Origin of the sequence: Streptomyces sp. RGM 3693 (assembly GCF_050471125.1) — a bacterium.
Classification (GTDB): Bacteria; Actinomycetota; Actinomycetes; order Streptomycetales; family Streptomycetaceae; genus Streptomyces.
This window is the reverse complement of the sequence record NZ_JBMPPQ010000001.1, coordinates 2,347,745-2,405,121: the sequence shown is the minus strand read 5'-3', so window position 1 is coordinate 2,405,121 and position 57,377 is coordinate 2,347,745. Positions and strand designations below refer to the sequence as shown.

The 57,377-nt window shown below is 68.0% G+C and carries 57 protein-coding genes (1 of these 57 cut by a window edge); 46 read left to right on the top strand and 11 right to left on the bottom strand.

The genetic code is table 11. From position 1 onward, the window contains the following. Positions 1-81: 81 nt before the first annotated feature. From ACO0M4_RS10285 to ACO0M4_RS10260, 6 genes are all read left to right on the top strand, one after another. Complete coding sequence (locus ACO0M4_RS10285; protein WP_430369522.1) at positions 82-696, top strand: hypothetical protein; 615 nt, start codon at positions 82-84, stop codon at positions 694-696. A 37-nt stretch (positions 697-733) separates the two neighbouring features. Continuing rightward, the gene (locus tag ACO0M4_RS10280) at positions 734-1,231 is read left to right on the top strand and encodes a hypothetical protein (RefSeq protein ID WP_430369521.1); all 498 of its coding nucleotides are present in this window, start codon (positions 734-736) and stop codon (positions 1,229-1,231) included. A 60-nt stretch (positions 1,232-1,291) separates the two neighbouring features. Next, the gene (locus ACO0M4_RS10275) at positions 1,292-2,479 is read left to right on the top strand and encodes an MAB_1171c family putative transporter (protein ID WP_430369520.1); all 1,188 of its coding nucleotides are present in this window, start codon (positions 1,292-1,294) and stop codon (positions 2,477-2,479) included. Then, complete coding sequence (locus ACO0M4_RS10270) at positions 2,476-4,053, top strand: amidase family protein (RefSeq protein ID WP_430369519.1); 1,578 nt, start codon at positions 2,476-2,478, stop codon at positions 4,051-4,053. The genes ACO0M4_RS10275 and ACO0M4_RS10270 overlap by 4 nt, the downstream gene beginning before the upstream one ends. A gap of 259 nt (positions 4,054-4,312) precedes the next feature. Beyond that, positions 4,313-4,864 (top strand): AAA family ATPase, encoded by a 552-nt coding sequence (locus ACO0M4_RS10265; protein WP_430369518.1) that lies wholly within the window; start codon positions 4,313-4,315, stop codon positions 4,862-4,864. A gap of 299 nt (positions 4,865-5,163) precedes the next feature. Then, positions 5,164-6,663 carry an ISL3 family transposase gene (locus ACO0M4_RS10260; protein ID WP_430371327.1) on the top strand — a complete coding sequence of 500 codons (1,500 nt, stop codon included), beginning with the start codon at positions 5,164-5,166 and terminating at the stop codon, positions 6,661-6,663. Between the two features lie 425 nt (positions 6,664-7,088). Here the strand turns inward: ACO0M4_RS10260 and ACO0M4_RS10255 are convergent, their stop codons facing one another. Both ACO0M4_RS10255 and ACO0M4_RS10250 read right to left on the bottom strand, forming a co-directional pair. Continuing rightward, positions 7,089-7,256: a hypothetical protein gene (locus tag ACO0M4_RS10255; RefSeq protein WP_430369517.1), complete on the bottom strand. Its 168-nt coding sequence runs from the start codon at positions 7,254-7,256 to the stop codon at positions 7,089-7,091. Between the two features lie 112 nt (positions 7,257-7,368). Beyond that, on the bottom strand, positions 7,369-7,788 hold the full coding sequence (locus ACO0M4_RS10250; RefSeq protein ID WP_430369515.1) for a hypothetical protein: 420 nt from the start codon (positions 7,786-7,788) through the stop codon (positions 7,369-7,371). Positions 7,789-8,053: 265 nt separating this feature from the next. On the opposite strand from ACO0M4_RS10250, the gene ACO0M4_RS10245 reads away from it, so the two are divergent. The 9 genes from ACO0M4_RS10245 (at position 8,054) to ACO0M4_RS10205 (ending at position 15,009) form a co-directional block, all read left to right on the top strand. Next, complete coding sequence (locus ACO0M4_RS10245) at positions 8,054-8,836, top strand: hypothetical protein (RefSeq protein ID WP_430369513.1); 783 nt, start codon at positions 8,054-8,056, stop codon at positions 8,834-8,836. A 16-nt stretch (positions 8,837-8,852) separates the two neighbouring features. After that, positions 8,853-9,485 (top strand): hypothetical protein, encoded by a 633-nt coding sequence (locus ACO0M4_RS10240; RefSeq protein ID WP_430369512.1) that lies wholly within the window; start codon positions 8,853-8,855, stop codon positions 9,483-9,485. Then, the gene (locus ACO0M4_RS10235) at positions 9,485-9,703 is read left to right on the top strand and encodes a hypothetical protein (RefSeq protein ID WP_430369511.1); all 219 of its coding nucleotides are present in this window, start codon (positions 9,485-9,487) and stop codon (positions 9,701-9,703) included. The genes ACO0M4_RS10240 and ACO0M4_RS10235 overlap by 1 nt, the downstream gene beginning before the upstream one ends. A 206-nt stretch (positions 9,704-9,909) precedes the next feature. Further along, a complete protein-coding gene (locus ACO0M4_RS10230) occupies positions 9,910-10,290 on the top strand; it encodes a hypothetical protein (protein WP_430369510.1) in 381 nt (126 codons plus the stop codon). Positions 10,291-10,779: 489 nt separating this feature from the next. Next, positions 10,780-11,457, top strand: coding sequence for a hypothetical protein (locus ACO0M4_RS10225; protein ID WP_430369509.1), 678 nt, complete (start codon positions 10,780-10,782; stop codon positions 11,455-11,457). A gap of 87 nt (positions 11,458-11,544) precedes the next feature. Beyond that, a complete protein-coding gene (locus tag ACO0M4_RS10220; protein WP_430369508.1) occupies positions 11,545-12,180 on the top strand; it encodes a hypothetical protein in 636 nt (211 codons plus the stop codon). Between the two features lie 149 nt (positions 12,181-12,329). Beyond that, positions 12,330-13,178 (top strand): hypothetical protein, encoded by an 849-nt coding sequence (locus tag ACO0M4_RS10215; protein WP_430369507.1) that lies wholly within the window; start codon positions 12,330-12,332, stop codon positions 13,176-13,178. Positions 13,179-13,262: 84 nt separating this feature from the next. Then, positions 13,263-14,609: an IS630 family transposase gene (locus ACO0M4_RS10210; protein WP_430369505.1), complete on the top strand. Its 1,347-nt coding sequence runs from the start codon at positions 13,263-13,265 to the stop codon at positions 14,607-14,609. 199 nt (positions 14,610-14,808) lie between these two features. Next, entirely contained in the window at positions 14,809-15,009 is a 201-nt protein-coding gene (locus ACO0M4_RS10205; protein ID WP_430369504.1) for a cold-shock protein, read from the top strand. Between the two features lie 194 nt (positions 15,010-15,203). Here ACO0M4_RS10205 and ACO0M4_RS10200 read toward each other — a convergent pair whose 3' ends face one another. The 5 genes from ACO0M4_RS10200 to ACO0M4_RS10180 form a co-directional block, all read right to left on the bottom strand. Then, entirely contained in the window at positions 15,204-15,761 is a 558-nt protein-coding gene (locus tag ACO0M4_RS10200) for a DUF5994 family protein (RefSeq protein ID WP_430369502.1), read from the bottom strand. Positions 15,762-16,144: 383 nt separating this feature from the next. Further along, complete coding sequence (locus ACO0M4_RS10195) at positions 16,145-16,567, bottom strand: YjbQ family protein (RefSeq protein ID WP_310729379.1); 423 nt, start codon at positions 16,565-16,567, stop codon at positions 16,145-16,147. A gap of 301 nt (positions 16,568-16,868) precedes the next feature. After that, positions 16,869-17,141 carry a hypothetical protein gene (locus ACO0M4_RS10190; RefSeq protein ID WP_430369501.1) on the bottom strand — a complete coding sequence of 91 codons (273 nt, stop codon included), beginning with the start codon at positions 17,139-17,141 and terminating at the stop codon, positions 16,869-16,871. 84 nt (positions 17,142-17,225) lie between these two features. Beyond that, on the bottom strand, positions 17,226-17,522 hold the full coding sequence (locus tag ACO0M4_RS10185) for a hypothetical protein (protein WP_430369499.1): 297 nt from the start codon (positions 17,520-17,522) through the stop codon (positions 17,226-17,228). Positions 17,523-18,037: 515 nt separating this feature from the next. Further along, positions 18,038-18,580 (bottom strand): NUDIX domain-containing protein, encoded by a 543-nt coding sequence (locus tag ACO0M4_RS10180; protein ID WP_430369497.1) that lies wholly within the window; start codon positions 18,578-18,580, stop codon positions 18,038-18,040. 157 nt (positions 18,581-18,737) lie between these two features. Between ACO0M4_RS10180 and ACO0M4_RS10175 the strand changes: the two genes are divergently transcribed. The 8 genes from ACO0M4_RS10175 (at position 18,738) to ACO0M4_RS10140 (ending at position 24,398) form a co-directional block, all read left to right on the top strand. Further along, positions 18,738-19,121, top strand: coding sequence for an IS110 family transposase (locus ACO0M4_RS10175; protein WP_430369495.1), 384 nt, complete (start codon positions 18,738-18,740; stop codon positions 19,119-19,121). A gap of 98 nt (positions 19,122-19,219) precedes the next feature. After that, on the top strand, positions 19,220-19,690 hold the full coding sequence (locus ACO0M4_RS10170) for a hypothetical protein (RefSeq protein ID WP_430369493.1): 471 nt from the start codon (positions 19,220-19,222) through the stop codon (positions 19,688-19,690). 146 nt (positions 19,691-19,836) lie between these two features. After that, positions 19,837-20,190, top strand: coding sequence for an HNH endonuclease (locus ACO0M4_RS10165; RefSeq protein ID WP_430369492.1), 354 nt, complete (start codon positions 19,837-19,839; stop codon positions 20,188-20,190). Next, positions 20,187-20,483 (top strand): hypothetical protein, encoded by a 297-nt coding sequence (locus ACO0M4_RS10160; protein WP_430369490.1) that lies wholly within the window; start codon positions 20,187-20,189, stop codon positions 20,481-20,483. The genes ACO0M4_RS10165 and ACO0M4_RS10160 overlap by 4 nt, the downstream gene beginning before the upstream one ends. A gap of 289 nt (positions 20,484-20,772) precedes the next feature. Then, complete coding sequence (locus ACO0M4_RS10155; protein ID WP_430369489.1) at positions 20,773-21,369, top strand: hypothetical protein; 597 nt, start codon at positions 20,773-20,775, stop codon at positions 21,367-21,369. A 289-nt stretch (positions 21,370-21,658) separates the two neighbouring features. Further along, positions 21,659-21,910: a hypothetical protein gene (locus ACO0M4_RS10150; RefSeq protein ID WP_430369487.1), complete on the top strand. Its 252-nt coding sequence runs from the start codon at positions 21,659-21,661 to the stop codon at positions 21,908-21,910. Positions 21,911-22,133: 223 nt separating this feature from the next. Beyond that, positions 22,134-23,927, top strand: coding sequence for a hypothetical protein (locus tag ACO0M4_RS10145; RefSeq protein WP_430369486.1), 1,794 nt, complete (start codon positions 22,134-22,136; stop codon positions 23,925-23,927). Positions 23,928-24,158: 231 nt separating this feature from the next. Continuing rightward, the gene (locus ACO0M4_RS10140) at positions 24,159-24,398 is read left to right on the top strand and encodes a hypothetical protein (RefSeq protein ID WP_430369485.1); all 240 of its coding nucleotides are present in this window, start codon (positions 24,159-24,161) and stop codon (positions 24,396-24,398) included. 708 nt (positions 24,399-25,106) lie between these two features. Here the strand turns inward: ACO0M4_RS10140 and ACO0M4_RS10135 are convergent. From ACO0M4_RS10135 to ACO0M4_RS10125, 3 genes are all read right to left on the bottom strand, one after another. Continuing rightward, on the bottom strand, positions 25,107-25,328 hold the full coding sequence (locus ACO0M4_RS10135) for a hypothetical protein (RefSeq protein ID WP_430371326.1): 222 nt from the start codon (positions 25,326-25,328) through the stop codon (positions 25,107-25,109). A gap of 170 nt (positions 25,329-25,498) precedes the next feature. Continuing rightward, positions 25,499-25,711 (bottom strand): DUF397 domain-containing protein, encoded by a 213-nt coding sequence (locus ACO0M4_RS10130; RefSeq protein WP_430369484.1) that lies wholly within the window; start codon positions 25,709-25,711, stop codon positions 25,499-25,501. Beyond that, positions 25,708-26,550, bottom strand: coding sequence for a helix-turn-helix domain-containing protein (locus tag ACO0M4_RS10125; RefSeq protein WP_430369483.1), 843 nt, complete (start codon positions 26,548-26,550; stop codon positions 25,708-25,710). The genes ACO0M4_RS10130 and ACO0M4_RS10125 overlap by 4 nt, the downstream gene beginning before the upstream one ends. Positions 26,551-26,799: 249 nt before the next feature. Here ACO0M4_RS10125 and ACO0M4_RS10120 point away from each other — a divergent pair, with 249 nt between their 5' ends. The 22 genes from ACO0M4_RS10120 to ACO0M4_RS10015 all read left to right on the top strand — a co-directional run bounded on the left by ACO0M4_RS10120 (position 26,800) and on the right by ACO0M4_RS10015 (position 45,934). Beyond that, a complete protein-coding gene (locus ACO0M4_RS10120) occupies positions 26,800-27,066 on the top strand; it encodes a hypothetical protein (RefSeq protein ID WP_430369482.1) in 267 nt (88 codons plus the stop codon). Next, entirely contained in the window at positions 27,066-27,572 is a 507-nt protein-coding gene (locus ACO0M4_RS10115; protein WP_430369481.1) for a hypothetical protein, read from the top strand. Before ACO0M4_RS10120 ends, ACO0M4_RS10115 begins: the two co-directional genes overlap by 1 nt. Next, the gene (locus tag ACO0M4_RS10110) at positions 27,569-27,691 is read left to right on the top strand and encodes a hypothetical protein (protein ID WP_430369480.1); all 123 of its coding nucleotides are present in this window, start codon (positions 27,569-27,571) and stop codon (positions 27,689-27,691) included. The genes ACO0M4_RS10115 and ACO0M4_RS10110 overlap by 4 nt, the downstream gene beginning before the upstream one ends. 43 nt (positions 27,692-27,734) lie before the next feature. Further along, positions 27,735-27,881 (top strand): hypothetical protein, encoded by a 147-nt coding sequence (locus ACO0M4_RS10105; RefSeq protein WP_430369479.1) that lies wholly within the window; start codon positions 27,735-27,737, stop codon positions 27,879-27,881. Further along, positions 27,878-28,486 (top strand): class I SAM-dependent methyltransferase, encoded by a 609-nt coding sequence (locus tag ACO0M4_RS10100; RefSeq protein WP_430369478.1) that lies wholly within the window; start codon positions 27,878-27,880, stop codon positions 28,484-28,486. Before ACO0M4_RS10105 ends, ACO0M4_RS10100 begins: the two co-directional genes overlap by 4 nt. 26 nt (positions 28,487-28,512) lie before the next feature. Next, positions 28,513-28,977 (top strand): LuxR C-terminal-related transcriptional regulator, encoded by a 465-nt coding sequence (locus tag ACO0M4_RS10095; RefSeq protein ID WP_430369477.1) that lies wholly within the window; start codon positions 28,513-28,515, stop codon positions 28,975-28,977. Beyond that, entirely contained in the window at positions 28,965-29,381 is a 417-nt protein-coding gene (locus ACO0M4_RS10090) for a DUF6415 family natural product biosynthesis protein (protein ID WP_430369476.1), read from the top strand. The genes ACO0M4_RS10095 and ACO0M4_RS10090 overlap by 13 nt, the downstream gene beginning before the upstream one ends. Then, positions 29,378-30,301 carry a hypothetical protein gene (locus ACO0M4_RS10085; RefSeq protein ID WP_430369475.1) on the top strand — a complete coding sequence of 308 codons (924 nt, stop codon included), beginning with the start codon at positions 29,378-29,380 and terminating at the stop codon, positions 30,299-30,301. Before ACO0M4_RS10090 ends, ACO0M4_RS10085 begins: the two co-directional genes overlap by 4 nt. 58 nt (positions 30,302-30,359) lie before the next feature. Beyond that, positions 30,360-31,256 carry a hypothetical protein gene (locus ACO0M4_RS10080; RefSeq protein ID WP_430369473.1) on the top strand — a complete coding sequence of 299 codons (897 nt, stop codon included), beginning with the start codon at positions 30,360-30,362 and terminating at the stop codon, positions 31,254-31,256. Positions 31,257-31,428: 172 nt separating this feature from the next. After that, positions 31,429-31,872, top strand: a complete 444-nt coding sequence (locus tag ACO0M4_RS10075; RefSeq protein ID WP_430369471.1) for a DUF6082 family protein — start codon at positions 31,429-31,431, stop codon at positions 31,870-31,872. A gap of 338 nt (positions 31,873-32,210) precedes the next feature. Continuing rightward, positions 32,211-32,402: a hypothetical protein gene (locus tag ACO0M4_RS10070; protein WP_430369470.1), complete on the top strand. Its 192-nt coding sequence runs from the start codon at positions 32,211-32,213 to the stop codon at positions 32,400-32,402. A gap of 74 nt (positions 32,403-32,476) precedes the next feature. Next, on the top strand, positions 32,477-32,998 hold the full coding sequence (locus tag ACO0M4_RS10065) for an NUDIX domain-containing protein (protein WP_430369469.1): 522 nt from the start codon (positions 32,477-32,479) through the stop codon (positions 32,996-32,998). Between the two features lie 349 nt (positions 32,999-33,347). Further along, the gene (gene fxlM, locus ACO0M4_RS10060; protein WP_430369467.1) at positions 33,348-34,589 is read left to right on the top strand and encodes a methyltransferase, FxLD system; all 1,242 of its coding nucleotides are present in this window, start codon (positions 33,348-33,350) and stop codon (positions 34,587-34,589) included. Between the two features lie 38 nt (positions 34,590-34,627). Further along, positions 34,628-34,801, top strand: coding sequence for an FxLD family lanthipeptide (locus tag ACO0M4_RS10055; protein WP_430369465.1), 174 nt, complete (start codon positions 34,628-34,630; stop codon positions 34,799-34,801). Between the two features lie 195 nt (positions 34,802-34,996). Beyond that, positions 34,997-38,014 carry a lantibiotic dehydratase gene (locus tag ACO0M4_RS10050; protein ID WP_430369463.1) on the top strand — a complete coding sequence of 1,006 codons (3,018 nt, stop codon included), beginning with the start codon at positions 34,997-34,999 and terminating at the stop codon, positions 38,012-38,014. Next, positions 38,011-39,243 carry a lanthionine synthetase C family protein gene (locus tag ACO0M4_RS10045; protein WP_430369461.1) on the top strand — a complete coding sequence of 411 codons (1,233 nt, stop codon included), beginning with the start codon at positions 38,011-38,013 and terminating at the stop codon, positions 39,241-39,243. The genes ACO0M4_RS10050 and ACO0M4_RS10045 overlap by 4 nt, the downstream gene beginning before the upstream one ends. A 29-nt stretch (positions 39,244-39,272) precedes the next feature. Next, positions 39,273-40,310, top strand: a complete 1,038-nt coding sequence (locus ACO0M4_RS10040) for a thiopeptide-type bacteriocin biosynthesis protein (RefSeq protein ID WP_430369460.1) — start codon at positions 39,273-39,275, stop codon at positions 40,308-40,310. A 437-nt stretch (positions 40,311-40,747) separates the two neighbouring features. Continuing rightward, the gene (locus ACO0M4_RS10035; RefSeq protein ID WP_430369459.1) at positions 40,748-41,170 is read left to right on the top strand and encodes a hypothetical protein; all 423 of its coding nucleotides are present in this window, start codon (positions 40,748-40,750) and stop codon (positions 41,168-41,170) included. A 310-nt stretch (positions 41,171-41,480) separates the two neighbouring features. Continuing rightward, positions 41,481-42,443, top strand: a complete 963-nt coding sequence (locus tag ACO0M4_RS10030) for a hypothetical protein (RefSeq protein WP_430369457.1) — start codon at positions 41,481-41,483, stop codon at positions 42,441-42,443. A 298-nt stretch (positions 42,444-42,741) separates the two neighbouring features. Then, complete coding sequence (locus ACO0M4_RS10025; RefSeq protein WP_430369455.1) at positions 42,742-43,143, top strand: hypothetical protein; 402 nt, start codon at positions 42,742-42,744, stop codon at positions 43,141-43,143. Between the two features lie 56 nt (positions 43,144-43,199). Continuing rightward, a complete protein-coding gene (locus ACO0M4_RS10020) occupies positions 43,200-43,538 on the top strand; it encodes a hypothetical protein (RefSeq protein WP_430369454.1) in 339 nt (112 codons plus the stop codon). Further along, complete coding sequence (locus ACO0M4_RS10015) at positions 43,538-45,934, top strand: phage portal protein (protein ID WP_430369453.1); 2,397 nt, start codon at positions 43,538-43,540, stop codon at positions 45,932-45,934. The genes ACO0M4_RS10020 and ACO0M4_RS10015 overlap by 1 nt, the downstream gene beginning before the upstream one ends. A gap of 32 nt (positions 45,935-45,966) precedes the next feature. On the opposite strand, the gene ACO0M4_RS10010 is transcribed toward ACO0M4_RS10015, so the two are convergent. Then, on the bottom strand, positions 45,967-46,743 hold the full coding sequence (locus ACO0M4_RS10010; RefSeq protein WP_430369452.1) for a DUF5677 domain-containing protein: 777 nt from the start codon (positions 46,741-46,743) through the stop codon (positions 45,967-45,969). A gap of 77 nt (positions 46,744-46,820) precedes the next feature. Between ACO0M4_RS10010 and ACO0M4_RS10005 the strand changes: the two genes are divergently transcribed. Beyond that, a protein-coding gene (locus ACO0M4_RS10005) for a DEAD/DEAH box helicase family protein (RefSeq protein WP_430369451.1) crosses the window boundary here: on the top strand, positions 46,821-57,377 show its 5' portion. The gene runs 5,925 nt beyond the window's last position; only the first 10,557 of its 16,482 coding nucleotides appear in the window; its start codon is at positions 46,821-46,823; the stop codon falls past the right edge of the window.

Genomic DNA, 57,377 nt, shown 5'->3' with positions numbered 1-57,377 from the left:
GAGTTAATATTCTATGCAGAACCTTGACCCACTTGTCCATGTAGGTCAACTGAAATGGATATTGAAGGGGGAAGCGCCGTCGTGACCGATTCACACGACATGCAGACTCCGCAAGATGAGCCCGCCGAGGGCAGCTTCGCGGAACGACTGGACTATCTGTGTAGGAACAACCCGCGGGGGCCACTGAGCAACCCGCAGGTCGTTCGGATGCTGGAGGAGCGGGGCCTGCCCAGCTTCTCGACCACGTACATGTGGCAGTTGCGTACCGGCCGGGCTGACAACCCAACCAAGAGGCACATGGATGCGCTGGCCACGCTCTTCGGCGTTCCGCAGGACTATTGGTCCAACCGTGCCACCGCCAGTGTCGTCAACAGCATGATCAACCGCCTCAACGAGTTCAAGGAGTCCGGCGCATCCCCCGAGCAACTGCACCGGCAGCTCGAATCCTTCACGAAGCGCATGGGACAAGGAGCCACCCCGGAAGCGCTCGTCGCGCAGTTGGAGACCCTGGCTCAGCTACACGAGGCAGGTGTGACGGCAACTACGTTGAAACGCCTGCAAGATGCGCGGGTCACAGGGATCGCCATGCGGGCAGTGGGCTTGTCTGACGAAGGACTCACTGCTGCTGCGGCCATGATCGACCAGGTCCGTCGGCTCGAAGGGTTGCCTCCCGAACCAACCTCATCCGAGAGCTAAGCAGGAGATACAGAACCATCAGTACAAGGAGCGATCCATGAGGCGCCGCTCACGCCGCACAAACCGTGACGAGCCGATGCCGGAGGACCCGGTCCTCGAAGAGTCCCGCTCCTTCGTTCGCTCCCTGGATCTCCCCCGCGTTGAGAGCGTGCGCGAGCTGCGCGGCTACATCGAGGAACTGATCGGCGAACCGATCCGCATCGCACCGGGCAAGAGCGCCGACGGCACTACCCCCTGCGGCATGGTGATCAGAAGCGGCGGGGTCAACTACATCGGCTATGACCCGGACACGAGCCCGGCACATCAAGACCACATAATCGCCCACGAGTTCGGCCATCTCCTCAAGGGCCACCGCGGAAGCGAGATGATCCCCGCATCCACTGACGGGCTCGTCCTCGGCGACCTCGACCCCAGCCTGTGGGCGACGGTCCTCGGCCGTACGAACTACGCCGAGACCATCGAGCGGGAAGCCGAGACGATCGGCTCCTTCCTCCAGGCCCACGTCATCACCAGCCGCCCCGTTCCACAGAGCTAGTCGGCGGACCGCATCACGCGCACGCTGATGCGTCGCAAAGACTGACAACAAACGAGAACAGTGAAAGACATACTTCACCCGCTGTGCCTGGCCATCGCGGGCACCGGCTTCCTGCTGCTCCTGCGGGACCTGCGCGCGGGCCGGCGCGACCCTGCCCTGACGGCCCTCGCGTTCACCTACCTCTTCTCCGCCCTGAGTTATGCGATCTCTCTGACACCCATCTGGGTTCGCATCGACGCTGTCTTCGGAGTGCCCAACATCGCCGTCCCTCTGGCGCAGGGCTGCGTGATTTTGGTGTTCGGCCTCCAGGCCACCGTCCTCTCCTACTGGACAAAGCCAGCGGCCGAAGCCGCGCGCCGCGCCCAGTGGCTACTCACCGCGGCGATCACGGTCATCCTGTTGATGTCGCTGCTGTTCGTCATGCTGACGCCCGTCTCCCAGCGGCCTACCGACTTCACGCTCTACTACGCGCACGACCCGGCCTTCCAGGCGTACCTGCTGCTGTACATGTGCACGTACACGGCCGCCGAGATCTATCTCACGCGCGTGTGCTTGAAGTACGCCAGAGAGATCAGTGACCCGTGGATCAGTCGCGGGCTACGCCTGATCGCAGTCGGGGCGGTCGTCACCTTGGGGTACAGCAGCATCCGCCTCAGTGCGATCCTCGGGGCGCTCTTCCACTTCAGCGTGAAGCCGTTGGAGCCCTACGCCTGGATCTGCGGGGACATCGGGGCCACCCTCACCCAGATCGGCTACTTCACTCCGATCGTGGCAACGAGCCTTCTGGCAGCCCGCAGTCATCGCCGCGAGCAACACCAATACCAGAAGCTGGAGTTGCTGTGGCAGGCCGTGTCCGCCGCCGAGCCGAGCATCGTCCTCATCGATCCGGACAAGAACTCCCGCGATCTGTCCTTCGACCTGTACCGCCGGATCGTCGAGATTCGCGACGCCCAGATCGAACTGCGGCCCTACCTCGACCCCTCCGTCCGTGCCCTCGCCGGCAGGCAGCGCGCAGCGTGGTGGCGCCCGCGTAGGCATCGCATCGCAGCCGTCACCGCCGACCAAATCCGTGCCGCTCTCCTACAACGCCAGCACGGGCCAGCACTCGAACCCGCCACCTACGCTGACGCGGCCCTGAACACCTCAACCCCGCGGAAGGACCTCCGCCACCTCGTCCGCGTCGCCCGCTACTTCACGGCGCCCACGACCATGCCCGAGGCCGAATGCGCCCCTGGAGTCCGCACGTGAACCGCAGATCCCTCCTCACCTCAGCCGCCACCGCGGTCGCCGTCGCCACTCTGCCGAAGTCGGCCTTCGCGGCACCCTCCGCAGCAGCAACCAAGGACGCCATGAACAGCACCGCCCCCTACCGCTCTACCGCGCGCGCCCAACTCGCGGCCCTGCGCCGCGGCACCATCACCGCCCGCGAACTCCTAGACCAAGTTCTCGACCACCACGCCAAGGTGAACCCGGGGCTGAACGCCGTGGTGACCCTCGATGCCGACGCAGCGCGCGCCGCCGCCGACAAGGCTGATGCCCACCTCGCCGAGACCGGGCGTCCCCTGGGCCCGCTCCACGGCCTGCCCATCACCCTCAAGGACGCTCTGGAGACGAAGGGCCTACGCACAACGTGCGGCTCTCCCGACCTGAGCGACCACGTGCCCACCACCGACGCCGACGCGGTCGCGCTGCTCCGCCAGGCCGGAGCCATCATCATCGGCAAGACCAACACACCGACCATGTGCCAGGACATCCAGACGTCGAACCCGATCTTCGGGAAGACGAACAACCCCTTCTCATCCGACCACACCGCCGGCGGTTCCTCCGGCGGCCCGTCCGTGGCCATCGCGACCGGCCTCAGCTCTCTGGAAGTCGGGTCGGACCTGGCCGGGTCGCTCCGGCTGCCCGCCGCATACTGCGGCGTCTATGCCCTGCGCACCTCCCGCGGCGCGTCCCCGATTGTCCCCACCCGCGGCCACATTCCCCGGCCGCCAGGCTGGCTCACCTCCAGCGACATGCTCACCCTCGGCCCGATCGCGCGGGACGCCGACGACCTCGACTTGCTCCTGGACGTCCTCGCCTCCCCGGCCCCAGCTGACGCCGACGCCTGGAAGATCGAGCTACCCGCCCCGACCAAGTCCCACCTCGACCAGTACCGGGTGGGGCTGTGGGCAGACGACGAGTTCTGCCGCGTGGACACCGCGACGCGCAACCTGATGGAACAAGTCGCTGCCGCGCTGCGCACCTCCGGCGCCACCATCGACGACAGCACGCGGCCCGTCGACTTCGCTGCCTCCAACATCCTGTTCGAGCGCCTGATGCACGCAACCTCGGCAGCCGCGGCCGACGACGCCACGTTCGCCGGCGAGGTGAAGGCGGCCGATGCCGTGGCCGATGACTCCCCCTCCGCGCTCTACCTGAAGTCCCGCACCATGCGGCACCGCGACTGGGCGCGTGCCGACGAGGACAGGCAGAAGCTCCGCAGGAAGTGGGCCAACTACTTCGCCTCGCACGACGTGCTGATCACTCCGGCCGCGCCGACCGCTGCTGTCCTCGACCAGACCTCGGTCCCCTCCAAGGACCGGTACATCACCGTGGACGGCAAGAAACGGAGTTTCTTCGACCAGACGAGTTGGGTCAATCTTGCCTCCCCCGTCGGCCTGCCCTCGGTGGTGATGCCTACCGGCCAGACCCGCGACGGCCTTCCGCTCGCCATCCAGATCATCGGCCCGTACCTGTCGGACCGGACGGTCATCGCCGTGGCGAAGCTGCTGTCCAAGGTGCTGCCTACCGCGCCGCAGGCTCCTGCCCTGACGGCCTGATGGACTGGACTCGTCCAGCCCTCGCGGGGGTGGGGCGGGGCGGGTCCACACGTGAGGGGCCCCGGCATCTGCGCGATGCCGGGGCCCTTCTTTGCCTGCCGTGCGGCGTTCACGCGGCAGGAATGTGTCGAGGGCCGATCGCTCTCCGGCACGGGTGGAACGGTCTGTGGCTCAGGCCACCTTGAGCCGTCCAACTTGCCGACGCCCGCACCTGGAAATGCAGTTGCCAGCCAGCACGCACCTTGACAGGCTTCCGAACGTGATCGCTGCTGAGGGGTCGAGTTGTCTGATCGTGACGGGGATGCCTGGGGCGGGGAAGTCGACGGTGACCCGGCTGGTCGCCGAGCAGCTGCCACGCTCCGCGCGGCTCGACGGTGACCAGATCAGCAGGCTGATTGTCGGCGGTCGCGTCGGGGCCCTTGGCGCGCCGGCCGACGAAGCAGCGCGGCAGGTGGATCTGTGCAACCGCAACCTGTGCATGTTGGCGAACAACGTCTGCGATGCAGGTTTCACGCCTGTGATCGACTGGGTGATCCCCGACCGCAGGCAGTTGGACTTCTTCGTAAGCCTCCTCCCGGCTCGGCAGGTCTTGTTCGTCGTCCTCATGCCGGGCATTGAGGTGTGCCGGTACCGCAACACGATCAGGGACCCACACGAGCAGTTCGACTTCGATGGCTATGAAGGTCTCGACGCTGGCATGAAGCGCGAACTCGGCGATGTCGGCTGGTGGTTCGACACCTCAGCCCTCACTCCTGACCAAACCGCCGATCAGGTCATCCGCGAGGCTCACCACCAAGCCTTGGTGAGCTGACCGCCACACGGATCAACTCGCGAAACCGACTCGGCAGGCCGACGGACCGAAGCTCACGCCGGACGGACCGGCGACTCGTTCAAGGCTGAACCAAGCGAGGAGCCTGAGCGTTTCTGGGGATTTTCAGGGCTCTGACCGCGCTTGCGTGAATCACCAGGTCAGGGGTGGGAACGCACGAACGATTCGGCTTGGTGTTCCGCTGCGTGGTGATCAAGGCGATCGAGGATGTGCTGTTCCCTGGGGCCGATGTGCGAGTCGAGCGCGTCAGCGAGTCCGTAGGCGAGCTCGTGGTTGAAGCGATGTCCACCAGTGGGCCGGGCCGTTGCCCAGACTGCCGACAGCGTGCGAGGCGCGTGCACAGTTCGCATCAACGACACCTCGCTGAGCGTCCGTTGGGCTCCCGCCGCGTGCTGGTCCGGCTCCGGGTACGGCGCTACTTCTGCGACCGCAGGTCCTGTGCCCGCAAGACGTTCGCCGAACAGGTCGACGGTCTCACCGAGCGGCGACGCAGGTCGAGCGTGGGGCTGAAGACGTGGCTGCAATCGATCGCCACGGAACTGGGCGGACGTGCCGGTGAGCGGCTATGCCGTCAGTTGCGCCTGACCGCAGGGCGGACCAGGCTGCTGGGCCTGCTGGAGGCGCCACCGGTGCCGACGCGGGCGCCGCGCGTGCTCGGCGTCGATGATTTTGCCTTCCGCAAGGGCCGCACCTACGGCACCGTCCTGGTGGATGCCGAAGCCGGCCGCGTCGTGGACTTGCTGCCCGATCGCACCGCCGAGACGCTCGCAGCCTGGCTGAAGGACCACCCGGGAGCGGAGATCATCTGCCGCGACCGCGCCACGGCCTACACTCGTGCGATCAAGGAAGCTGCCCCCAACGCCCAGGAAATTGCGGACCGTTGGCACTTGTTGCAGAACCTCTCTGCTGCCGTGGAGAAGACGTGCCACCAGCACCGGGCCTGCCTGCGCAAAAACGCCGAAGAGGAGGCCGGGGACAAGCCGCCCGAACCGCCGACACTGGAGCTGCCACCGCCCGAGTTGCCCCGCACCCAGATCATCGAGCGCACCCGCCACCGCTACCAAGACATCCATCAGCTCCTCGACAAAGGCTGGACCATCAGCGCCATCGCCCGCCGCCTGAACCTCGACCGCCAGACCGTCCGCCGCTTCCGCGACACCGACCTCGACCAGTTGCTGGCCTCGGCCCGCGACCGACGCCCCAACGGAGTACTCGAACCGTTCAAGGCATACCTCAACGCCCGCTTCACCGAGACCCAGGGTCAAGTCAGCGGCGTCCGCCTGTTCCACGAGATCCGCGAACGCGGCTACCGCGGGAGCCGCCAGGTCGTGCGCAAACACCTCGCCGCCCTCCGGGCAGGCACCGCCGAACCCGTCCGGGCCGACATCCCCAGCCCACGCAAGATCACGTCATGGATCATGCTGCCGCGCGACAAACTCACCGACAGTCAGGAAGAACGACTGCTCGGCGTCCGGCTGGCCTGCCCGGACATCACCCGAGCCTGCGACCTGGCCCGGGCCTTCGCCGAACTCGTCCGTCACCAGCGCGGATTCTTGCTGATGCAGTGGATCCGCCAAGCCGAACAGGACGCCCCGAAGCCCTTGCAGAGCTTCGCCGGCTCCCTCCGTCAAGACCTCGACGCGGTCACCGCCGGACTCACCCTGCCCTGGAGTTCCGGCGTCGTCGAAGGCCACGTGAACCGGATCAAAACCCTCAAACGAGCGATGTACGGTCGAGCCTCCTTCAAACTCCTCCGCACCCGTGTCCTCACCCAGCCATGACGATCACGCAAGCGCGGTCAGAGCCATTTTCAGCAGAGATCCCCAACACCCGTGCCTTCCACGGCCCCGTCGACCACCACCCCGTCTATGAGCACCCGCTGACTCGCCCTCATGAACGCGATGTAGGCGACCCGCAGCTCCTTCACCGCCGTCCGCATCGACGCCAGTCGTCGGAAAGGCCATCGGAACAGGTCCTCCAGGGATGAGCGATCGAGGTTTTGAGCGGTTTCGAGCGGCCTCTACGCGCCCACGCGTAAGAGCGCACTGGTTCACGCTGTTTCGCGTTTCGTGGCTGGTGGGGCGGAGGTGACGGGCGGGGCGCCGCCCGTCACCTGGCCGGTGGGCGTCTAGTCGCTGTGCAGCTCGTGGACGAGGCGCCACTTCACGGTGGGGCCGGGGGTGAGTGGCACTTCGGTGCCGGGCACTCAGACGTAGGCGCGGTACGTCCAGTAGCCCGAGGCGGTGTAGCCGTATTCGAAGTAGTAGAGACGGCCGTTGATGAGGCGCATGTACTCAGCCCATCCGTCGCCTTCGCCGTCGGGGTGGTGGTGGAAGTCGAAGCAGGGGCTGATGGTGAAGGGCTGCGGGGGCATGTCGGTGCTCCTGGGGTGGTGAGTTGGGGCGGTGCGCCCGGCACCGGCCCCGTGGCCAGTGCGCAGGGCGGGGCGCACCGCCCTGCCGGGAGGGGCGGGCGGTGCGGGCCACTCAGGTGGTGCTGGGCTCGCCGTGCTCGCTCATTGCCTCGATGAGCGCGAAGTGCTTGAGGGGCGCGTAGCTCTTGAGACCGTTGGTGAGCCAGGAGGTGCGACCTTCGAGGGTGAGTGCGCGGGCCCATGCGCGGCAGTCCTGGTAGACCGTGCGGGCAACTCCGTAGGTGACGCCGACGCGGTCCATGTAGTCCTCGATGGCGGTCGCGCGGTCGTGTGCGGCGATGGCCCGGATGGTGGCGGCGTAGCGGTCGATGGCGGTGACCTCGAAGACGTCGAAGCAGTCGGCCCAGTAGGCGTGGAAGTTCAGGAGTTCGCGGTCCTCGTCGGCCTCGGGGGTGAGGGTGACGCCGCGCACGGTGCCGTTCTGCATGAAGACGGTGAAGGCGCGGGGGGTCTTGTCGACGGTGACGGGCATGGGTGTGCCTTTCGGTTCGGGTCTGCGCCCGGTTGCTCTCCGGGCTGTTGGCGGTTGCTCTCCACCAACACCTGAATAGTACAGCACTCGTCGCACTACCATGAATCCTAGGCAGCCAAGGCATTAACGAAAGCGGGGACGCACCCCTAGAGGGGATCGCGCGACGTGGGCTGTACTTTTACCCGAGGGGTGTGTACCGTGCGGAGCGCACCGCCGGCCCGGAGAGCAACCGGGCCAACTGACCTGAATCGAAGGGGACTTCGTCATGCGCAGACTGCGCCTGCTCGCCCGCCGCCCCGCCCCGCAGCACTCTTTGCTGCCGGGCTGGCCACTGCCGCCCTGGGGCTCGCTGCCACCGCCCCCCGACCACGGGGCCGAAGCGTCCGACCCCGATCACGGCGCTACCAACACAGAGATCGTCACCGCGGGCAACGACGACTTCATAGACCGCCGGTCGGACGCGATGGGCGACGACGCCCCCGACGGGCACGCCCAGGTCCGCCACCTCGACGAGAAGCCCACCACCCCGGTGTTCACGACCGCACTGCGCGCCCTCGACACCGTCGTGCGCACACCACCAACCACTCGCCGCCGGGGCGCAGCCGTACAACTGCGCCCCGCCGGGAGAGGACTTCCGATGCCCCAGTTCTTCGACCTCGACCCGACCGTGCGCCCCGTCCAGCTGTCCGCCCGCCCGGCCGACTCCCACCCGTACGACTTCGACCCGGCCTCTGTGCGCATCGTGCGCGCCAACCGCGTGCAGCACCGGGACGTCGTGCTCGGCGAGGTCTACGGCCACGATCCGGCGCACACCGCCGGAGTCAGCTACCTGGCGTACGGCTGCATCCCGTACGCCGCCCGGCCGCGCCCCATCGACCCGGCGTGCCCGTGCGAGCTGTGCAGCCAGCATCGCGCGGACCCGTTCACTGACCTCACCGACCCCATCGCGCTCACAGTCTGGCCGCGAGACGACCTCGACCCGGTGCGCCAGCTCAACAACGCCGACGAACTCCTTGTCGTCATCCCCGTCCGCCGACTCCCCGCCTGACTCGGAAGGCCCAGCGATGCTCACTTTGACCCTCGACGACAGCCCCGAGCTGCTCTCGCTCACCGATCGGCCGACCGGCGCCGACTACCCACCCTTGCCTTACGGGCTCACCCTCGACCAGGCCGTGGCCGTCCGCGCCCGTGAGGTGAAGGCCGGTGACCTCGTGCTCGCCGAGTTCTCCGACGAGTCCGGCGTCCGCCGGGCCGGGCACGTCCCCGCCCCGTACGCCGCCGACCCGCACGCCTTGGAGGACTGCCCGTGCGAGGGGTGCGAGGAGTGCGACGACGTGGACGCCTGGACGCTCGCCGAGTACAGCCGTGTCGCGGATGTCGGGTGGCGGTTCATCTGCCTGTCGCCCGCCGAGGAGGACGAGCCGTGCGCTCTCGCGGTGCGCAGCCGACCGATGGCCGTGATCCCCGCCGGCGTCGTGTCTGCCGCGAAGGAGGCCGCCGCCAAGGCCGTGCCACCCGTGCGCACCTTCACCGTGACCTGGACCGCCGACTTCGAGGCGGACAGCCCGCAGGAGGCGATCCGTCTCGCGTACGCACAGCTCAAGAGCTACGCCGACGCCGGCGCTCGGGCGCCGGAGCTGGAGGCGGAGGACGGGCGCAAGAAGGTCACCTTCGACCTGGGGCAAGTGGAGGGCTGATGGCGCAGGACTGGAGGCAGATGGAGCGCGGCGACTTCGACGAGGCGATGCCACTCACTCTTGTTGACGAGCGCGCGGCGCGTGCCGCGGCCAGAGTGCCGGCCACCCCGGACGCGTACGGCACCGCCGCCCTGTTCGGGGACGAGGTACCGCCCGTCCGCAGAGCCGCGCCCCGCCGGGCACCGAGCGCGGAGCCGCAGCCCGACGCCTTGTTCTGAGTCCACGTGGCTAGTACAGCACGCATCGAACCTGTCGGCGGGTGAGATCTAGCGGGATGCATATTGCCCCGTATTCGCCGTCACAATTGACCCATTCGAGTTCGGCTGCCAGCGCCGAACTAGACCCCGTGCGACGCATGCTGTACTATTTTTCATGTTGGCGGAGAGCAACCGCCGACGCAGACCCGAACCGAAAGGGGACTTCGATGTCCGCCAACTCCCGTCGCGCCGCCGCTGCGATCCGCAACCGTGCTCGCGCCAACCGCGCCATCTCCCGCGCACGCCGTGCCGCCCTGATCGCCGCCCACCGCATCCGTAAGGCTCCCCGCTCCCTCACCACACACGTCATCGCCACTGGTGCCGACCGCGATCTCATCCAGGGCGCCGTCAGCTCCCTGCGCTACCAGGTCCGCAAGACCGGCATCAAGGGCCGTCTCGTCCGGATCCGCCGCACCTTCTTCAGGAAGTCCCGCTTCACCATCGTCGCCGCCCGCTTCACCCGCGAACAGGTCGCCCAACTCGCCGCGTCGTGGGCACCGCGCAAGCCCGAGTACAAGGCCGTCCGCGCCGCCCTGATCGCCGCCTGACCCACCCTGCACCGCCGGAGCGCGGCCATCCCCCCGCGCCCCGGCCCCCGAACCCATCCCCAGCGCCGACGAGACCACGATCGACCTCACCGGAATCACCGCGTACACCGTTGGCATCATCCGACTCGCCGAAGCGAAGGGACTGCGCCCCGCATGGGGCCAGCCGCACGGCAACACCCGCCGCATCGTCCTCAATGCCGTCGGCCCGCACGGCGCCTTCGGCTCCATCACCATCGGCCGGCACAGCGGCAAGGTGCTGGGCGCCGAGTTGATCCACGGCAACGGCGGCGCCCGGCCGCGCCGCGCCGCGCCAAGGGCACCAACAGCGTCCGCGCCCTGCTCAACGGCGTCCCTCGCTCCACCTGCCCTCCCGACTGCAACGCGCCCTCCTCGGAGGACTGCCGCCTCTGACCACCCCACGGGGCGCACCCTCCAGTGCGCCCCGCCCCGGCCGGAGAGCAACCGGCCAAGACCCGAACGGAACCCCCGATGACCTACTTTGCACACCCGCTCCAAGTGGCCGTTGCTGTCCGCGCCCGCACCGCCGCTGTGGTCGCCCGTGACCGCTTCGGCGCCCCGGACACGATGCGCGCACTCCGCTTCATCGCCGCGCACTTCGACGCCGCAGCGGCGGCGTGCGACGCTTATGACGGCACGACGAACGCCCCCTTCATGGAGATGTGGCACGCCCTCGCCGACGCCCGCGAGCTGATCACAATGCACCCCGCCAGCCGCTTCCCGGCCGACGTGATCGACTACATCACCGCGCCGCTCACCGCGGCCCCGCTGCCCACGCGGCCCCGCCTCCTTCCGGCCAGCGAACGACTCGCGGCGCAGGAGACCGCGCTCCGCGCCGACCTCGACCGGCTCCACGCCGACACGGCCGCCGCCGACACCGAGCACTGGTTCCGCGCGGTGCTCACCACCCTTGCGAAGTGGAAGCGCCTCGAAGGCGAAGTCACCGTCGACAACACCCGTCCGTACAACCGAGCACGCGTCGCCGAGCTGCACCTGAAGTGCATCGCGTGCGGCGGCTCCACCATCCGCTCCACCGTCCGTCAGTGGGCTGTCTGCGAGTGCGGCCAGGACCAGACCTGGGCCGACGTCATGGTCTGCGACTGCCGCTACGACTGCCCCGCCATCCAGGGCCCCGCCGCCCAGCACTGACCACTCCCCCATTCCTGGGGTGCACCACCCAGGTGCGCCCCGCCCCGGCCGGAGAGCAACCGGCCAAGACCCGAACGGAACCATCCGATGAACAACGCCACCCCGCTCGCCCCCGATGCCCGCGCCGCGTACGGCATCTTCGCCGCGTTCCCCCGCCACCAGTTCGCCGCCGACCTGCTTGTCCTGCGGCTCATCCCGATGCAGGCACACGCGGCGGCCCGCATCTCCAACGGCAGCTCGTGGAAAGACGCGGCGCTGCTGCTCAACGGCGCCACGGTCGCCGTGACCGAAGCTTTCGACACCCCGCTCATCTCCGGGCGCCCCATCCGCCGGGCCGCCCTCGCGATCGTCCTCGAAGCGATCACCGCTTTCGAGAAGGCGCACGCCGTCTCCCTCCCGTACGACGACCACGGCCGCTACACCCCCGCGCCCGGTGAGGAGTACCCGTTCAGCGTCAGCGACATCGGCCGCGCTGCCGTGCAGCTCCTTGGCCCCGACTGGCAGGCCGAGTCCGCCCCGTGGGGCGTCGCTGCTTCCATCGAGCACGAGGACGAGCCGGGCACGAACTTCCACCTCGGCGTCGGCGAACAGGGAGACCTGTACGTGTCGGCGCACCTGGGTGACAAGAGCCGCAGGTACCTGGTCGCGTGCGCCGCCGATGGCTTGTCCGCGCTCGCTGCCCTCGTCGCCGAGACCGTGCACAGCGTCCGCGACGCCGACTGATCCTGCCGCCTTCGCCCCGGCCACCCGGCCGGGGCCCCGGCCCGGAGAGCAACCGGGCCAAACCCAACCGGCAGGAGGCGACGCAAGCCGTCTCCTGCCGGTCCACTCCCCGGCGAGAGCAACGCCGGTAGACCCGAAGGAAACCCCTGATGGCCATTGCCACCACCCCCGTGACCGCCGCGCCGGCAATCGCCCACCGCGTCGGCGAGCGCCTGCCGCACCGCGACGGCAACGCGTGGACGGTCGCGCCGTACGCGGCGTGGTGGACGACCCGCCCCGCCGCACGGCTTACTCAGGCCGGGCGGCCCGGTGCTCTGATCCTTGCCGAGCACCCGTGGCGCACCGAGGTCGCCTGGCAGCTCGACGGCCGTGAGCCGTATGACCCGGACCTCGTCCTCGACCGGATCGATCCGACGCCCGTCGCGCGGGAGATCATGCGGCTCGTCCTGCCGCGCCTGGACGACGCCGCCGCTACCGCGTTCGGCCAGAGCCCGTCCGAGGCCGACCAGTCCCGGCTGCGGCACCTCGAACTGGTCGGTCGAGCGGTCCGCGCTCGCGGTGCCACCACCTGCCACATGCCCGGCAGTCAGCCGAACAGCCGCGTCGTGGCGTGGGAGAGCGCAGGGGTCCGGTACGCGGTGACCCTCGTCGGCACCAACCCGGCGTGCGATCTGTCCGTCTCCGGGCCGGTGTTGGCTGTTGAGCAGGTGCTGCCGCTTTTCCTGCCGGAGTCCCCCGCGCGGACCCCGCGGTTCCCGATGCGCGGCATGCAGACGCGTGTGGGCCGCCGGCTGGCCGCGCACCTCGTGCAGTTCACCGAGGTCGATGCTCTCGACGACGGCGGGCTCAGCTTCGGTGGGAGCACCGGCCCGTTCGGGTACGTGGCCCCGCCCGCCGATCCGATTGCCCGCGTCCGCGACACCACTCCTGTGGTCGCGGAGTTGCATGGTGTCGGCATCGACCACGTGATCCACCTCGCCGCAGCTCTCGCCCGCTGACCCTCGGTACGTCCGGTCACGCCGACCGGCTCTAGCTAGTGCGATGCGCCAGAAATCCTGAGCTTAAGTCTGTAGCCTGTTTTTATGTCTCGAGGACCTCGTGCTGTCGAAGTTGCGCTGTCCGGTAGGGAACGTGCGGAGTTGCTGCGTTGGGCGGGCGGAGCGGTCGTGCCGCGTCTTGCTGAACGAGCGCGCATCGTCCTTGCCTGTGCGGACGGGATGCCCAATGCGCGCGTAGCAGCAAAGTTCAAGGTCACCACAGACACCGTGAGGAAGTGGCGTTCACGGTTTGCCGCCCAGCGGATGGCAGGACTTGCAGATGAGTCGCGGCCAGGTCGACGCAAGGCGGAGTTGGTGCTCAGCGAGGCCGAGCGGGCCCAGCTGACGCGCTGGTCGCGGCGGGCGAAGACCGCTCAATTCCTGGCTCTGCGGGCGAAGATCGTGCTGCGGTGTGCGGAGGGCGGGACCAACAAGCAGGTCGCTGCCGAACTCGGCGTCGGCCACCAGACGGTGAACCGATGGCGAGCCCGCTTTATCGCCCATCGGCTGGACGGGCTGGTCGATGAGCCCAGGGTGGGCCGGCCACCGTCGATCCTGCTCGACCAGGTCGAAGACGTCGTCGTGGCGACCCTGGAGTCCACGCCAGGCAAGGACACGCACTGGTCACGTGCCTCCATGGCCGCCCACACCGGACTGTCAAAGTCCACCATCGGTCGGATCTGGAAGAGGTTCGACCTCAAACCTCACCTGCAGGACTCCTTCAAGCTCTCCACCGACCCGCAGTTCGTCGCGAAGGTCGTCGATGTCGTCGGCCTGTATCACAACCCGCCCGAGAAAGCCGTGGTGTTATGCGTGGACGAGAAGGCCCAGATTCAGGCACTGGACCGGTCCCAGCCGGTCCTGCCGATGATGCCTGGGATGCCCGAACGCCGCACACACGACTACCTGCGGCACGGCATTACCAGCCTGTTCGCCGCGTTCAACATCGCCGACGGCACCATCATTGGCGAACTCCACCGCCGTCACCGGGCCATTGAGTTCAAGAAGTTCCTGATCACGATAGACAAGGCGGTCCCCGCCGGACTCGACGTGCACCTCGTATGTGACAACTACGCAACCCACAACACCCCCGAGATCAAGGCATGGTTGGGAAGGCATCCGCGCTTCCATATCCACTTCACCCCGACCGGTTCCTCCTGGATCAACCAGGTTGAGCGCTGGTTTGCACTGCTGACCGACAAGCTCATCCGCCGCGGCGTCCACACCTCCGTCAAAGCCCTTGAAGCCGACATCAGGGCCTGGATCGACACCTGGAACGAGAACCCCAGATCCTTCAAGTGGACCAAAACCGCCGACGAGATCCTCAAATCCCTCGCCGACTACCTCACCAGGATCACTCCTCCAGACACCAACAACCAACAAGAAACTTAAGCTCGGGATTTCTGGCGCATCGCACTAGTGCGGTGACCGGGAACGTTCACCGGGTTCGTCTGCCGTGCGGAGGGCCTGGCCGGCATCAGCATGGCTTCCACCGTTCGGGCGGCATTCCGCTCTGTCGTCGTCTCGACGGGTATGTGTTGCAGTGGCCTCATCAGGGCACTTAGGTACCAGCCAGCAGGGAGACACGACCATGGCTCAAGGCACAGTGAAGTCGTACGACGTAGATAAGGGGTACGGGTACATCTCGGTAGATGGCGGGCAGGACGTGTTCGTCCACGCCAGCGCGGTCCACTCGGACGGCTTCAAAACCCTCGAAGCGGGTCAAACGGTCGAGTTCGAGGTCATGCAGGGCCCGAAAGGCCCGCAGGCGCAAGAGGTTACTATCGTTTGAAGACAGGTCCGGGCGTGGGTAGATCAGAAGAGGAACCTGGTTTGCCTACGTCCACTGCCAACCCGTTGAACGTTTCCGGTCATCTAGTAGTTCTCTGATGTGACGTCAGGTTGACCAGTGAGGGCCGCTACCCGGATCCGGGTAGCGGCCCTCACTGGTTGGGCGACGCTTCGGGGCCCTTGCATATCAGCTGGTCAAGCCGGCGGAAGCCCTCGCGAATCGGTCGGCAGGCTCGCTCCGTGGCCGCCTTCGGAGTCCCAGACCGAGACCAGGGACAGTTCCATCTCCTCCGCGATCCGGCGTTGCTCCGCTTCGCACATCAGGGCGCTCGCGGTGAGACTGCCCAGCGGATCGGCGGCCTCGGTCATGAGCCGGGCGGCCGTGGCGGGACTGGTCTCCGGAGGGATCACCAGGAGGTCCCAACGGCCAACGTTGTAGGAGAACAGCAGCAGCTTGTGGGGATCTTGCTCGGCCTTGAACCAGCCGACACCCACCACATGCCCGTCGACGGGCACCTTCCGTGGGATGGCCGGCCAGAACGTGGGGTTCACCGTGACGTGGGTGATCCGCCCCCACAGCGGGTCCAGGACGGCCGTCAGTGCGGGAAGTTCCGCCGTGAGGTCACGGGAGCGGGGCCACCACGCACCGTCGAGCAGAGCCGGAGCGGTGCCGGCCGGCGCCAGCATGAGTCGGAGGGGCAGCGAAGCGGTCCGGTCTTCGAACGCAGGCGGATACCGAATGGTCGTGGTCATGACGCACGCCCTGCCCCGGGCTGACCGTAACCGGCCCGGTGTCGTGAAGCGCCGAAAACGACACGAGCATGGGAGCTGGTGTACGGAGTGCCCTCGGTAGTTCCAGCTTACTGCCGTTAAGGCCCGCCGGACCGATGCGGAGCGACGGGGCGAACGGCACAGGAGACCTTGGGCTAGCCGGCCCGAGAATTGCCTCGTTAAAGGGGTAAGACCAGCGGTTGAGCGGCTCGGGCCGGAGCGGCCCTGGCCGGCTGCTCGGTGGTGGTCCTCATCTCCGCTTGTGATCGCGGGGACGAAGCCTCCCGTGCGGGCATCTGGGCGGTCTCGTACGGCACGGGCTGCCAGCAGGGGCGGTCAGCCGCAGGACCGGGTGGGTCGTGTGGTCAGCTGAGGAAAGACAGCCGGACTTGGCGTTCCGGGCTGTCCCTGTCGGTGTTCACCAGTACGACGGACTGCGAGGTCCCCAGCTCCAGCTCACCATCGACTACGGGCAACGTAGCGTGTGGTGGCACCAGAGCCGGGAGCATGTGGGCGCCGCCGCGGCCTGGACCACTGTGGCGGTCCCGCCAACGGTCGTCCGCGGGAAGAATGTCGCGGAGGGCCGCCAGCAGGTCGTCGTCACTGCCCGCGCCCGTCTCGATGATCGCCAGGCCGGACGTAGCGTGGGCGGTGAAGACGTTCAGCAGTCCGTTTCGCCCGTGAGCGGCCTCCCGGAGGAACGCGGAGCATGCGTTCGTGAGGTCGTGCAGGGTCTCAGTAGAGCCGGTTGTGATGTTGATCGTGCGGGTGGTGAAGGTGCCAGCCATGGTTCACCAGTACCCCTCTCACAGCCCGAGTCCTAACGGCCGGATGGGTTGTTCCTCCGGAACTCCGCCGGTAAGGGCACGCGCTCCCGTCCCTGACAATTCCTCGTGCCGTCGCATCCGAGTCCGGCAAGCGAGATCTGGACCGCGACTCCTGTCAACGGCCTCTTGATCGTTCGTCCCCGCTGGCGGCCTCGAGACATCCCCGCCGTCAGACTCCCTCGCCCGCCCAGCCCCACACGCATCCGTTGGCGTTACAGGCACTGTGGCGGTCGAACGGTCCGGACGCCGCCTGAGCATTGCCTCAACCGTGCTCTTCTTCTTCAGCCTCCATGCGTCGAATGCCTTGGTGCGTCAGCGTGACCATGGCCGGCGTATTGCCCGAGGCCCAGTCGACCGTGATCAGGTCCTCGCCCACCAGATAGGTGCAGGCGGCCGCCAGATCCTCTTCGGGGATCGCGAGTTCCTGGAGCAGCTTCGCCCCGGTGACACCCACAAGGCGGTTGCCTTCAGTGGCCTCGTAGAGAGCCTGCATGATCTTCTCGCGGTACGCCTTCCGGTCGGCTAGTGATGCCATGACTGCCACCTCTGGGGAAAATGCGCCGTGCTGATCGCGGCGGGGCGGCCGGGACGCCCGGTCGAGGAGCCGACTCTGTCGCAGCTACGTATCTGAGGCCCGGCTTTCTCCGACCTCGTCCGGATGCGGGCGGCCACGCGCGGCCGACTTACTTGCCACCAGCCACGGCGGGGCCGTCGCATTGGGCTCGGGAGTGTGAGTGGTGTCCACGGTCATGTGGAGCCGGGTCCCGCCATCGTGGCCGGCAGGGTAGCTGCGCTGTTCGGCGGCAGGGAAGCAGCGCCGCAGAACTTCCGCGACGCGGCGGGCAGCCTCGGGGGATGCGGCGACGATACGGACCTCGGCTATCCCTGCCGAAGGCATCGTTTCTGTCGGTCTCATGCCAGCCTCTCTGTCAGGCGAGGTGCCCACGGGGTGAGGCGAAGGCTCACACCTACCGCCGCCAGCCATGGAACGTTGGCGTCCTCACCGCCCTCATCGTGCTGTCCGCGGCGAGTTGCCGACGTACGGCGGGATGATCCGTCCCGGCCCACCGCCGGACTTCCCGCTCCGGCAAGGCATCGCTGCAGTGGGAAGCTTGCGTCCCTCTCGTTTCCGCCGGGAGGAACCACTGCCAAGAGGAACCACTGCCAAGGGGGAGCGGTCGAAATATCCCGGTGTGTTCACCGTACTCCGGCCGACGGTCCACCGAACCCACACGAGACCGGGCGTTCGTGGAGGCGGCCCGTTGCCCTTATCGCCTTCGACGGTCGGAGCGTGCGAAGAGGTCCTCCAGCGCTGCGGGGGTGTCGGTGAGGGCGTTGGCCTCTCTGTGCCACTTGACGGCGCCGTACTGGGCCGAGCCACATCGTCGCTGCTGCGCTTGCGGCCTGGACCCATCTCCCCCAGAGGAACCTCTAGGAACGCTGCTCCCAGCCGTTCAGCGAGACCTCTGGACCGCCGGTGAGGTAGCGGTGAAGGGCGCTGGCGGTGGTGTCGACGAATTCCTCGGGAATGGCGTCTGTGCTGACCCACCGCACCTGGGCGTGCTTCTTCGGTTCGCGGTTTTCTGGCTCGCCGCTCCACTCGTGAGCGACGAAGACGATGGTGAGGAAGCCGTTGGGTGCCTCGACTCCCCAAGCTCCGTGGATCACGTGGGCGATGCGAAGGGCCTCTGGCTTGACGATCAGGCCGGTCTCTTCGTGCAGTTCGCGGACAGCCGTCTCGGTGATCGGCTCGCCCGGCTCGCTCTTCCCGACCGGGAGGTCCCACATCCCCTGGGCGAACTTGGCCTGCTCACTGCGCTGCAGGAGCACGACTCGATCGGTCTCCTTGTCGTGGACGATGACGGCTGCAACCAGGAGAGTCATGGATTCGAGTGCGGGCTTGAGGGCTTGGGGGCTGGGGTCGGTCTTGGGCTGAGCCACGATGGTCCCTTCGTCGGCCAGGTTGGTGGGCATGCTAGCTAGCCGATAACTGGCCCCGGACGTTCTGGTAGGTACGGCGTGCGCTGCCCGCCGAGGTGACAGTCCGCGGCGCAAGCAGCAGGGCGCTCCAGGATGCGCGGCGAGCTGACCAGCACCTGGAAGGCCCCGTTCGTGAGCGCCTTCACCGCCCGTGCCCGTTCGAAGCGCCCTGAGAGTCGAGGAGACCGCCGAGGGCGTTGCCCAGTTCATTGACGCTCTGCGGGACCTGAACCGCACGTCACACCGCTTCTCACGTCGGCAGGTGCACGTAGGCATCGAGGATGGCAGCCGCTTGCTCGTCGCCGAGCTGCGACGGCTGAGGCAGCCGGTTGTGGTCATCCCGCCCGCGGTCACGGCTCGGCACCGCGGGCGGTTCGCCCCGGCAATTTCCAAAGCCGATCGGACTGACGCCGCGCTGATCGCCAACATCCTGCGCGGTGCCCCAGGTCGCTTTCGGCGGATGCCTGACACCACGGACTCAGCCAGCGCCCTGGCGGTCCTGGCCCGCAGTCAGCAGGACGCCGCGCGACGTTAGACCACAGGGCCTGGATGCTTCGTCGGTTGCATTGACCCTGTGCCCGGCGCGCGGCCGGCTCCGGCTCATCGTTGCTGGGCGGTTGAACGGAGCACCGAATGAATTCCGATGTCATGGATGCCATCGACGGCTGGGACACGTACTGGAATGAGGCGCAGAGGGCGGCCGTCACTGTGATGGAGGCGGCTTTCCCTCTGCTACTCGAACAGTCTCGGTATGTCGGCTGTCACCCCTTCAGGCTGGAGTACGAAGAGAGGGGTCTCGGTGCTGGGCGGGTGTGCATCGATGCCGATGGTCGCGCGAACGTGGAGTTCCGCGATGTCCCCAACGAGGTGATCGCCGAAGCGGTCGACTCGATGCGGCTTCCGCGCCTCGCTCAGGCCGACGGTCCCTTGGTGGAGGCGCCGCCGGGCACCTATGTGTACGAATGCGAGTTGAGCCATGCCCAGTTCGAATTCGTCCTCGGCGAGCGGGGATCCGGACGGGTGCACGTCATGAACGCCACCGTTCCGGACGCGGCGGCGGTCTTGATGGCGCTGACCGAGACAGCGGAGGCCACGGCCAGCTAGGGCACAGCGAGCGCAACGCCGTCGGGACGTTGTGGACACGACGCAAGCGGTAGTTGCAGTTCACTCTCCTCGCCTCGCCCTGAGCGTGAGGTCTGGGCCGTGGAGTAAGCGTCCCGGCGCTTGGGGCAGGCGAGGAGACCAAGGCTGTGGCCCGACGGCGAACCGGACCGACGGAACCCGTCCGTGACCTCGTGTACCAGCGCGACAGCGGGCGCTGCGTACGCTGCGGGTCCCTGCACCGGCTGACGATCCACCACCGAGTCAACCGGGGCATGGGCGGGGCGCGGGAGTCCTGGATCAACCAGGCGCACAACCTCCTGCTGGCCTGCGAGCTGTGCAACGGCTGGTTCGAGGACAACCCGCGGGAGTCGTACGAGGCCGGGTGGAAGGTGCGCCGCCCACAGCTCCCGGAGGAGGTGGAGGTGCGGTACGCGGACGGGCAGGCGTACCGCCTCACCCCTGATGGTGTGCGCGCCGCGATCGCGGGAGCAGCTCGGTGAACCGCGAGGCGTCCCGGTTCGTCGAGTTCGACCGCTGGACGGCCGGCACTTGGAGGACGAAGCTGCCCGGCATCTGGTTCGCGATCGGGTACACCTACAGTCGCAACGAGCGGCCGTACGGCATCGGCGGGCCCGCCATCACCTTCGGCCGACGCACCTGGGCCGTGTTCGCTTTGTGCTCCCGTGCCGAGTACAAGGGCCGGAAGGTCGACCCGTGGGTGAAGGAAAGCGAGGAGTTCCAGCCGTTGGTGCAGCCGCGCCGCGGTCTCGCGAGGCTGGCGTGGTGGCGGTGAGGCGCCTGTTCGGAGTAGGGGTGCTTCACCCTGGGGCTACGCCGCACACGCACGTCGGCAGGATCGCCTTCACCGACGCACCAGACGCCCGCGATCCAGCCATGGCAGAGGACGTCGAGGGACGGGTGATCTTCCTCGGGCGACTTGGGTTTGCCCTGTTCAGAAGGGGTGCGCGCCGGCCACAATGACAAGCCTGCGCCTCCCGCTGTACTATTTCGGCGTTCTTCGGCATGGGGTTGCCCCAGCCTTCGCCGGCACCACGCGGTGCCCAACCCGACGGAGGCCAGTCATGCCCGCTGCGCGCCACCACAACCTCACCGTCCCCGACCACAAGACGCTGCGTGCGGACGCCGAGCGCCAGGTCAAGGATGAGCTGGGCCAGATCCCCCGGCCCGACGACCGGTTCAAGCGGGCCTGCGAGATCGTGCAGCAGGCCGACCTTGAGATCGCCGCGCATGCTGAGGAGCGCAACGAGGCCGCCATGTCCTTGTGGTTCTACGACGGCGTCCGCGGCCTGGGCAGCGTCCTGGGGATGCTGCCCAACGCCTACCGGCAGATGCGCCGCATCGCCCTGTACGGCGAGCGGAATGCTCCGCTGACCGTGGACGACGAGCGCATGAGCGCCGAGGACCGCCAGGCCGCCGCGAAGAAGGCTGGCCTGCCGCATATCAAGGACGCTGCGGATCGGCTGCCGTCCCTGGCTGCGACGGTGTCGGTCGCTACGGCCCGCCGCAAGGCCGCGATGCCGTTCCTTCAGGACGCCGCGCTCGCCCTGACCGAGGAGCCCTATGCGTGGTCCACGGATCTGATCGCCGAGGTGGGAAACACCAGCCCGAAGTACGTCCGCGACGTGAAGAACGCCGCGAAGCGCCGCCGCGGCCACTGAACCACCCGCCCCCAGCCCGGCCCGAAGCATCAGCGGGGCCGGGTTTTCAGTCGCCGGTGACCGGGGACTGAAAATCCGGCGCCGGTGAACCCGGCTTCCGGTCGCCCGGGTTCCGGCAGGTCAGGCCCCTTTAGTAAGAACATCAAGCATCACCATCAAGTAATTACGGGCCTTCGCTTCGCTCAGGCACCGTCGGCATCCGGTGGTAGCGGAGCCTCCACCAACGAAGCGGCGGCTGGGCGCCGTGGCTCGCTGACACAAAACCCAGCGACCTGACGTTCCCCCCGGCATGACGACCATGCCCGGCCTCCTGCCCCTGGCCCGCCACTACTACGAGACCCGCCGCGAGTTCCTGACCGCCGCCGATGCGCGGACCACGCTCTGGTACCGGCTCACCGCCGATGAACTCGCCGTCGCCGTCGCCGAAGCCCGGATCATCCTCGAAGCGGTGCGCAGGGCGGTCCAGGAACACGCCGTGCTCCTGGACGGTGTCTCCAGCCATCAGCTTGCGCCCGTGGGCATCCCGCCGAGCCAGGTGTAACAAGATCCGGAATCCGACGTACTACTAGGTGCCGAGGCCCGCGCGACCATCCCCCCAGTCGCGCGGGCCTTGATCGGGGACTTCCGGCGTGAACACCCCAGCAGGCAGCGAGGGTTCGTAATCACACACCACGCCGGAATCCGCGGTCTGGTCGGGGCGTCAGGGCATGGGCTCCCCGGCCAGACCGCGACACAAGAGAGTCCCCAGCGGCAGCGTCGCGATCATGTCCCGTACGCAGCCCGAACAGCCGACGCGCGCTCCCGTAGCGCCTTCGGCGTCCGAGTTGCAGCGCGCCCGGCCCGGCGTCGTGTCCCGCGACGCCGCCAACGTCGCCGACATCCTCTTGCGCGCCCCGGTCGCCGAACGCCGCAACGCCTTCAAGCACCATCTGACCGATCGCGAGCGCGCCGTCGTCATGACGGAGGTCGAGCGCGCCAGCGGTTCCCTGTACGGCTTGTGGCGGGACTCGCCGTCAGGCTTCGTCGAAGACGTCCTCGGCGAATCGCTGTGGTCGAAGCAGCGGGCAGTGCTCGACGCGATCGTCGATCACAAGCGGGTCGCCGTCCCGGCCGGGTTCGGCGTCGGTAAGACCCACCTCGCCGCCCGCGCCGCGGTCTGGTTCACCAACGTGTACCCCGTCGGAACTGCGCTGTGCATCACGACCGCGACGCGCTTCCGTCAGGTGCAGCGGCAGCTGTGGCCGCACATCCGCAAGGTCGTGCCGCGCGCCGGCCTGCCGGGCTACTGCGACACCGTCCAGTACAAGATGCCCGACCCGTACGGCAACGACTTCGTCGCGGCCTACGGGTTCTCCGCCCCGGCAAACGATGAGGCAGCGATGCAGGGCATCCACATGCCCCACCTGCTGCTCATCGTCGACGAGGCGGGCGGTATCGCCCCGATGATCGGCCACGGCACCAACAACCTGCTGACCGGCGGGCACTCGGCGATGTTGGCGATCGGCAACCCTGCGATGGACGACCCTTCCTCGTGGTTCGAGGAGTTGTGCATCGAGGGCGACGACGTGGACGAGCCGACCACTGTCACCATCCCGATCTCCTCGCTCGACTCCCCGGCCATCACTGGCGAGTTGGCCCCGTTCTGCACTGACTGTCCCGAAGGCGTCGCCCGACACTCCCTCGCCGACCACATGCCCGACCAGGACTGGGTCGACCGCACCATCCGCTCGTACGGCGAGGACCACCCGTACGTGATCGCCAAGGTATACGCGAAGTTTCCCAAGGGCGGCGGCGGCATCGTCGTCCCGCCGAGCTGGGTCGAGGCCGCCATGGCGTACGAGGACCCGACCGGAGACGGCTGGCACCGGCTGTGCGACCTCGGCCTCGAAGACGAGACCGCCGAGCACACCGTCCGCCAAGGCGCCTGGGTCCGTCTCGGCGTCGACGTCGCCGCAGACGGCGGCGACGAGTTCACCGTGTATCGGGTGGTCGGCGACGCGGTCGAGTTCCGGCACGCCTCCGCCGGCGCCGCGAACGACAACCAGGTGTCCGTTGCAGAGAAGGTCCTTGAGGAGATACACGCCGCGCAGCGCCTCGCCGACGACTTGGGCTCACCGCACCCGGTACGCGTCAAGGTCGACCAGAACGGCATCGGCCACGGCGTCGTGTCCATGCTGGAGCGCTGGGCCGAGACCGGGCGGCACCGTGCCCAGATCGTAGGCGTGATGGTGTCGGAGTCCCCGAGCCAGGACGACCCTGGCGCCGTTATGCGGCCGTGGCGCAAGCGGGACGAGATGTGGTTGGCGACCAGAAGCCTCCTACAGCCGGACCCGTCATCCGGACGCGGGCGGCTGCGGCTCCACGTCGACAAGAAGGCCGCCACCCAGCTCTCCACCCCCAAGCTCCTGTCCAAGACGAACGGGTACACAGAGATCGAGAGCAAGAAGGCGATGAGAGCCCGCGGTATGAAATCACCGGACCGCGCCGAGGCCGTGCTCCTGGCGCTGTATGAGCCGGAGCCCCTGAACAAGCCGCGCCGCCGTGGCCTCCTGAACTGAAGATTCGGGCCACTGTGAATAGGTTCGGAAGTACGAGCGCCCCCCGAGACGTCTGGACCCGGTGTTGGACCAGGCGTTGGCCGCGATCATCTGGGGTGCCAGCCGCGCGCGCTGCCAGGGCCTCACAATTCGCTACGTGGAGAAAGCTGAGCAGTTCGCCAGGCTTGCCGAGCGGTCGAGAACTCCGCCACGCTGGGCAGCCTGTAGATGCGCACCCGGAGGGATCGTCCCGTGGGAATCGAAGTATTCAGTGACGACGATGGTGTCCAGTACACGGAGCGGGTTCCTGACTATCCGGAGCCGGACGCCGAGCCGCTGTGCTGGGCACACCACAGCAACGTGTGCGGCTGCTCGGCCGACGGCCACGTAGCCGCCCCAAGCGGGCCGGAAGGGGTCTCGACTGAGCCGCCGTTCCCGCCGGGCGCACCGCACTCGCTGACGGACGATCCTCTGGAGCTGCGCGGCTGGTGAAGGCGCTCTTGTGCTGGCCCAGCCCATCGCTGGCTCCCGTCGCGCTACTCTCCCACCCATGGCGGACCCGTTCCTCGCAGCTCTCGATCAGGCTACTCGAACCGTCGTCGCGCGCGTCCGCGGCGAACTTCCAGCTGTCGCGTCAGCGGGGACAGTCGTTCCGCTGAGCGACGCGATCAGCCACAACTACTACTACTGCTGCGCGCCGGATCGTGCCCTGTGCGGCGTCGACTTGGAGGAGACGGCCCCCTCCCGGGACGGGGACCAGGAATGCGTCGCTGCGTCGACCTCAACACCATGGTCGCCCACTGCACCGAGTGTGCAAGCGGGCGTAACGCGGCCTGAACCGGTGCTGGAATTCGATGAGCTATGTGGTCATCTTTGAGGTCAGAATCTGCCACGTCTTACGTTGGTCGGCCGGGGAAATCGCAGGCTTCCCCGGCAGCCCTCCCGTTCACTTCCGCCTCTTACTCAGCGAATGGCAGCGACATCTCGACACGCGTGATCGGCATGCCCAGCTCGCAGAGATGCCTCATGGCCCACATGACGGCCTCCTCCAGGTGCTCCGCGCTTACCACGCACGGAAACCGCACGGTATTGGGGTCTTCCTCCCAGCCGATCTCGCCGCCGGAGAGGGCAGGGGCGTGGTCGAAGCGGTCAGAGTCCTGCCGGGTCGGGCGCTTCTCTGGGTGGAGAACGAACGCCCACTCACGAACAGTTGAGGTGCTTGCGGGTGAACTCATCGATCTTCTTTCCCTCGTTGCCTGGGTTGGCCGGAGTGCTCCAGACCTTCGTGCTGGCGCTGCATGGGCAACAGAGCACGTAACCCCACCTGTGTCCGTTTTGATCTCGCGTGACCTTCAGGCCAGCCTTTTCCGCGCGCTTCAGCGCGGACTCCACGTCGGGCTTCGGATGCCGATCGCCCTTCATATGGTATTCACCGCCATGCCCACGCAAACGAGCAGCAGTGCGATAGGGCACGGCACAAGCAGCAGCGGACATCGGCTTTCGGCCTCATCATCAGACACAGTGGGTAGGGTCGAGTTCGCATACAAAAGCGCCCGCCCCAGTGCCCCGGGGGCGGGCGCCTGTGTCGCGTGTCAGCTGTCGTATCCGCCAGCGCGCACATCGTTGACGAATGCCGCGAATGCCGCTGGTCGGAAGCTCAGCACCTCACCGTCCTGGTCCTTAGAGTCGCGGATGAAGACGGCGCTGGACATCGCCCGCGCGTCTGCTACCTCCACACATGCACCTTGCTCCCCGCTGAAGCTGGACTTGAACCAGCTCAGCCCAGTCATGCTCTTCTCGTTCACTTCGTACCCTTCCTGAGTCGTTCTTCCATGAGATCCCGTGACTTCTCCACGGGAAGCGCGACCTTCGACAGCTGATCGAAGTGCTGCTTCATCGCTTCGATCTCTTCCTGGTCGTTAGAGAGGGTCCCACCTCGCCAGTTGTCGAAGTGCAACACCGAGGGCCATGGGGCATCGAAGGTCAGCAGGTTTGCTGCCTGGTGGAGCCCGAAGTTCGGAGGCGACTCCAGGGCCAGCACCTGCACTGTGATGTTGCCTTGCTCGCTGAGCGTGATGAGATGGCGGAGCTGATCACGCATGACGGACGGGCCGGCCTCGAATTGGGCGAAGAACGCTGCCTCCGGGATGACGACGTGCAGCTTCGTCGGGTTCACAGGACGAGTGAGGATCTGCTGCCGGGTCATTCGAACAGCGAACAGCGCATCGGCTCGTGCACGTGTGGGCGGGTGAATGGACTGCTGCAACGTCCCTCGGACGTAGGAGGCGCACTGCACCAGCCCTGGTATCACCACGGGGTGCTGGGCTTGGATCGTCACCGCTTCCGACTCAAGCGCGGTGTAATCGAGGTAGGGCTCCGTTAGCTCTTCCCGGTACTGGTGCCACCAGCCAGCTCGGGGTGACTCCCCGGTCGCCTTGCACAAAGCATCGCGCGTGACCTCGTCCGAAACTCCGTAGGCGTCGAGCAGTGCCTTCACCTGGGCTGAAGTCACTTTGTATCGACCTTGCTCGATACGCCCCAGTCGCGTCGCATCCACTCCAGCGAGGCGCGCGGCGTCCTTGGCGGTCATGCGAGCGGCGGTGCGAAGCAACTTGAGCAGGTCGCCAATCCGTCGCCTCTTCATAGTCGGTGTTGCGTGTCCACTCGTCACAGTTGCGCTCCCACTCGTCCTGGTCGAAGTTTGGCACGACACTGTTGCGTTCCGGGAGACCAAGTCTCCCGTCAATCTCGATAGTTGAGGCGTCGATATTGCAGCCTCGACGTCGATTCCGGCAGTCTATCGACGGTGATGACACGCAGTCACGCCATGAACACCGATGGCCGCGCCGTCTCGCAACTTCCGTCGCACGCCCGGCTATAGGGATAGGCCCGGTTGTCGCGATATCTCGTGACCGTGCCCACCGGGCACGTGGGGCACGGCCACGTCATCAACGACCGGCTGGAGGTACCGATGCAGCAGAGCAGCAGCAACCCCAAGGAGTGCACGACGCAGACGACGCGGCGGAGGGCCATGGGCATAAGGGCCCGCGACGAGCAGCGCATGCAGGCCGCCGAACGCCGGGACACCCGACAGCGACGCGGCGACCCCCCGTACTGGGACGGCGAGTGCGAGCTGTACTTGGGCCTGGGAGGCGTCTGATGGTCGGCGAGACCCTGGGGCGTTGCGCCCGCACCCACGTGCCCGGCAGCACCGTGTGGATGGACGAGGACAACGACCTGCGGTACGAGTCGGACCGGCCGCACTTCTCCGTGGACCCTGCCACACGGCTGCAGCACATTCGCGCGTCGTACAACGATCACGTGCGGGACTTGTTCCCGGGCCCGTCGCACAGGCGGTTGGTCAGCTACGTGATCCGGCCGCCCGGGGCTGACGCCTCGGCCGTGCAGTCCCAACTCCGCGAACTGGCAGAGGTCCGCGGGTGTCACGTGATCTACGACGCCACGGACACCATCGCGCGCGACCTGCGCAAGCGGGAGGGCTACGCCAAAGCCCTCAGGGTGATCTACGGCGGCCGGGCTGACGGCCTCGTCATCCCGGATATGGCGACCATCACCGCGGACTACGAGCGCTACGAGCAGGAAATGCGCTGGCTCGGCGAGCGCAACGCGTTCCTGTACCTCCTCGAACCCGAAGGCCAGCCGTGAAGCCGTGGCACGTCTGGCGGGACGAACCCGGCTGGCGGCAGATCGCCGCCCAAGTCGTCTACGTCGTCCTGCTGGTCGCACTCATGGCCCTGCTGGCCCTCGGAATCACCTCACGCTGACGAAAGGCCCCACATGATTCCGCTCCTTCGCATCATCCCCGGCTTGGCTCCCCCCGAGGAGGACCTGGAGCAGGCCGGCTTGGCCGCCTCGCTCCCGCCCAAGGAGCCCCCGGCCGGCGTCGAGCCCGGCGTCAGTTACCTGCGTCTGGCCGACCCCGTGCACGAGCCGGAGCCGGAGCCGGCCGCATGACCACCACAACGTCGCTGGTGGACGACCCCCGCAGGCCCGCCTACTGGGACCGCGCCTACTGGAAGGGTGACACGTTCCTCTCGCTCGGGGCTGAGGAGCGGCAGCTGCTGCGCGCTCACGCCCAGGTCAAGTCCGGTCAGTTCGCCGTCGATGCCGGGTGCGGGCGAGGCTCGTTGGCCGCCACGATGGCCGGCTGGGGCATGACCGTCTTGGCGCTCGACTTCTCCGAAGTCGCCATCGACGGAGCCCGGGGGATGTTCCGGGAGTTCGAGAGGCTGCGGTTCGAGCAGTTCGACTTCGATGCCGACTCGACGCACCACATGCTCCGGCCCGGCACGGTGGACCTGATCACCTGCCGCCTCACGTTCCCGTTCCTCGACCGCCACCGGTTCCTCGGCGACTGCCGGCGGTGGCTGCGGGCGGGCACCGGCACCCTGCACATCACTACGACCGTGCAGGAGCTGGCGCCGCCGGAGCACGCGCGCGTCGGGCTGACGCTGGCCGAGATCAACGCACTCGGCGACGGCTGGCAGCACGTGACGCGCTACCCGATCACCGTGGGCGGTTCCGTTCAGGGCGTCGTCCTGCGCGGCCCCATCCGCTGATCACGACCTCGACAAGGAGCAGACACGTGACGACGACCGTCGCGAAGTACCTCCTCGCGCCCCGGGAGCGCGAGGTCGTTGAGGGCCTGGCCGACGGCAATACCCTCTCCGTGGTCGCCCACACCCTCGGCATCACGGAGAACACGGCCGGCAGCTACCTCAAGCTCGCCAAGAAGAAGCTGCACGGCGTGCGTGAGAACGCCGCGGCGGTCGCCGTCGGCTACGCCACCAGGGCCATCGGCCGTCCCAAGCTGTTGGTCCCCGACGCCCTCTGTCTCCTGTGCGAGGAGGCTGAGTTGGTGCCGCTCATCGCCCGCGGCCTGGGCCCCCAGGAGATGGCCGGCAAGTTGCAGCGGCCCCTCAACATCGTCCGCCGCGACGGTCGGGGCCTCTTCGTGAGCCTGGGGGCCAGGAACCGACCGCACGCCATGAAACGCGCGTGGCAGTTCCAACTCCTCACGGAGCAGCAGGTGATCGCATGGTTGCGCTGACCCCCCCCGCCCCCAGCAAGGACGAGGTCCACGCGCTCGTCGAGCTGGCCTTCGCCTGGGACTCCCAGGGACCTGATGTCCCGGACCGGGAGATGGTTCGGAAGGTGGTGGACCAACTCACCGCGCACGGACGTGATCTCGTCGTCGAGCTAGGCGCGATGCTCGCTAGCTGCCCGGCCGGGTCGTCCGACGCCGCCCGTGCGCAGGCCACGCTCCGCGAAGCCGGCCGGCGGCTCCCGCTTCCGCCGCCCCTCGCTCTCCCGCAGGCCGTTGTCCGGGCGCAGGGCCTTGGCCGACTCATCAAGGCCCTGTACCGCGCCCTCAGCCTGCTCCGCGACGAGGAGGCAGACGGCGAAGGCCCGTGTGCGTCGGACCGAGGGTGCTTGGCGGAGGACTTCACGTGACCACCAGCATCGCGTCTGGCCTCAAGCTGTGCCTGCGAACTCCGTTCGCCGCCACCACCCTTGCCAACCGGTTTGCCGGCTCCCCCGCGATCTGGCGACTGTGCCGCAACGACCCCAGCACCCACCTGTGGCAGGTCGGCGGCCCCAAGTCGTCGGTGGCGGTCAAGGTCGCCGGAGGCGAGAGCGCGGCCCTGACCCTGGTGCGGGAATCCGCGACTCTGCGCGCCATGCCCGCCGGGAACCTCCGGCCCCTGGGAGCCGGCTCCCACCTCCGCCCGACGGATCCGATCGCCTGGCAGATAACCCCCTGGGCACTCGGCCTGACGACCTGGGAGGCATTCCGCCGCCTACGCGAAAGCGACCAGCAAGGTCGCGAACAGGCCCGCGCGGTCGCCATCGAGACGTGCCGCGCCGTCGGCCGCCTGCACACGGCCGGCTGGCTGCACGGCACACTCGACCCCCACCACGTCGCCCACACCCGCGAGCGAGGCCGCGTCCGGCTGCTGTCCTGCGTCTGGGCGACCCGCGCCGGGAAGCGCACCAGCGACGGCTACGGCGGGGGCCTGGTGCATCTGCTCTCGCCGGAACTGGCCAGCGCGATCGAGCGGTCCCGAGGCAACGGAGTGCTCCTCAACAGGCCCGCGGAGGTCTACCCCCTGGCCGCCGGGCTGTGGTGGGCGGCCACCGGTACGTGGCCGCTGGCCTACCACGACTACCGCGGCGTCGGATTCGATCCGCAGGCGAAGAGCCGCTCCCACCTCCGGCGCATCATCGCCAGCGGGAACGTCCCCCTCGCCGTTCCCACCGTGCACAGCCGGCCGGAGTTCCTGGCACCGCTGGCCGCCGCGATGTCTCCCGCGCTAAGCCGCCGGCCCACGGCCCATCACCTCGCCGACTGGCTGAACGCGATTCCGCTCTGACCAGCCAGTACCCGCCCCTGCCCTTCGGCGTGTTTCATTCCTCTCATTACGGAGCCCCATGACCACCGCCGCCACACCGCCTCTTCGTTGCCCTGACACCGCCAGCGCCTACGCCACCCAATGCGCCGGCTCCCCTACGACCTGGGCCCTCATCCGCGACCGCCACGACCACCAGCTCTGGCAGGTCCGCGGCCCGCGCATGACCGTCGCCGTGAAGGTCGCCAGCGGCGAGAACGCCACCCGCGCCCTGGTGCGCGAAGCCGCCGCTCTCCGGGCCATGCCGCCGGGAGGCATCCGCGTCCTGCACACCGCTGACGACGTCTACTGCCCCGCGCCCTGGGCCTGGCTGATCACCCCCTGGGCTGACGGCCCCACCACGTGGGACGCGTACAAGAAGCTGCGCGACGCCACGGAAAGCGGTCGAGACGAAGCCCGCCGCGCCGCGGTCGAGTTGTGCATGACAGTGGGTCGTCTCCACGCTGCCGGCTGGGTCCACGGCGACCTGCGCCCCCACCACTCCGTCCACACCACCGCAGGCGTCCAGCTGCTGTCCTGCACCGCCGCCTCACGGATCGGCAACGCCATCTCCGCCACCTACCTCGGCGGCCTGGTGCACCTGCTCTCCCCCCAACTCGCCGCCGCGTTGGAGTCCACCACGGTCGGTGTGGTGCTCGACCCCGACGACGAGGTCTACACCCTGGCCGCCGGCCTGTGGTGGGCCGCTACCACCACCTGGCCCCTGGCCTACGCCGACGCCGGCATCGACTCCAGCACCATGACCGCGTTCGCCCTGCGTCGCGCCATCGCCACAACCAAGATCCCCCTTACGAAGGCCGCTGGACATCCCGGGCCGGAGTTCCTAGCTCCGCTCAGCGCCGTGATGGCGCAGCCGCCCGGTAGTCGGCCCAGCGCTCTTCAGCTCGCCGACCAGCTCAAAGCCGTCCCGCTCACCTGACGGAGGACGGAGGTAGGTCGGCCACCACCGTGACGCTCGTTCTTCTCCCTCCAACCTGTCGTTGCGATTCGACCGGACCGCGGGCTCCGCCTCGCCTCCAGCCATCGGGCGGCCTGCCTCGTGGCGGTCGTCCTGCCTCGCACCGGACCACACCGTGATGGAAGGAATCTCTATGAAGACCTCGCATGCTGTCCTTGTCCTCGCTGCCGTCGGGGCCGTCCACGTCGCACAGCGAGAACGGCACCAGAACCAGCGCAACCGGGTGGCGGTGACCCAGCTCCACCACAGCCGGATCGCCCATCTGGTCGCCAACCCGGACCTCGCCCAGGACTGGGCGCCCAACGGGATGGACGGTGGGGAGTTCGCGAAGCTGTTGAGCGAGAACCAACAGCTGGTCGCGCTCTCGCTCCGGCACCGACTCGGCCTGCTCCGGGGCAGCCGACTGCGCTTCGTGGCGGACACGCTCATGGAGCGGGAGGGCGGCCGGCGCTACTGGAGGCACTTCGGCGCTGATCGTGCGCGGGAAGCGGAAGGCAACCGGTGCGCCCAGCGCTTCACAGCGGCTATGCAGGCCGCCTACCTCGCCCACAGTGCGGCAAAGCCCGCCGACGTCTGAACCCCACCGACGCACTCCACCAATTCACAGCCCGCACGGACTCCACCGTGCTGCGGAACAACCACCCCGAAGGGACATCGTGGGCAAGGGCAAGGACACCATCAGGGCGCAGAAGAGCGCTGGTGACCGGGGCAACAACAACCGCGGCAGCGCCCGGCGGCAAGAAGTGCTCGGCACCCGATATTCCGAGAAAACCCACAGGTGCGGGGACTACTGCGACAAGCCGTGCCCGCTGAACCCGAACAGCTGACAGACGCCGGCAACGGCCGCGGCGCCTGAGTCAGCTCCGCCGAAGGCGTCATAACGAGGCGGCGCTGCGGGTGTAGGACCGCGCCTTGATGGAACACGCCCCTTACCGGGCGTACTGGGCCCGATCCTGCGCCTTCCACGAGGAGGCGGCGATGGACCGTATCGACCTCACGTTCAACTCGATCTTCGACGACGAGTACACCAACGCGGTCGACGGCCAGAGCCTGTCGCCGCGTAGGGCCGAGGTCTGCTCCCGGTCACGAGGACCCCTACTCCCGTGAGCAGAGGACCCGATTCGCGCTCTGTGGGAAGTCAGCCGTTGGCAGGTTCCGAGATCTCTAACTCAAGGAGAGGCATGCACAAAGACACCGACTTCACGCGTCCGCCCCACCGTCGCATCGGGGCGCTCGCCATCATCCGGGACAAGACCGGTGCGGTGCTCCTGGTCCAGAAGCGGTACAAGGACGGCGCCTTTGGAGTGCCGGGTGGCTGTGCGCATGAGAACGAGGCTCCGCACCTCGCGTGCGGGCGTGAAGTGCGCGAGGAGACCGGTCTGAACCGCACCCCGGGACCGCTTCGGCTCCTCGCGGTGGATTACATGCCGCGCAACGACGAAACCGGTGTGGCGGAAGGGCTGAACTTCGTCTTCGACGGGGGCACGGTCGCGAGCGACGCGGAGATCGTCCTGCCCGAGCCAGCACCGGGCGAAGAGCCGGAGCTGATCGGGTGGGAGTTCGTTCCGCTCGACAGGCTGCGCGAGTTCGTCACGCCGAACACGGAGCGGCGTGTCCGCGCTGCCGTCGCCGTGTTGGAGGACCCGAGCCTGCCCACCGCGAATCTCGTGGAAGGCCGACCGGCCCTCGCCGACGCTGCATGAGCTTCCGCCATCGGTCACAGCCCGTTCAACTGCCTGCCGTCGTCAGCGGCGGGTGGGTGCATCATCCGGCAATCTGACCTGGAACTACGGCCCGGTGTCGGACGAATCGTGTGGGGAGGGTCCTCCCCCTGGCCCCTCCCCACACGGCTGCCTGAACGAGAGGAGCAGGAACAACAGTGACGATCTTCGAGACTGCTTTCCAGCCGATCTCCGCAGGCGCTCTTCGCAGCGGCGAGTATCCGGCCCCAAGGTCCGTCGTTTTGACTAGCGTGATCTGCACAAACGTACTGACCCAACGCCCCTGTTCCCATGCGTAGTTGCGCGATTCCACCGCGAAGGAAGCCCCTCTATGACCGAAGTGACCGCCAACTCGCCGTCAGCCGCAGAGCTGCGGGACAAGCTCGTGAATGAGCTTGTGGCCCAGCACGTGATCCAGACGACGGAGGTCGAAGCGGCGTTCCGTGAGGTGCCCAGGCACCTGTTCGCCCCCCAGGCCCCTCTGGAGAGGGCGTATGCCCAGACCCATGTGACTACGAAGCGGGACGAGAACGGCATCACCATCAGCTCGGTGTCCGCTCCGGAGATCCAGGCCACCATGTTGGAGCAGGCAGGGCTCCGGCCCGGTCACCGTTGCCTGGAAGTCGGCTCCGGTGGCTACAACGCCGCGCTGATGGCCACGCTGGTCGGCACGAACGGTGAGGTCACCACCATCGACATCGACCAGGATGTCACTGACCGGGCCCGCGCCTGTCTGAAGGAGGCCGGGTACCCGCAAGTGAACGTCGTCCTCACGGATGGCGAGGACGGGTGCGCCGAGCACGCCCCCTACGACAGGACGATCGTCACGGTCGGCAGCTGGGACATCCCGCCGGCCTGGGTGGACCAGCTCACTGACGGCGGAACCATCACCGTTCCGCTTCGGCTGCGGGGCCTGACCCGATCGATCACCTTCGCCCGGGAAGAAGATCACCTGATCAGCCAGTCGGCGAAGATCTGCGGCTTCGTCACGATGCAGGGGGCTGGAGCGCACCAGGAACGACTGCTGCTCCTGCGTGGCAAGGAGATCGGCCTACGGTTCGATGACGAGTGGCCGGCCGAACCGGACGCGCTGAACGGTGCGCTCGACACCAAGCGAGTCGAAGTCTGGTCGGGGGTGAAGATCCCCCGCCAGGAGCAGTTCGACACACTGCAGATGTGGCTGGCCACCGCGCTGGACGGCTTCTGTCTCCTCGCAGTCGACCCGAAGCTGGACACGGGCCTGGTCTCCCCGCAAAACAAGATGGCCTGCCCGGCCGTGGTCGACGGAGGCAGCTTCGCCTATCTCGCCCTGCGGAAGCTGGGCGAGGAACCAGACCCCGTGTTCGAGTTCGGAGCACACGCCTTCGGGCCGGACGCCGCCGCGATCGCCGACACCATGGCCGAGCAGATCCGAGTCTGGAGCCGCGACCACCGCGGCGGGCGCGGTCCGAGCATCGCGGCGTACCCGGCCAACACCCCCGATGACCGGCTCCCCGAGGGGCGAGTCATCAACAAGCGGCATGTCCGCGTCCTCATCTCCTGGCCGACGGAGGACTGCCCTCCGGCGAGCTAGGGCAACCCGCACCATCTCATTCAGAAGGAGCGAACAGCATGACGATGAACCCCGAAGCCGCGACCACCCAGGTCGATGTGGACTTCACGCTCGACGTCCGCGTCATCGAGGCCGGGCTGCCGGTCCGTGACCTGCTGCGCGACACCAGCGACAACTGCGGCTCCAGCTGCTCGGGCACGGCCTGCACCTCGTTCGTGGGCGACCCGGCCTGACGCTGGCCACTGTCGGTGGCGCCGGGCGGACATCCCGGCCGGCGCCACCGGCAACACCTACCCCTGCACGCTGCCAAAAGGGAAGAGGAGCTGATGACAGCAGGACCGGAACGGCTGCTGTACCGACTGGCTGGCGTGCCCCTCGTGCGCGCGACGACACGTCCAGGCGGGGCGCCTCTCGCTGAGGAACCGAACATGACCGGTTCGCCTGAGACCGTCGTAGCCGAAGGACTGGCCTGGCTGAAACAGGCGTGGCAGCACGAGGAGGCCCGGCGTGCCGTAGAAACCGCCAGCCCTGTGCTGGCCCAGCAGATCTCTGGGCTACTTGAAGGGCGTGCCGCCCAGGCCCGCCGGGTGCGCCGCGTCGTAGCGTCTTTGGCCTCCTACCAGTTGCGCTGGCAGGGACGCGCCACCCCGTTCGGCCTGTTCGCCGGAGTCAACACGGCACGCGTCGGCACCGACGTTCACGTGCGCTGGGGAGAGAACCACCGCACCGTCGCGAGGGCGGACGCTCAGTGGTTGGGGGCCGTCATCGCCCGCCTGGAGCAGCATCCCCGCCTGTTGGAACGCCTGCCGGTGATGACGAACCCCGTTGCGTTCGTGCGCGGGGACCGGCTCGCTGCCCCAGGCGAGCCGCCCGACGACCGTCCCGGCGTGCTCGCGCCGATCGAGATATCCGTCGGCCACACGCGTCCGGTACGCACCGCGACGGAGGCTGCTCGCGAGCCCATCCGCTTCGGGGAACTTGTCCCCCTGCTGGCCGCCGAGTACCCGACCGCACCGTTGAAGCAGATCAGTTCCCTGTTGGGCGGGCTCGTCGCACAGCACCTCCTGCTCACAAATCTCCGGGCGCCGATGACCGTCCCGGACGCCCTGAGACACCTTCTGGCACAGCTTGAGACGGCGAAGGCCGACGAGCTGCCCGATCTCACCGACTTGGTGCGGCACCTGCGGATGATTCACGAAGACCTGACGTGCCACAACGAGACCGCCGCTTCCCCCACCACGGCCCATGCCATGAGGGCGACGATGGCTGAGTGCATGAACGCGATATGCGACATCGCACCACAGCCGCTGGTTGTCGATACGGCCTTGGACTGCGACGCGTCCCTTTCCGAGGCGGTGATCCGGGAGGCCGAGACCGCTGCCTCGGTACTGCTGCGTCTGACGCCCTACCCGTTCGGCTATCCCCGCTGGAAGAACTTCCATGTCCGATTTCGGCAGCGGTACGGAGTGGGGGCCGTCGTCCCCGTACCTGAGCTGGTCGGCGACACCGGACTAGGGCTGCCCGCCGGATACCTGGGCTCGCCGGTGGCGAACACCGCACGCACTCTGACCGAACGCGACGAAACCCTCCTTGCCCTCGTCCAGCAGGCCGTCATCAACGGTGCCGAAGAGATCGTGCTGACCAAGCCCGTGGTCCGCCAACTGACGGTCGGCAACCCCGCCGAGATGCTGCCGCCGCCGCGCGCCGAACTCGCTTTTCAGATACATGCCGCCTCGCCACAGGCCGTCGGCAACGGCTCGTTTCGCCTGCTCGTCACCTCAACCCCACGCCCCGGCAGCAGCATGGCCGGACGGTTCACAGACCTGCTGCCCGAGGCCGACCGCAAGAACCTCTCCGACACATACGCCGCCCTGGACACGGACGCCGTTGCCGCCCAGCTGTCGTTCTTCCCACGCCGGCGGCGCAGCGAGAACGTCGTCCGGACGCCCCAACTTCTCCCGCACACGATCTCCCTGGATGAGCACCGCGATCCCCACCCGAACCTCATCCAACTACACGACCTCGCGGTCACCGCAGACGCTCGCCAGCTCCACCTGGTCCAGCTGTCGACCGGCAGGCGCGTCGAACCGCGGGTCGTGCATGCCCTGGAGGCGGGTACCCTTACTCCGCCACTCGCCCGATTCCTAGTCGAGATCACCACCGCACGCTGCGCCGTCTACAAGGCGTTCGACTGGGGAGCCGCGGTACGTCTGCCGTACCTGCCGCGGCTGCGCCACGGCCGGAGCGTGCTCTCGCCTGCACGATGGCTCCTTTCGGCAGCAGACCTTCCCAATCCCGGTGTCCCGCTGGCCGAATGGGAAGGCGCTCTTGAGGCATGGCGTCGTCGGCTTCGCGCCCCCCAAGCCGTCGTGATGTGCGAGTCCGACCTGCGCTTGCCACTCGACCTTGGGCAGCCCCTCCATCGGCTGCTGTTGAGGAACCGCCTCGCCGTGGCCCGCGAGGTCGAGTTGCAGGAGGCCCCTCTCCCCGCCGACCTGGCCTGGGCGGGCCGCGCCCACGAATTCCTCCTTCCGCTGCGTCTTGCCCACCCTCGCGCTGCAGAACGGAATCCGGTGACGTCGTCGCCCCTTCAAGTCGTCGAACGCGACCCGGGGCATCTGCCCGGCCGTTCTGAATGGTTGTACGCGCAGGTGTATGGACACCCCAACCGCCAGGACGAAGTCCTGGCCGAGCACCTGCCACGACTCCTCCACGGCTGGACCGACCTTCGGCACTGGTGGTTTGGGCGTCACCGCGACACCACCCGTCCTGACGCCGAGCAGTACCTGAGTCTCCACCTGTGCCTGCCCACTGCCGACCAGTACGGACAGGCCGCCACCCTGGTCGGAGAGTGGGCCGCCGATCTGCGTGGTTGCGGTCTTCTTGCGCACCTTCAGCTCGCCACCTACCAACCTGAAACGGGACGCTACGGACACAACGAGGCAATGGACGCGGCACATGAGGTGTTCGCCGCGGACTCCGCCGCTGCCCTCGCCCAAATCACGCTGGCCGCCCACACCGGGCTGCCGCCCGAAGCTCTCACCGCCGCCGGCCTGGTCGACCTTGCAGCCTCCTACGCAGAAACTCCCGACATCGGCATGCACTGGCTGGCCGACCATCTTCCATATGAACAGGTCAAGTTGGACCAGAACCTGCGCGGTGTCGCGATGCGCCTGGCGGACCCCGGCGACAAGTGGGCAACTCTGCGTACCACGCCAGGCGCCGAAGACGTAACACGCGCCTGGCAACGACGCCGAGCCGCCCTTTCCGCCTACCGTACGCAACTTGCCCAACAGCGCGAGCCCTACGGCGTGCTGAGGTCACTGCTCCACATGCATCATGTCCGCACCATCGGCGTCGATCCGGACCGCGAACGGGTCATTCACCGACTGGCCCGCGCCTCAGCTCAGCGCCAGACTGCACACGAGCGGAAGGGAACACAGTGAGCGCGCTGACCAACACCGCATCCGGCGCCGCGCAGGACATTGCCCGACGGCTGACGACACCCGAACCGCTCGCCACCGAGTCGGGTTGGCGTACGCAGTCCCTGTCCAAGGGAGCAGCCGGAGTCGCGCTGCTGCACATCGAGCGCGCTCTTACCGGAGAGGGCAGTTGGCGGACAGCGCACACCTGGGTGACGGCCACGGCCGGGAACGGAGTCAGTGCCGCAGATGACGCCAACCTGCTCTTCGGCGCACCCGCACTCGCCTTCGTTCTCCACGCGGCCGAGGCTGACGGGACCACCCGATACGGTCCAGCCCGAACCGGCGTGGACACACATGTCACCGCACTCACCCACCGCCGCGTCGACCTCGCACATGCCCGTATCGACCGCGGCGCGCTTCCCGCCTTCAGCGAGTACGACCTTCTTCACGGCTTGACCGGGATCGGCGCCCACCTCCTTCAGCACATTCCTGGCAACGATGCTTTGGGGCGGGTCCTGACCTATCTCGTACGCCTGACACAACCGCTGCAGATCGACGACGAGACCCTGCCTGGATGGTGGGTCTTGCACGACCCCGGAGGCAAGCAGGCCGATGCCTTCCCCGGTGGACACGGCAACTTCGGCATCGCGCACGGCATCGCCGGACCGCTCGCGCTCCTCGCCCAGGCCCGGCGCCGAGGGATCACCGTAGACGGGCATGACGAAGCCCTCCACACGATCAGCACGTGGTTGGACACCTGGCGGCAGCCCGCCGACTCGGGTCCGTGGTGGCCGCAGTGGATCAATCGAGACCAGCTACGTACCGGCAGACCGGCCCAACTCGGGCCACTACGACCGAGTTGGTGCTACGGCACCCCCGGCCTGGCCCGCGCCCAGCAGCTCGCAGCCATCGCCACCATGGATACCGCCCGTCAGCATGCAGCTGAACACGCCTTCGCCAGCTGCCTGTCCGACCCAGCCCAGCTCAGCAGGATCACGGACACCAGCCTCTGCCATGGCTGGGCCGGGCTGTTCCAGACCGCCTGGCGTTCTGCCCGCGACGCGTGCTCGCTGGAGATCAGCGTGCACGTGCCCGCCTTGGCCGACCGTCTCATCCAGCAACGGCGCGCTCGTCTTGGCGAGGATACCGGGCTACTCGAAGGCACCACGGGACTCGCCCTCGCCCTCCGCACTGCCGCACACACCACACCGCCAATCTCCGGGTGGGACTCATGCCTTTTGATCAACTGAGCCGCCCCCGGACCAGAAAGGGATGAACGGTGGAGGATTCTGTCTCGCCGAACCATCTGGCCAGAAGCGTTCTGGAGGTTCTGGCCGGCGTGCCGCTCCATCAGGCCGCCGCCCGCGCCGGGACGACAACCGATGACCTCTCCAACGCCATCGAGGTCTACCAGGCTGCCGGAGAGCAAGCCCTCGAAGCACAAGCCGAGGACGCTGCCGGCTGGTACTCAGTCTCCATTCAGTTTGCGGACTGGAGTACCGCCGAGCAGACCGCCACCACCGTCCTCGGTCCACAGCTGGAGCAGGCACAGACCACAGGGGCGCTCGCCGGCTGGTGGTTCCTTCGCAAGTACCCCTGCTGGCGGCTGCGCTGTCGGCCCGGCCCCGCGGCCACGCGCACCGATGCCAAGAACGCCGTGAGCAACATCCTGGACAGGCTCATGGCCGAGGGCGTGGTTGACCGATGGTGGCAGACCATCTACGAGCCCGAGTCCATGGTGTTCGGCGGTTCCCACGGCATGGACATCGCCCACGATCTCTTTCACGCCGACAGCAGGGGCGTGCTCGACTACGTACGCCGCCATGACCTCAACGCACTGTCGGGAACCACCCTTGGCCGTCGGGAGCTGGCCGTCCTGCTGCCCAGCACTCTCTTTTTCGGCGCTGGTCAGGAACCGCACGAGCAGGCCGACGTCTGGTACCGCGTCGAACAGCTACGGCCTCTACCTTCTGACACGCCTGCCGACCGGCTGGCCGGGATGACTGCGGCCCTTCAGGTCCTGATGCACCTCGACACCAGCCCCACCAGCCCCTTGTTCAACGAGGGCGGCTCCCTCGCCTTCATCGCGCCCTGGGCCGCCGCATTCGAGAAAGCGGGCCAGCGCCTGAGCCTCGCAGCACACATCGGCTCTCTCCCACGGGGCGTTCGGGAGATCCTTGGGCACCACGTGATCTTCGCCTGGAATCGGCTGGGCCTCGATAGCCGAACACAGGGCATCCTCGCGCGCGCGGCGCGTGAAACCGCCATGAACCCACGGGCCATGGGGCTCGATGCTCCTTCTTTAGGGGGAAGTTGATGTATGGGGAGCCCGACGACCCCGCCGTCACTGCACGGATGCGCAGCGCCCATTTCCGAGCCTGCACCGCATTGGGAATCCGCCCCGAACCAGGGTCGGACGAGGCGTGGGGGTGGCACGGGCGAACGCTGAGCTTGCCCGTATCCACTCCCAGCGGTCCAGCCTGGCTCCGCGTCGGCTCTGCCCCGTCCGCCACGCTCGACGCCCGATTCTGGAACGGCTCCATCGCAGCCGAGCAGGCCATCCCGGTATCGGTGCCGCGCCCGCGACTGCGGACCGTCCACGACTGGAGCGACGAGCGATGGACCTACCGCGCAGAGCTGTACGAACGGATCGTTGCGAGGCCGGCCTCGCCAACCGCCACGCTCACGGCCAGTCCGGATCTTCCATCCACCTGGTGGAGAGCCATCCGAGCCGTGCTCAGCGACGTCGCTCAAGTGGCCACAGATCGCTTCTCCGTGCACCAACCCTTCCTCGATCGCGCCATGCCCCAGTTCCTCGGCTCGCCCATCGACACCACACCACCATCGCTGTCCACAGCGCACGGTGACTTCCACTGGGCGAACTTCTGCGCTCCCGAACTCCGGGTATTCGACTGGGAAGGTTGGGGCCTCGCCCCGACGGGCTACGACGCAGCCGTGCTCCACAGCCACAGCCTGCTCGTCCCGTCCGTCGCCGCCTGCGCCCGCCGCGAACTGGAGGACGTACTCAACACCCCCGAGGGCCGGTATGCCGAACTCGCCGTCATCACTCAACTCCTTCACAGCACGACCCATGGTGACAACCTCGAACTCGCCGAGCCCCTTCGCCGCCGCGCTGAATATCTACTGGGGCGCCCGGTTCCACGCCGCGTCAAGTAGGCGCACGTACGGTGTGCGGCACAGCTGCTCGGCCGGTGGCCCGTGCCGGTTGGACGAATCGCGACACCAAGAGGCCGTGCAGAGTGCGGATCCCCGCTCGTGTCCCAGCTCAGCGACGGGCAGGCCGTGACATGAGCGCGAAGGCAGAACATCGTCTCCCAGGCCGCCCCATCGCACACCGCGCGGTCTCGTACTTCCCCCTGGTGTGCCGGCCTCGACTGACCTGCCCGGATCTCGAAACCCGGATCGCGGAGGTGCAGAGGTATGCGAACGCCAGACGAAGCCGGCCGAGCAGCGCCACCGAGCCTGCGTGGTCTGGAATCTGGCGGCACTGATCGCGGCGGACTGCGGCATGCCCGACCTCGCCGCATCCCTATGCGAACGCCAGTTTCATATCTTCCAGGCCGCTTGGCCAGTGACCGATCGCGAAGCGATCGCCTCACTCCAGCCGCTCGTCAACCTCGCGCGCCTCACCCATCGGGCTGGTGATCCTCACGGCGCCTACGAGGCCCTGTGCGCCATGAACCACGCTGTGCACCACGGCGGGAACGCCTTGGTCCGCGGCATGACCATCTCCTTCGACCACTTCGTCGCCACGCACGCGGACCGGCAAGTTGCCGCCGCATGGCTGCGGGCGATCATGCTCGAAGAAGGCACCCGCCTCCTGGCGACCACAGGCCAGTGGACGAAAGCCGCAGCGCACGCCGCACGGTACGACGACGACAGCGAACGCCTGCGTGAGTCCCGACAAACACAGATCATCGGGCACCTGCATAACGGGCATACCGCCTCAGCACTCGCGACCCTCGAAGCCAGCGTGACCACGGAACCGTGGGAGCAGGCGGTCGCCGCGTGTCTGCGCAGCTACATCGATCTGCGCACCAATCAGCTGGCGCCCAAAGGCGTAGCGCGGGCATTGGCCACGGTTCGGCACGCCAGGAAATTGCCCGACCGGGACACGGTCTACTTCCACTTTCGGCTCGGCCTCGCTGCCGTTGATCTCGCTACCGAGGCGTGCCCGGCACCGGCTCAGGCGCTGTGCGCCGAGCTGATCCGGGCCGCCACGGAATCCGAAGACGCCTTCGCAGCCAGGGAGGCCCTACGTCACAACACCGCTCGCGAGCAGATGACGCCGACCGAGAGTGAAACACTGAACACACTCGTCCGCCGGGCCGGCCTCCGCCGCGGATCAATCCCGCCACCGCTGCTCACAGGATTGTTGGCAGCGGTCGAGAGCACGGAAAACGTCCTGCTCCGGGCCCTCCACATCTGAGCTCGGCACCACAATCACCGCACCGAAAACCTCCTGCATCACAGGCATCTCAGACATCGGCGATTCGGCCAACCCTCTCCGCTCAGGTAGCGGCCCGCCGCCGAGGCTGTAACAGAACTGCCCTCGTCGACGTTCCGCGCTGTAGAGAAAGGGGGTTGGCCCTTGCGTCAACCCCCATCCCCTCAACAACGCGGAGGACTGGGTGACGACTGCTACTGCTTCCCTCTCACCGGCGGCAGGCCGATCCTTCTGGCAGCAGCCTCTGTTGCCGTCCAGGTCGACGGCTGCCCCGAAGCCGGTGGTGAAGGCGGAGGCCAAGGCAGCGCCTCCCGAGCCCCCGGCCGCGCCCGCTGAGACGCCTCCGGACCTCTCGCACACCTGGGTCGTCGCCGCCGAGATCCAGGTGGAGCCGCGTGTCGCTTCCATCGCGGATTTCCGCGGCTCCTTCAAGGCGGCCGCAGGGCAGCGCGTGGAAGCTCTGGAGGTGTACTGCAAGGGCTGCCGGCGTCCGTACGGCGAGGTGAAGGGACAGGACTGCGAGGAGAAGGTCGACAATCGGCACCTCATTGGTGGTGATCAGTCGTCAAGGAGGAAGCGCAAGCTGCCTCCGCCTCCGAGAGGCACAAAGATCATCCCCGGCGAGACGGTCCAGCGACGCGGCATCAGCGCTTACATGGCTGGGGTTAGCCGTCCCCGCTGACCGGCCCGCGGGTGAGGACTCGACACTAGTTCCACGCCTCGCCCATCGTGCGCGTTGTGAGTACACCGCCCGAGTCACCCTCCCCACAAAGCCTCGCCCGCGAGGCCGCCGGACTGCTGCTCGTTGCTACCGGCGTCCTCTCCACGCTCGTCGCTCTGGGGGCGATCCATCCGCTGTTGAGCACCGCCGCGGCCGCGGGCGGGACGGCCGTCGCATTCGGCTATGTGACGCCGCCGACGAGCCGGGCTACACACGTCGCTGCGAGCCTCGTCAGCCTCATCGTGGCAGTGGCCACGGTCGGCTACGCCTTCCTCTACTACCCGCCGTTGGGTTGGGCGGAGGTCGGTGTCGGCATCGCGGCGACGGGCATGTGGTTGGCCAGTGAGGGGGCCTGATGCCGCGCATGTTCCTGCCCGGTCTCCGCCGTCTCCTCACGCCCCGATCGACCCCGCTTGAGGCGAAGTCGGCCGGGCCGATGGGGAGCAGCTACGTGTCGATGACACACGCGGGCACCGCAACAGTGTGGGGAGCCGAGAACCGCGCAGCAGGTTGGGATCTCGACCGCGTCATCCAAGAGGGCTACGAACGCAGTATCTGGACATTCAAAGCGGTCGAAACGATTTCCAAGCACCCCGGTGCCCTCAAAATCGAGATCGGCCGTGGGGGCGACGAGAGACAGTTCGCAGAAACCCTCACAGACCATCCACTCCTGCACGTCCTGAATGTCCAGGCCAACCCGTTGGAACGCGCAACGGTCTTCAAGAAGCGGCTCTCAGCTCAGCTCCTGCTATCGAAGAGGGGGGCATTCGTCGAGGTCACGCGTTCACGCGCGGGCACCATCACGCGACTCGATCTACTCCCACCCTCCCGGGTAAACCCCATTCCAGACCCGCACGGCGATTACCTCTCCCACTTCGAATTCACCGCCTACGACGGCCGGGTCCGCGAACTGGACCCAAACCGCATTGTCTGGCTCAGGGACCCCCACCCGACCGATCCCTACTGCGGTATCACGCCACTTGAGGCCGCGGGCCTCAGCATCGACCTGGACGTGAAAGCCCGCACCTACAACATCGCCTACATCGACAACGACGCGCGTCCATCGGGAATCATCGGCATCGACGTCGACGGACTCGATCAGCGCGAGATCGGCAGGATTCAGCAGCGCCTCGCTCCCGGGGCGCAGCATGCCGGTGAAACCGTCGTCGTCGGTTCCGGGCCCGGCGGCCTCAACTACGTGGACACCAGCACGAGACCGCGCGACATGAATTACGAGACGCTGTCCCAGACCGCCAAGGTCGAGGTGCTGGCGGCGTTCGGTGTTCCTGAGAGCGTCATCGGCAATGCCTCGGAACGCACCTATGCCAACGCCGATCGCGAAGAGTGGAACTTCTGGCAGCACACCGAACTGCCGCATCTCGCCCTGATCGCCAGCGCCTTCGACCTGGATTTGGAAGACGACTGGTCGCTCCGGTTCAACACCACTCCGGTGGCGGCTCTGGAATATCCGCGTCGCACACGCCGTGAGGAAGCCCGCGCGGAGTGGAACGCCGGGCTGATCACCGTGGATGAGTATCGAGAGATCGCCGGTCGGCTCCCGTTCAACACGCCTCAGTCTCGGGCTTTGTGGATCAGCCCGCAGAAAGCCCCCATTCCCGCAACCGACCAGGACGCCGCAGCTCTCGGAATGGCACAGGGCTCGCCAGCAGAGGCCATGCCTGGTGCACAGGTCGCAGGTGAGCCGTCCCCCCTCGCTCTGCACGATCTCTCAAGCGACAGTGCCGCGGCTGCTATTGACGAGGCGCGCAGCCACAGTCCAGCAACGAGCGTCGAGGATGTCGTCACCGAAGCACGCAGCCAGATGCACGACGGCTATCAGCTCGCCGGTGCGGCCGCGGCCGTCGTTGACGAGGCCCGTGCTGACCACCCGGTGATACCCGCTGAAGGACCCGCGGCAGAAGCTGTCGACGAGGCCCACCGCCTGGAGTCCAAAGCGCTCCCTACAGTCAGGGAGTTCGCTGTCGATGACACCGACTTCGATCGAGCCCACGCCGCCATCGAGGCCGCCCTAAGCGCCATGTTGGCCCGGCAGGAGGGCGTCCTCATTGCCCGGCTGCGATCGCCGAAGGCGCGCAAGAGGACGCGATTCTGGGCTGCTGATGGCCCGTCCGATACCCGGGGTGGCAACGACCCGATGGACATGGACAGGGTCGTCGGGGCGGAGAAGTCGCAGGACGAGGTGATCTCCACCCTTACGCCGATCCTCACGCGCATCGCTCGCGCAACGGCGAAGGACGCCATGGACGTCTTCGGGAGCAGCCTCACCAGCGGGGCCTCGGCTGGCATCGGCGCTGCCGTGCTCACCGCGGCGACGGTCGCCGCGGATGCGATGCGCGCGTTCCATCGCGCCCTGGAAGTGGCTCTCGACGATGGCCAGCGCTCAGGCGCCAGCCTGAGCGAACTGATCGACATTGTCGAAGAGAGGCTGAGGGGTGAGGGATCGACGCGCACCATCGACATCACCGCCGAATCCGCAGCCATCGCCACGGTCAACGGCGCCGCGGACGCTGTCGCGGCCGCCACCAAGCCCAGCATCAAGCGCACCTGGCAGACACGACTCGACGACCGGGTCCGCCCCGCCCATGCCGCCGCGGAGGGGCAAACGCTGCCCGTGAACGAGCCCTTCGAGATGGAGGGGTGGCCCGTGCGATTCCCTGGGGACCCGCTGGCTCCCCTCTCCCTCATCGCCAACTGCCGGTGCCGCCTGCACTACCGAGCGATACTCAGGTAGGGAGAGCGGCGCCCAAGGTTAGGAACTCACGGTCAGACCATAGGTCGTGCCCGGTGGAGGTTCAGGATCGAGTCGGGCAGCCCCAGGTCATTCATCGCCTTGTCGATGACCGGTTTCATCGGCCGGAGCACGGTGTCGCCAGCAGTCGCTGCTTGGAGCAACACCACCGGTATCCAAATGCGTTCCGCCGAAATCTCCGCCTTCGGAGTCGTCGTGAAGTGAAGTTGCTCGTCCTTCTCGACGAGGAACGCGTCCGCAGTGCTCAAGGTGGTGTGCGAGAACGCGGAGTGGTGGCGGTAGACCGGGTAGACGTCCGCGGAGCCGTATGCCTTGACCATGGTGTCGAAGTTCTGAAGCTCGCCGAGCAAGCGTCGGTGCCGTCTCTCGTCTTCGTCGTCCGCGAATTCTAACGGCGTGACCTGCACCTCGGGGGTGGATTCGGGGAGGTTCCATGTGTCCTTGATATTGTCGGCCAGTTTCCGACGGTGTTGCTCGGCGTGCGCCCGCAGGGCTCGCATCGCAGGTAAGCCGTTGTCGGCCAGCCAGTTCATCGCGTATGCGTGACCGATCAGGTTCCGCATCAGCGGCGCCACCTCGACCGTGAAGCCCTCGCCATAGAGTCGGAGCACGGCCGCCGCAGTGCGGTTGCTGAATTGCCACCAGCCCATCAGCGCGGACGCGATCGGCATGGCCTCGCGATTGACTTGGACACCATGCCGCACGGTCGCTTCCGCCGCACCAAGGATTACCGGGATGACTGCGCGGACACGTCTGAAGCACTGCTCGTTTGGACCGAATTTGTACGCCACGCCACGACTTTAACCAGCAGCGCACGGCACCTGTGAGGCCGCGACGTTAACCACCCGCGGTGTGCATGGTCCGCCGCATGCTGAACCGCACCGTCAACGCCTTCTCCGAGTTCGAGACCAAGCGCGCTCGCCGCCCCTGGCGGGAGGAACTACACCCTCGTGACTCGAAGGGCCGTTTCATTGAGACGGGTGGCGTGGCGAGGCTTTGGGGCGGCGGCTTGGCCCGCATCATCCGGGCTCTATCCCAGACACAGGTCCAGGTATCCGATCTGGACGGGAAGAACCGACGGCCCATCCAGACATCACGCCTGACTATGGTCGCCCGCCCGGATGGCACCGCCCCTACCAAGAGCAGGGAGAAGATCCAGGCTGAGGAAGCGCGGCGCGATGCCGACCCGCGGCGCGGCAACGGCGTCGACATCGACGACCACGGCGACCCGAACACGTCCGATAGTCCGCACGGCAAGGACGACGAGGGCCACCCGATCGGGGCGGACTCCGAGCACGAGCCGCGCGACGAGAAGCCAGCTCGGAAGCCGCCGCGGTTCACGAGCGTCGCCGCCGCCCGTAATCACCTGGAGTCGGGGCCCAAGGACCCGCGGTGGCAGCGGCCCCCGCGTACCCACAACGGCGTGCACCTGCGGGGCGCGTCAAAGCAGGAGCGGGCCCAGGTTCGCATCGACACCTACTCGGCGACGAGCGGGATGAACTTCGCGCGGACCTCGCAGCTCTCCAGCGGCGGGAACTTCCTGGTCACCCGGCACGGGAACGGCAAGTGGGACGTGTACCACGTCGGGTCTGGCACGATCATGACCCACCAGTCCGGCTTCCGCTCCAAGCCGGATGCCCTGCACTTCGCGAACGAGTTGGAGAACACCCGCGACCACCGCGGCCGACCCATCGACTGGGAAGCCCCGTACGTCGGCGACCGGCTGGACATGGCCGAAGGGCGGGGCGGCATCGATGCCGCCCTCACCCGCGGCCGCGAGCACGAGGACCACAGCAGTGGTCAAGAGCAGGAAGACCAGGCCCCGGCGAAGCACACCCCCCAGGCCGACCAGCCGATGCTCGGCGACGACGGACAGGAGGAGCAGAGCCAGGCCGGTCAGGAGCAGCCGCGGGGCGGGCCGGGCGAGCCGGCCGCCGACGACGGCGTCCAGCAGGGCGCCGGAGGCCGCCTGACCACCGTCGCCCAGGTCCTCGACCACTGGCGCAACCACCCGGATGTGCCTCGCGTCCGCGAGACCCACAACGAGCGGGCACAGCGCGAGTCTGCCGCCCGTCAGCGCGCCGACCTCGTCTCCGACCCTCAGGTCATCGACGGGTTCGTCATCGGCAAGATGAACGTGCGGGGCAAGGAGCGTTGGACTGTCTTCCATGCCGGCACCTCCGTGCCGATCGCCATCCTCCCCTCCGACAAGGACAAGCCGGCCGCCATCGCGCGGGCGCACGCCTACCGCGACTACCACGACGACAACGGCAAGCCGTTCGACTGGAGCAGCGACGGCATCGGTGAACGGTTGTCCTCCCCCGCGGGAAAGCGCATGCGGGAGATCACATCGGGCCGCGTCAGCTACGAGCCGGGCCGCCATGAGAACGACGTGCCCGACGACGCCACCGAACTCGCCAGCTTCCCCGGCTACCGCATGGCCCGCGGGGAGGACGGCATCAACGTGTATGGGCCTGACGGCAAGCGCATCGCCACCGGCGAGTCCGTCTTCGACCGCAACACCCGCCGTTCCGCGTACGTCGGGGACATGGGCGACCGGCACGTCAGCGGCCGCACCGTATCCGACTTCGCTGCCAACGCCGCCCGCCAACACGTCCTCGCCGGCCAGCCCGACGACCACAAGAACCCCATCTGGATCCAGTATTCGCCCAGCCGTGCCGTGGTGCACGGCACCGAAAAGGGCGACCCCAACATGCGACAGCGCATGCGTCGCGCGGGTTTCGTGTGGTCCGACGGCGCCAAGGCGTACGTCACGACCCGCACCACGCGCCCGGTCACCCGGGCTCTGGCGGTCGACACTCTGGTGCGCGGTTTCGCGGACGAGGGTCGGCAGATCGACGTGCGGCGGGACGAGGACCGCCTCCGTGCGTCCTCCGCGCCGGACGTGGACGCGCCGTCGGCACCCGATGCGCCGCGCCCCGAGGAGCCGCACGGCGTCCGGCCGGAGGCGGTCGCCCCGGACCTGCAGTCCCTGGACGACGCGGAGCTTGAGGACTACTTCGCCGCGGCGAACCGGGAGTTCCACGACACCGCGTTCAACGACCGGGACCGCATGGTCGCCGCGCAGAGCCGGGCGAAGAACGCGATGCAGGAGATACAGCGCCGAGACCGCCTGCAGTACGGCGAGAACAACGCCCGCCGCGCCCGGGTCGAGCCGTTCGACGGCAAGCGCTACCCGGTCACGATCGACGGTGACGACAGCGACGACGCCAGCCTGCGGGGCAGCAACGGCGCTTGGAAGTGGAACCGGCTCGGCCGAGGGACCCACTACAGCTCCGAGAAGTCGTTCCGCACCCAGGAAGCGGCCCTCGCCGACCTCATCGCCGAACGCGACCGCGACCGCGACCGCGACCACAAGGACAAGCCGAACGCGCCCGGAGCGCCGGCCACGACACACGTCGACGAGCAGCGTGACAGGCAAGCCCCACGGCCGACGCCGGCCACGGACGACGCCAACGACCTTGCGGACGCCCCGTACGGGCGGGACGGCACCAAGCCCTACGTCGAGGCCCGGGACGAGCTCGCCGCCTTGGCAGACGAGTGGCACCGCACCGGCCTGCACGATGGCCTGGCCAACGGCCAGGATCGGAGCCTGGCCACCGATCTGGACACCGGGTTCCGGCGCCTGACGGCCTCAACCGGCATCCGAGAACGAGTGCAGGCCAGCCGTGACCTCCAGCGGGCTGCGGAGAGCGCCCTCGCCTCGATCGACGATCAGCCCGGCCGGGACCCCTACGGCAAGGACCGGCACGTCCTTGAGGCGATCCGCGACCGCGCGAAGCGGCACGAACTACGCTTGAACGCCACGCTGAAGGACCGCCGCGACAACAACGACGAGCGCACGTCCAAGCCCGCCGACGCGCCGGCCGCGGCCGGGGCGGATAATCAGCCCACCCCCGACACCACCACGGGAGACGACAGCAGTGGCAGTGAACAAGCTCGGGCGGATCGCCCAGAAGCACTGGGCGACGTACCGGCCGACGGCGTACGCGGAACTCGGGACGGAGGCGGAGAAGGAAGAGTTCTTCGCGACGCTCGGGATGAAGGCCAGCCAGGCGATCACGGCACTGGCGAACCAGATCCTCAGCCGGCAGCAGACGAGCGAGAAGTACGTGGACCAGGTCGCGGCCAGAACACAGGCGATGGCGCAGGCCCGCGAGATCGTGATGCACGAGCAGATCTTCCTGCCGATCGAGCCCGGGATGGAGGACGCCGAACTGCCCGATCCCGGCAGGCTGTAGCCGCACCGGCCTTCCGCCCGACGTCCCAGAGGGATCTGGCGCCGTCGGGTGAGAAGGCCCGCGCCCGCGCGAACGTCGCGGCCGTCGAGACTCTGCGGCAGATCCAGGCCGAGGACCGGCCGGCGACTACCGCGGAGCAGAAGATCCTCGCCCGCTGGTCCGGCTGGGGCGCCCTGCCCATCGTGCTGGCCGACAAGCCCCAGCCGACGGACGGCGCGTTCCTCGACGCCGATGGCAACCCGGACCCGGCCAAGTACGCCCGTGCCCTCAAGAAGTGGGAGAGCTTCGCCGCCGAGCGGGCCGCGGTGCGCGAGCTGCTCAACGACGAGGAGTGGACGGCGGCCAAGGCCAACGTCCTCAACGCCCACTACACGGACGCCAAGCTGGTCCAGCCCCTCTGGGACCTGGTGCGCGAGCTCGGCTTCGACGGTGGCAACGTCCTGGAGCCCGGCAGCGGCTCCGGCAACTTCATCGGTACCGCCCCTGAGGGCGCGCGCATCACCGGCGTTGAGTTGGATCCGACCACCGCGGCGATCTCCCAGCTCCTCTACCCGGACGCGAAGATCATCAACGCGTCGTTCGGCGATCTGCGCATGCCGAACTCCTCCTTCGACCTGGTCATCGGCAACGTGCCCTTCGGCCGGTTCCCGATGTACGACGAGCAGGTCAACCCGGATCTGAAGCACTCGATCCACGACACCTTCATCCTCAAGAGCCTCGCCAAGGTCCGGCCCGGGGGGCTGGTGGCGGTCATCACCAGCCGCTTCACCATGGACAACGAGGACGACACGGCCCGGCGCCAGATCTCCTACATGGGCGACTTGGTCGGCGCGGTGCGGCTGCCGGCCGGCGCGCACCAGGAGGCGGCCGGCACTGGGGTCGTCACGGACGTGCTGCTCTTTCGGCGCCGCTTCGGCGACGAGCACACGCACGACATCGACATGTCGTGGACGCGGTCGTCGAAGACGGACGTCAACGGGCACCAAATCGCGGTCAACGACTACTTCCAGCGGCACCCAGAGATCGTCCTGGGGCAGCTCACCACCGGCCGCGGCCAGTTCTCCGACCACGACCTGACCGTCGTCGGCGACAAGGACACCGGCCCCGCGTTGACGGCCGGGCTGGAGCGCATCCGCAGGGCTTCGTTCCACTCGCAGCGCAACGACCGCCTGCGGTACGTGCCGGAGATCGACGCCGTCGATCGGAGCCTGGAACTGGCTGGGGAGAAGCACGAGGGTGCCGTGCACACCCTGTCGGACGGCTCTTTTACGCAGGTCGAGGACGGGGCGGTCATCCCGCTCGACGTCCACCCCACACAGCAAGAGCAGCTCCGCAAGCTGATCGGCCTGCGCGACCTCACCGATCGGCTGCTGCGCCTCGAAGGGGCCACCCGCGAGACCGGCGAGACCGACGGCATGCGGTCCCTACGCCGGCAGTTGAACGAGGCGTACGACGCGTACGTCAAGCAGCACGGCCCGATCGACAGGCCGGGCCAGACCCGGTTCTTCAGCCCTCAGGAGGCGAAGCAGCGGGCGAAGGTCGAAGGTCTCAAGGACGTCCCGGACGCCTGGAAGTCGCCGTCCGCGCTGCAGCTGTTCGAGGACGATCCGGCCTCCGCCGTGGTGTTCGGCCTGGACAAGTGGGACGACAGCGCGAAGTCGGCGAAGAAGGCCGACATCTTTCGCCAGCGCGTCGTCGCGCCCCGCGAGATCGCCGACCGGGCCGACAATCCCGAGCAGGCCATCGCCCTGGCGATGGAGCGTGACGGCGGAGAGCTGCATCTGCCGACGATCGCTCGCCTGCTGGGCCGCTCCGACCTGCAGGTGCTGCGCGAGGAGATAGGCCCGCTTGCCTTTGACGAGCCCGGCACCGACCGGCTCGTTCCCCGCGGCGAGTACCTGTCCGGCAACGTCCGGGAGAAGTTGGCGCTTGCCGAGAAAGCCGCGGCCGCCGACCCGCGCTTCGCGGCGAACGTCGCCGCGCTGAAGAACATCATCCCCCGCGATCTCGAACCGTCCGAGATCAAGGTCAAGATGGGCGCCCCGTGGATCGGCGAGGGCGACATCACCGCGTTCTTGCAGGAGATTCTCGGCACCAAGGCCGTGCGTGCAGAGCACGGCGGCGGCTCCGTGTGGGAGGTGCGCGGCCCCACGCAGGGCATCGCCGCGACGTCCGACTGGGGCACGTCAGCGCGGCCGGCGCCGGACATCGCGAAGGCGCTGCTGGAGCAGCGCACGATCGTCGTGAACAAGACCGTCAAGGTCGGCGGCCGGGAGATGTCCGTCCGCGATGACGAGGCCACCAGCGCGGCGCAGGCCAAGGCCAAGGAGATGGCCGACCGGTTCTCCGCATGGGTGTGGGAGGACACAGAGCGCGCCCAGCGCCTGACCCGCGTCTACAACGACCGGTTCAACAACCTCGTGCTGCGGGAGTTCGACGACTCCCCGTTGGCGCTGCCGGGCGCGAACGCCGAGTGGAAGATGCGGCCGCACCAGAACGCGGCGATCCGACGGATCGTCAGCGAGCCGTCGGTGCTGCTCGCGCACGTCGTCGGCGCCGGCAAGACGGCGACGATGGTCGCCGGCACCCAGGAGCTGCGGCGTACCGGTCTGGCCCGCAAGCCTGCCATCGTCGTCCCGAACCACATGCTGGGGCAGTTCCGGCGCGAGTACCTGGAGCTCTACCCGAACGCCAACCTGCTCACCGCCTCCTCCGCGGACCTCACCGGCAAGAAGCGTCGCCGGTTCATAGCCAAGGCCGCGACCGGTGACTGGGACGCCGTCATCCTCACGCAGGGCGCCTTCGAGCGGATCCCGATGCGAGCGGAGGCCCAAGAGCGGTACATGCGGCAGGAGCTCGACAAGCTCGAAGACGAGATCAAGCGCGCCAAGGCACGCGAGGGCAAGTCGCTGACCCTCAAGCGCCTGGAGGAGACCCTCAAGCGCAAGGAAGCCAAGCTGAAGTCGAAGCTGGCCTCGAAGAAGGACCAGAGCGCGGTCCACTTCGAGGACACCGGCATCGACTACCTGATGGTCGACGAGGCCCACGGCTACAAGAACCTGGCCACCGCCTCGCACATCGAGGGCGCCAGTATCGCCGGTTCCGCGCGGGCCTCCGACCTTCACATGAAGATCGAGTACCTGCGAGAGCGCAACGACAGCGGCCGCGTGGTCACCCTGGCGACGGGCACGCCGATCGCGAACTCGGTGACCGAGTCGTACGTCATGCAGCGCTTCCTGCGCCCCGACCTCCTGGAGGAGGCCGGCGTCGCCGACTTCGACTCCTGGGCAGCCACGTTCGGCGAGATCGTGCAGAACCTGGAGCTGGCCCCCGACGGCTCCGGCTTCCGCATGAAGGCCCGGTTCGCGCGCTTCCACAACGCCGCTGACCTGCTGCGCATGTACCGGCTCGCCGTGGACGTGCAGACCTCCGACGATCTCGACCTGCCGACCCCCGCGGTCCGCAAGAACGCGGAGGGCAAGCGCGGCGAGGTCGTCACCATCCCGATCTCCGCCGAGCAGAAGGCGTACGTCACCGCGCTGCCGAACGCGCCGTGGATCCACGAGCAGGGTGGTGTGCTCAAGGCGATCGGCCTGGCGTCCCGGGCCGCGATCGACATGCGGCTGGTCGGCGGGCACGGCGAGGAAGGCGGCAAGGTCGACGCCGCCGCCCGCAAGATCGCCGAGATCTACGAGGAGAACAAGGACCGGATCTACCCGGTCTCCGCAGACGACCTCACCCCGCAGAAGCGGCCTAGCGCGCTCCAGATCGTGTTCATGGACGCCGGCACCCCCGGCTCCAAGGCCAAGAACGCCTGGGACGCCTACGACCACCTCAAGGACCAGCTCGTCCAGGCCGGCGTACCGCCTCTTCAGATCAAGTTCATCCATGAGGCGAAAACGGACAAGGCCAAGGCCAAGCTGTTCGAGGACGCCCGCAACGGCAAGATTTCGGTGCTCATCGGATCCACGGAGAAGATGGGCACGGGCACCAACATTCAGGACCGGGCCGTCGCCCTGCACCACATGGACTTCCCGTGGCGGCCGGCCGACATGGCGCAGCGCGAGGGCCGCATCGAGCGCCAGGGCAACCTGAACATGCCGGAGATCCCCGGCACCGCGGACGACGTCCGGGTCATCTCCTACGTCACCGAAGAGACCTTCGACGCGTTCAAGCTGGGGACGTTGGAGCGCAAGGCGGCCTTCATCGCGCAGATGGACCGCAAGGACTTCGACGCCCGCGAGATGGAGGACATCGGCGACATCGCCGTTTCCTTCGGCCAGATGAAGGCCATCGCCACCGGCGACATGACCGTCATGGACTACGCCCAGGCCGGCGCCGACGTCGTCGAGTTGCAGCGGCTCGATCGCAACTGGCATCGGGACCAGGATAGGCGAAAGGCCACGATCCGCGTGGCCGACGAGATCATTCACGACCTCAGCGACGTCTTGCCGGCCTGGCGCGACGCGCTCGCCTCCTGTAAGGACGTCTCCGGCGACAACTTCCGCATCCGCATCGGCAACGAGGAGTACGACCAGCGCGCCGACGCCTACGACCACCTCGCACAGGCGGTACGCGCTGCCGCGCGGAACATGCGGCTGCAGGACGGTGACCGTGTGCGGCTCGGCACCCTGGGCGGGCACGGGTTCCATGTCGAGGTCGCCCACGACCAGTTCGGCAACCGCGTCGCCAAGCTCCGTTTTGACTGGCCTGACTGGGAGCACCCCAGCGAGCCTGACACCCGCGGCGTCTACACCCCCAGCCAGCTCGACGACGCCTCCGGCCGCGGCATCCTCGCCTCTCTGGAGCGGCGCCTGAGCAACCTGGACGAGGCAATCGAGGACGCGGAAACCAGTCTGGAGGTCGCCCAGGACGAGCGCGGCCGCGCTCGGCGGGGCCTTGGGGGCGTATCGCCGTACGGCGAGCGGCTGCGCTCCAAGGAGCGGCGTGTGGCGCTGCTGTCCGACCTGATCACCGCAAATGAGGCGCTCAAGGCGTACAAGGGACGGCAGGTCGCCCCGGAAGACAAGGAGTACCAGAAGGCCAAGCAGCGCGTTGCGGACCTGAAGAACGAGCTGGGGATTGAGGACCAGCGCGAAGCCGAGTTGGATGTCGAGGCCGCGGCCGCCGCGCAGCGCCTGGCCGACGACGCGGTCACCTTGAACGCGAACGACGTCGAGGAGGAACTCGCCAGCCTCCGGCCCGAAGGGGCGGCTCGCCCCCGCAGCCGGCGGGCGGTGAACGAGCGTGGCGAGTCTGGCCCCGCGGGCGGCACGGTGACCCTGGAGCGCGACCGGGTCGAGGAGGACCTGCGCTCCATCCGGCCCGCCGGCGTCAACGCGGGCTCTGGCGGTTCGTCGGAGCCTCCGAACGGTCCGGACGTCCCGCAGCAGGGCGACGACGACAACGGGGTCCCGCAGCCGCCCGTCGGCTCAGACAGCCCGCGCACCATGACCCCGGAGGACCTGCAGAGCGAGATCATCGCGCTCATCGAGCACGAGATGGCCCACGGGCCCCTCGAAGGCGCCGCGAAGACGCGCCTGGCCACGCTGGAGGCCGAGAAGGACCGCCGCGCCGGGAAGCGCCCGGAGCGCGAGCCCGTCCCCAAGCCGACGCCACAGCGCAGCGGCCCCGGCGGGAACTGGGCTGACCTCACCCGCGCCGAGGTGGAGGGTGACGGCGGCGAGGACGACGGGCTGTTCGCCACGCCGGCCGCAACGGGCCCCAGCCAGGCCGCCGACCCGAACAATCCGCTGAACCAGCCCGACGACGCGTTCGGCACCCCGGACATGTTCGCCGACGCGGAAGGCCGAGACACCGCCGGTCTGCGTGAGGCTGAGATTCGCAGCGCCGACGAACTGGGACAGGGCGACCGGTTCACTGCCCCCGACGGTCGGGCTCACGCTGTAGCGGAGCCGCCGAACAAGACCGGCCGCGGTCGCGTCCGCGTCGTCACGGAGGACGGCCAGGAGTTGTTCTTCCGGCCGAAGGACAAGGTCCGGCTCGGCGACGAGACAGCGAACACCACCGGCGACGGGCACCAGGGCGAGGACGGCACCACCCGCAGCCCGCTCGACGAGCAGGCAGGCGCAGACGTCGAGGCTCCGCAGCGCCCAGCCGCTCCGACCGCAGGTGAGGACGCGGCGCCCCCGGCCGACGACGCCCCGGAAGGCTCCTCCGTCGAGGAGCCGGTCCACAAGTACGAAGCACGCGACGAAGTCGTCACGCCCAACGGCACCGGCTACGTCGTCGCGAGCAGCGACAACGGTGTCCTGGTCAACGAGAACGGCACATACAAGCTGTACCAAGAACAGCAGCTCTCCCGGCTCGGCGAGGAACGCGTCCCCGAGCCGGTCGACACCGCGGCGCAGGAGAGGCAGCGCCGCGACCTGGCCGCCGCTATGACGCCCGAGGGCTTGGCCCTTCGCTACGACAACGCCCGCTTGGCCAACCTGAATCTGGAGGAGGGGCACGGTGAAGTTCTGGACGATGACGGCAACCTGATCGGCTGGATCCGGCGCCGCGGCACGACCTGGTACGGGCAGGACGCCCGAGGCGGTATCAGGAGCTCCACAAGGTGGACAGAGGACGAGAAGGGCGGGCCGCTTCGAGCTGCCCAGCTCATGGCCGGCTTCGTCGCGATGGGCACCCACAGGGACAAGACCATGCTCGGTGGCGAGCCGTTCCGGCACATCCGCCCCGAGGACGTCGAAGCGCCGATCTTCTACAGCGGTCTCACCGACGCGCAGACCCGCGAACTGCGCGCCCTCGCGGCGGAGTTCAAGAACTCCGACGACCCCGAGCTTCGGGCCGTGGCTGAGAAGTGGTCAAGGGGCGTGTCCACCGCTCAGATGCGCCTCCTGGCCAAGGCGATTGACGATGTCGCCGACAACGCGGACGTGAAGACGAAGGAGGGGCGCCGCCGGCAGGGCGTGCTGCGCCGGCTTGCCGAGAACATCCGCGGTCAGGCGCACGACGCGGAGGGTGCGTTCAGTACGCTTCCGCGTCCGGGTGAGCCGGACCCGTGGGCCCGTCCGTACCGTCCGGACGCTGACGCCCCCGAGGCCGAGCACACCCCCGACGGCGTCGACGACCCGCGCCGGCGCGATTCGGCCGGCGCACCGGACGAGCAGACGCCCGAGCAGGAAGAACGTCATTCGCCC

Bases quoted from the DNA above. Each gene is read 5' to 3' on its own strand.
- ACO0M4_RS10215 (WP_430369507.1), top strand. From the start codon at position 12,330: ATGGCCATTGCCACCACCCCCGTGACCGCCGCGCCGGCAATCGCCCAC.
- ACO0M4_RS10070 (WP_430369470.1), top strand. From the start codon at position 32,211: ATGGAACACGCCCCTTACCGGGCGTACTGGGCCCGATCCTGCGCCTTC.
- ACO0M4_RS10090 (WP_430369476.1), top strand. From the start codon at position 28,965: ATGGTTGCGCTGACCCCCCCCGCCCCCAGCAAGGACGAGGTCCACGCG.
- ACO0M4_RS10170 (WP_430369493.1), top strand. From the start codon at position 19,220: ATGAATTCCGATGTCATGGATGCCATCGACGGCTGGGACACGTACTGG.
- ACO0M4_RS10155 (WP_430369489.1), top strand. From the start codon at position 20,773: ATGCCCGCTGCGCGCCACCACAACCTCACCGTCCCCGACCACAAGACG.
- ACO0M4_RS10015 (WP_430369453.1), top strand. From the start codon at position 43,538: ATGCCGCGCATGTTCCTGCCCGGTCTCCGCCGTCTCCTCACGCCCCGA.
- ACO0M4_RS10195 (WP_310729379.1), bottom strand. From the start codon at position 16,567: ATGGCTGGCACCTTCACCACCCGCACGATCAACATCACAACCGGCTCT.
- ACO0M4_RS10185 (WP_430369499.1), bottom strand. From the start codon at position 17,522: ATGAGACCGACAGAAACGATGCCTTCGGCAGGGATAGCCGAGGTCCGT.
- ACO0M4_RS10245 (WP_430369513.1), top strand. From the start codon at position 8,054: ATGCGCAGACTGCGCCTGCTCGCCCGCCGCCCCGCCCCGCAGCACTCT.
- ACO0M4_RS10135 (WP_430371326.1), bottom strand. From the start codon at position 25,328: ATGAAGGGCGATCGGCATCCGAAGCCCGACGTGGAGTCCGCGCTGAAG.
- ACO0M4_RS10065 (WP_430369469.1), top strand. From the start codon at position 32,477: ATGCACAAAGACACCGACTTCACGCGTCCGCCCCACCGTCGCATCGGG.
- ACO0M4_RS10260 (WP_430371327.1), top strand. From the start codon at position 5,164: ATGTCCACCAGTGGGCCGGGCCGTTGCCCAGACTGCCGACAGCGTGCG.
- ACO0M4_RS10100 (WP_430369478.1), top strand. From the start codon at position 27,878: ATGACCACCACAACGTCGCTGGTGGACGACCCCCGCAGGCCCGCCTAC.
- ACO0M4_RS10190 (WP_430369501.1), bottom strand. From the start codon at position 17,141: ATGGCATCACTAGCCGACCGGAAGGCGTACCGCGAGAAGATCATGCAG.
- ACO0M4_RS10240 (WP_430369512.1), top strand. From the start codon at position 8,853: ATGCTCACTTTGACCCTCGACGACAGCCCCGAGCTGCTCTCGCTCACC.
- ACO0M4_RS10255 (WP_430369517.1), bottom strand. From the start codon at position 7,256: ATGCCCCCGCAGCCCTTCACCATCAGCCCCTGCTTCGACTTCCACCAC.
- ACO0M4_RS10225 (WP_430369509.1), top strand. From the start codon at position 10,780: ATGACCTACTTTGCACACCCGCTCCAAGTGGCCGTTGCTGTCCGCGCC.
- ACO0M4_RS10280 (WP_430369521.1), top strand. From the start codon at position 734: ATGAGGCGCCGCTCACGCCGCACAAACCGTGACGAGCCGATGCCGGAG.
- ACO0M4_RS10150 (WP_430369487.1), top strand. From the start codon at position 21,659: ATGACGACCATGCCCGGCCTCCTGCCCCTGGCCCGCCACTACTACGAG.
- ACO0M4_RS10115 (WP_430369481.1), top strand. From the start codon at position 27,066: ATGGTCGGCGAGACCCTGGGGCGTTGCGCCCGCACCCACGTGCCCGGC.
- ACO0M4_RS10220 (WP_430369508.1), top strand. From the start codon at position 11,545: ATGAACAACGCCACCCCGCTCGCCCCCGATGCCCGCGCCGCGTACGGC.
- ACO0M4_RS10250 (WP_430369515.1), bottom strand. From the start codon at position 7,788: ATGCCCGTCACCGTCGACAAGACCCCCCGCGCCTTCACCGTCTTCATG.
- ACO0M4_RS10080 (WP_430369473.1), top strand. From the start codon at position 30,360: ATGACCACCGCCGCCACACCGCCTCTTCGTTGCCCTGACACCGCCAGC.
- ACO0M4_RS10200 (WP_430369502.1), bottom strand. From the start codon at position 15,761: ATGACCACGACCATTCGGTATCCGCCTGCGTTCGAAGACCGGACCGCT.
- ACO0M4_RS10205 (WP_430369504.1), top strand. From the start codon at position 14,809: ATGGCTCAAGGCACAGTGAAGTCGTACGACGTAGATAAGGGGTACGGG.
- ACO0M4_RS10055 (WP_430369465.1), top strand. From the start codon at position 34,628: ATGACGATGAACCCCGAAGCCGCGACCACCCAGGTCGATGTGGACTTC.
- ACO0M4_RS10230 (WP_430369510.1), top strand. From the start codon at position 9,910: ATGTCCGCCAACTCCCGTCGCGCCGCCGCTGCGATCCGCAACCGTGCT.
- ACO0M4_RS10125 (WP_430369483.1), bottom strand. From the start codon at position 26,550: ATGAAGAGGCGACGGATTGGCGACCTGCTCAAGTTGCTTCGCACCGCC.
- ACO0M4_RS10235 (WP_430369511.1), top strand. From the start codon at position 9,485: ATGGCGCAGGACTGGAGGCAGATGGAGCGCGGCGACTTCGACGAGGCG.
- ACO0M4_RS10050 (WP_430369463.1), top strand. From the start codon at position 34,997: ATGACCGGTTCGCCTGAGACCGTCGTAGCCGAAGGACTGGCCTGGCTG.
- ACO0M4_RS10075 (WP_430369471.1), top strand. From the start codon at position 31,429: ATGAAGACCTCGCATGCTGTCCTTGTCCTCGCTGCCGTCGGGGCCGTC.
- ACO0M4_RS10145 (WP_430369486.1), top strand. From the start codon at position 22,134: ATGTCCCGTACGCAGCCCGAACAGCCGACGCGCGCTCCCGTAGCGCCT.
- ACO0M4_RS10180 (WP_430369497.1), bottom strand. From the start codon at position 18,580: ATGCCCACCAACCTGGCCGACGAAGGGACCATCGTGGCTCAGCCCAAG.
- fxlM (WP_430369467.1), top strand. From the start codon at position 33,348: ATGACCGAAGTGACCGCCAACTCGCCGTCAGCCGCAGAGCTGCGGGAC.
- ACO0M4_RS10210 (WP_430369505.1), top strand. From the start codon at position 13,263: ATGTCTCGAGGACCTCGTGCTGTCGAAGTTGCGCTGTCCGGTAGGGAA.